We start from the raw sequence: 56,885 nt of genomic DNA on the forward strand, positions 1-56,885 counted from the left end.
GGGGTGCAGAAAATGCGAAATGCACTGCGAAAGGGGATACGTAATGCCAGCGGAAGGGCTTCATCATGTTAGGTCTATTGAACCTATTCGCGTATATGCAAGGAAGCAACGACACGAGCGATCGTCTGTCGAACTTGGTCGGATTTGGAACGAATCCGGGATCGTTGCGGTCTCTGACGCATATACCGGAAAACTTGCCCGATGCTGCACCGCTTGTAGTCGTGCTGCATGGCTGCGAGCAGACGGCGACGGACTATGACCGCGGCTCCGGTTGGTCAGAGCTTGCCGACCGGCATGGGTTTGCGTTGCTGTTCCCCGAGCAGCGGCGCTCGAACAATTGGCTTCTCGCTTTCAATTGGTTCGAGCCGTGCGACAGCCACCGTGACTCCGGCGAACCCCTGTCAATCCGCCAGATGATCGAGCAGGTGGTCAGCGATCATGGGATCGATCGTCAGCGCATCTTTGTCACCGGCTTGTCTGCTGGCGGCGCGATGGCCTCGGTCTTGCTCGCGACGTATCCGGAAGCCTTTGCCGGTGGCGCGATCATCGCCGGGCTGCCGTACGGGTGCGCGAGCACGATTCCGGACGCATTCCGTCGAATGCGGGGACAGCGTGGCGGCCCGACAGCACAACAGCTTGCAGCACGGCTGCGCGACGCTTCGGAGCATGACGGACCTTGGCCGACGATCTCGATCTGGCACGGCAGTCGCGACCGCACCGTTGATCCTTCGAACAGCGAGGAGATCCTCCAACAGTGGCTTACGCTTCATGACCTTGAACGAATGCCAAGCCGCGCTCACATCGTCGACGGTTATCCCAGGCGGGTCTGGAGCGATCCCGAGGGTCATGAACTTCTGGAGGAATACCGCATTACCGGGATGGGCCACGGCATACCGCTCAACACGAGTGGCCGCCACGGCTGCGGCTCGAGTGGCGACTACATGCTGGACGTGAATATCTCGTCAACACGCCACATCGCCGCCTTCTGGGGTTTGAGGGCGGTCGGCGCAGCGGACTGAGGTGGAATGCGGTTTCTTGGATGAGCGACCAAGGAGAATAGGACGCGCGGGGTCATGAGGGATCGCGCTTGCCTGAGGCAGGTCGCGCCAGGCAAGCATGCCATCTTGCTGCTCGACCAGGCCGGCTGGCATCTGTCGGGTTGATCGTTCCATCCAACATCACGATCCTGCCGCTGCCAGCGAAATGCCCGGAACTTAATCCGCAGGAAAACGTCTGGCAGAGTTCATGCGCGACAATTGGTTGTCGAACCGCGTGTTCAAGTCCTACGAAGATATCGTCGATCACTGCTGCTACGCCTGGAACAGGCTAATCGATCAGCCCTGGCGCATTATGTTCATCGGAATGCGTGATTGGGTGTACCGGTTTTGATCAGCGAGTCTTGGTATGATCCAGCTAAACGCAGCCGTCAGGACCAGCAGTACAGCGATGAGATCGATGCCCGCTGAAACACTCTTCCGGGTCGATCCCGAGCGCAACATGAAGCGGTTTTACAAGGACCTGCAACCGTTCTGCAGAACTTTTAGGGTTCTACGCGCGCAATTCGTATTATTTCTTGAGCTATACCCTCAGGCGAAAGAACAAAATCTATACACCCGCTGGCTATTGCGCTCTGGGGCATATCCGGCTGCCCGGCTGTTTCGAGCTTCTGCGCGATCGTAATTCCCCCCACTTCTTTTATGCCGCACAGCGCCGCTGCCCCATCGCCATCATAGCCAGAGACGATGACAGCAATGATTTTTCCGTCCCAGTACTGGGTTAACGAGCGCAGAAAAACAGTAATAACTGTCGGGCCATCCCCGAGGTTTTGATATCGGCTTTAGACGAAACTCTCCATCAAGAACGTGCAGATCACGTTGTTCTGGTATGATGAACACGCGGTTGGGCTGGATGAGCAATCTTTCCGTAATCAGTTCAACCGGCATCTCCGTGTAACGTGGAAGAATCTCGTGGAGCAACGTAGCTACCGTTCTCAGGTGATTAACGATGACGATAGCAACGCCCATATCGGCCTGCAGATGTCGAAGTAACCGGGTATAGGCGTCGAGGCCACCGGCCGAGCCGCCGACGCAAACGACAGGAAAATCTCGAGCAGCACTCGCGGCCTTCATAGGTAATCGCTCTGCTCGGGTTTTTTAATCCCAACGTCGAAAAGCGGTGCCGATCCACTTTCGCCATTTTTCATTCCCTCTTTATCCGGCATCGCCCGCTGAACTTGGCTGGCTGGCATATCGAGCGTCCAGCGGAAGCCTTCCGGGGCGAGATCTATCCCAACTGTGGCATGGAGCGAGCTGGTCACCATCTGGTCAATGACAAATCGACCGAAACCTCTGCGCTTGGCCGGCTTAACGGTCGGACCACCACGCTCTCGCCACTCCAGTCGAAAGCCTTCAGGAATCTTATCTCCCCCGGTAAATTTCCACTGAAGCAAGATTCTGCCGCCGGGCACCGATAATGCGCCGTACTTCGACGCGTTGGTCGCCAACTCATGTAGCGCCAGACCAAGGGTCTGCACGGCCTCGGTTGCCACGAATACGGCAAGCCCATCGATTTCGAGACGAGCCTGATCCGTTCCAATGAAAGGCGCGAGCTGGGTACGCACCAGCCTCTCCAAGGATACACTTTGCCAATTCTGGCCGATAAGCAGGGTATTGGACTCCGAAAGCCCCTGTATCCTCGCTCCGAATTGGACCTCAAAGTCTGCAAAATTCGCGCTATGCTTGGCGGTCTGACGCGCCATCGCCTGAATCACTCTGAACAGATTGTTGGTGCGGTGCTGCAATTCCTTCATCAACACCCTTAGTTGATCGTCCTGTGCTTTTCGCTCAGTAATATCGGTGAAGGTGATTACCACGCCTGTAATGACGTTCTTGACCGTGCGGTATGGGCGTATCCGCATAATAAACGTCGCGCTCTCATCCTTTAGGTCCAGTTCCTGTTCGACGACCGCAAGCGTGCGTTGGACTTTCCTCACATCCTCGCGCAGCTTGTCATAAGCCAGCAACGTAACAATGTCGGTTATGGCGCGGCCACGATCGCAATCATGGAGTGCAAACAGCTCCATCGCGGCCGGTGTGAAATTCTTAATGTGTAGGTTATCGTCGAGGAAGATGGTCGCGATCTGGGTGCTGTCGAGAAGGTTCTGGAGATCATTGTTCACTCCATTCAGCTGATCGTTCTTGCTCTGCATCTCACTGTTGACGGTCTGAAGTTCCTCGTTGACCGACTGCATCTCTTCTTTGGCAGTTTCAAGCTCTTCATTCGACGATTGCAATTCCTCGTTGACGGACTGGTATTCCTCCGTCACTGACTTCATGTTCTCGATGTGGGTTTCCAGTTCGTTGCTGGCGGCCTTGTATCGGGCCTGCCAACTCCGCAATTCCTGCTGATGTGATGCTGCATCGAGATCGCTAACCGCCGGTGCGGTCTTCCCCGCTTCACCGCCGTTCGTAAGGGGGCCGCGTTCGCGAAAGGCAACAATGAAAAATGCCGGTGATCGTGCAATCTCAACGATGGGCTCGACAATCAACTGAACCGAGTACCAGCGTCCATCAATGGTTGCGGCCACAGTCTCATCGACAACGGTCTGGTGGGTCGCGAAGGATGTGTCCACCGCATTTCGAACCTGCGAACGCAGCGCCTTTGCCAGAATGCCGAACAGATTTAAGGTGGCCGTTCCCGGCGATGGCTCAAGATAACGGCCCGTTTCCGCTCCCGAGAAACGCAGAACTTCGCAATGTCTGTCGATCACAAAATATGCAGGCGCATATTTATCCATGGCGCGCCGCGCGCTCTGGTCGATGCCATCCTCTGCGTGAACCTCCGCAGACCACGTTGGTTCAACCGCTCGCAACGATGATGCAGTTTGAACCACGGGAAGCGTGGCCCTGACGCCATCCTGGCGCTGCAAAATGCGATGTTTTTTGTCGATAATGGTGAAGAGCTTGATCTCGCGACTGACACTTTCTGAAGGACCCAGGAACAGGTAGCCGCCCGGATTGAGCCCGTAGTGAAAAGTCTGCATGACGCGATGCTGAAATTCGTTGTCCATGTAAATCAGCACATTGCGGCAGGACACCAGATCGAGTTTGGAAAATGGTGGATCCTTGATGATGCTGTGCTGGGAGAACACGCACATCTCGCGTATCGTCGCGACCGGGCAATAGTGTTCCCTCTCCCTCACGAACCAGCGCCCCAGGCGCTCAGGAGACACACCGTCGGTCTTGCGGTAGCGCGCGGCGCGGGCGAAGGCGACAGCCTTGCCGTCGATATCGGTGCCAAAGATCGTGACCGAAGGCTCGACGTTGAGTTCGGCCATGGCCTCCTTCAACACGATGGCGATGGAATAAACCTCCTCTCCGGTGGCACATCCTGCAACCCAAACACGGATCGTATCGTCCGGTTGTTTGGCAGCAAGCAAGGACGGCAAAATTGCCGTCTTCAAAGCCTCGAAGGCCGACTCATCGCGAAAAAACTGGGTCACGCCGATGAGAAGTTCACGAAACAGCGCGTCGGCTTCGGGAGGCTCCCGCCTTAGACGCTCCACGTAGGCGGGGACGGCTTCGATCTGGAGCACCTGCATTCGGCGTTGAACGCGCCGGATTATGGTATTTTGCTTGTAGCCACTGAAGTCATGCTTGAGACGTTTGCGCAGCAGCGACGTAATCGTTGTCAGACTCTCCCTGACGTCATCACGGACGCCCTCCGAATCTTTCTGCTCTTCGACCTTGGTTAGATGTGCTTGATGTTCGAGCCGCTTTGCAGGCAGGTTCTTGACCGGCGCCACGCAATCGACAAGCCCGGTGGCCACAGCGCTCCGGGGCATCCCGCTCATCGCCGTCTCGTTGAACTCCGCTTGAGCAAACGTGTATCCACCATTTTCCTTGATCGCCTTGACGCCCAAAGTGCCATCGCTACCGACGCCGGACAGAACCACGGCGACAGCACATTCCTGCTGATTTTCAGCGAGCGAAGTGAAAAACGTGTCGATTGGCCGCCGGTACTCGCGCGCCGGCGCGGGTGTCGAAACCCGTAAAAGGTCGCCTTCCATCGTCATCGTTGCGTTGGGCGGAATGACAAAGATGTGGTTTGCCGCGAGCGCGACACCATCCCGCGCTTCTTCGACCCGCATGGACGTGTGCGGCCTGAGCAATTCGACGAGAAGGCTCTTGTGGTTGGGGTCGAGATGCTGAACCAGCACAAAACTCATGCCAGTATCAGCCGGAACGCCTTCAAAGAAGCTCTTAAACGCGTCCAGCCCTCCGGCGGAAGCCCCGATGCCAACGACCAGCGAGGGTGGACGTCGTTTAGTGGCAATCACACCGGATTGATCCGGGGTTGGTTGTTTGCCCTCGACTTTCTCTCCGTGCAGTTCTTGAGGCAGCAATAGCTTACTCCCGGTGTGCAGGACGGATTTTTCTTCCGACCCTGTACCTCCGCCTGCGCGGCTCACACAACACTCACACAATAAGTGTCGATATCAGGTTGTGTTCCCCGTCAGCACCATTGAGAATTGGGGGATTTTGTAACGCGACAATCTTGATCGGAACACAGTGAGAATCCTTATTGCTTTGGTCGATCAACAAACTCCAGATACCAGCGGCAGGCGCGAGATGTTGATGACGCCAAGCCGGAGCAAGCCCTTCCGACGTCTTATGGAGGAAACTATGCAGAAAGTTGAGGTCGTCAAGCGCTCCGATACAGCGAAGAAGTTCGTCGTGTTGCCGAAGCGATGGATCGTAGTCCGCCGTACAATATTGCCAAGTTTGGTTTCGAATGGTCGGTGTGCATCGAGCGTCCACGCCGTAGGCGATCGCTTGTTGAGGTGCGCCGTGGTCGGGATGCGAGTCGATTTGTCGCGGCCGAATCAGAGTCACCACAGGATTTAATGCGCCATCGACGGTCGAGCTGCGAGCCGGCCGATGGAGGCGCACATGGTCCGGCGCATGGATAGCCCTGTGCTGCGCATGCACGTGTCGTTCGAAGCGACAAGAACCGGCCCCCAACTTCTGATCGAGGCCTACGCCCATCTTGTGCCGACGATACGGCGCACGAAGCAACGGCCGGTGCGTCGAGCGAACCCCTCATCGAAGGTGACGAAAGCGATGGCGAGATCGGGAGGTGAGCAATGACCGAGACACGATGCGCGCTCTATGCGAGGGTGTCGAGTGAGGCGCAGACGCGCGACAACACGATTGCCAGCCAGGTCGTTGCATTGCAGGAACGCATTGCGGCCGACGGCTTCCTGCTTGAGCCAGATCACAGCTACGTGGATGATGGCTACAGCGGTTCGCTTCTGCTTCGTCCGGCGTTGGAACGGCTGAGGGATGCGGTTGCCGGTGGCCAAGTCGACCGCCTTTATGTTCATGCCCCCGATCGGCTCGCCCGCCGCTATGCTCATCAGGCGCTGCTGATCGACGAATTCCGTCGTGCCGGTGTGGAGATCGTATTCCTCAACCGCCCCATTGGTGGCACAGCCGAGGATGATCTATTGCTTCAAGTTCAGGGCGTGATCGCCGAATATGAACGGGCCAAGATCCTCGAGCGTAGCCGGCGTGGTCGCCGTCACGCGGCATGCTCCGGCTCTGTCAGCGCGCTGACGGGCGCTCCCTTCGGTTACCGTTATGTGAGCCGCGACCAGGGCGGCGGCTTGGCACGCTTCGAGGTGGTGGAGGCGGAGGCACACATCGTTCGTCTGATCTTCGCATGGGTCGGCCTGGATCGCATGAGCCTGCGGGAGGTATGCCGACGGCTGGAGCAGATCGGCTGCCGGACGCGGACAGGAACGACGCCTTGTTACGCCTCCACGATCCGCGGCATACTTGCCAATCCCGCCTATGTCGGACGGGCCGCTTTCGGGCGAGCCCGCTACCTGCCGCCACGACCGCGGTTGCGGCCGATCCGCGGTCATTTGCAACCCTCGCCGCACGCTACCTCCCGCGTTGCCGTTCCGCCCGAAGAGTGGATCGAGATCCCTGTTTCCTCGCTCGTCGATCCGGCCGTATTCGAGGCGGTCCATGCTCAGTTTGAGGAGAACCGGAAGCGCAAGCGCCAACGCACGCCGAGTTCGGACTGGTTGCTGCAGGGCCTCACGGTCTGCCGTCGTTGCGGCTACGCTTATTATGGCAAGCGCGCGCCTCGCGTCCACAAGTATGACCCGACGGACACGCTGCGCTACTATCGGTGTATCGGCACGGATGGTCATCGCTTCAGCGGCCATCGTGTTTGCGACAACCCGCAGGTGCGCGGCGATCACCTGGAAGAAGCGGTGTGGGATCAGGTCAAAGGTCTCCTGGAGGATCCGCACCGCGTGGCCGGGGAATATCGCCGCCGCCTCCTTGCGGCCCGTGACCAAGTCCGTGAACCGGAGGAGATCGTCCGCCTCGAACGACAAATGGCCACCTTGCGTCGCGGTATCGGCCGGCTGATCGACAGCTATGCCGAAGGCATCATCGACAAGGCGGAATTCGAACCGCGTATCGCTGGTCTGAAACAACGCTTCTCACAGCTCCAGGAGCGGCACCAAGCGGCGGTCGAAGTGGCCGAATGCGAGCTCTGACTCCTCGTCAGCCGTCTGGAAGACTTCTCAGCCAAGGTAAAAGCAGGGCTTGCCCGCCTTGATAGGATCGGCATGCGGCAGATCATTCGCACCGTGGTTCGCCGGGTCGAAATCGACGACGCGCACGTCGAGATCGTCTTCAGGGTTCCCCCACTCGAGGGCCCAACTGGCCCAAAATCACCAAGCCAGGCGACCAGTTCCACGCAACATTGTACAGCGGATCGTCGAGCGCACATTCGCGTGGCTGGGACGATGCCGTAGGCTTGCCAGGGATTGGGAGAATTTCAATCAGAAAGCGCTCGCGTTCCTGCGTCTCGCGTCGATCCGCCTCATGCTGAGAAAGCTATGCAATCCCGCATAATGTTTCCGGATAGACTCTGAGAAATTATGGAGCCCCACTATAGCCGCGTTCCCTTGGCGGCCGATCTGATCGAGAACGCCGTCGATCGGTTTATGTTCCTGCGTAGTTTCCGAGATTGACGAACCTCATATATCAGACACTATCGTGACAAATTGCACATTCAGCGACTGGCCGCGCGGTCCGACGGAACGGCAGCGCCGACCCTTCTAGCTGGCGGCTTACTGAGCACTTGCACGGAAGTCATTCATGGTCCTTGAAATCACCGTCGGACCGCCAAGGTTGGCGATCAACCAAGGTTATGGGGTCCTAATCACCGACCCAGACGGTCAGATCCGCTGGCCAACGGACAAGGGCTTCTATCACTCCGATACCCGGGTCATCTCGTCATGGCAAATATTCGCCGACGGCACGCCATGGGAGCTCTTGAACAGCGGCAACATCGCCTACTACGCCAATCGTATTTTCCTCACCAATCCGACCATCCACACCCAAATCGGCGAAGTCCCGGAACATACCCTCGGTCTGTCGATCAGCCGTTCCATCGGCGTGGGATCCATGAGGATCTCGATCTGGTCAATCATGGCATGAGCAAGGTGCAGTTCAATCTCGAGATCGCGGTACGCAGCGATTTCGCCGACATCTTCGAAGTGAAGTCCGGCAATATCGTCAGGCGCGGCCGCATCACATCGGCATGGTCACAAGGCGCTACACGCCTCACGATCGCCTATGTCAACAAGGACTTCGAGCGTCGGCTCACCGTCACCGCGCACAAGTGGGATTCAAAGCCGGTCTATGCCAACGGCCGGATCAGTTTCGAGCTTGAACTTAAGCCCGGCGAAGCGTGGCACTCGTGCCTGCTCTATGCGGTCGGAGACGGGAAAGCTGACGATCACGCGCCGGCTCACTGCATCGCTCAGACGGGTGACGCTGGCGCGCACCGCAAGCTGAGCCAGTGGAAGGACGCGACGCTGAAGATCGAGACAAGCAATGAGGAGTTCTACCGCTTTTACCACCAGTCGCTGGAGGATATGGCCGCCTTGCGGCTTCCCATTGAGGGCACCGACCATTTGGAGTTCGTGCCGGCTGCCGGGGTTCCATGGTTCCTGGCTCTTTTCGGGCGCGACAGCCTCACCGTCTCGCTGCAGAACGCCATGGTGCACCCTCGTTTCGCCCGCGGCGCGCTGGAGGTGCTGAACCGCCACCAGGCTAAGAAGCGCGACGACTATCGCGACGCGGAGCCCGGCAAGATCATGCACGAACTGCGTCCGTGGAGAGTTGGCGCACTTTAAGCTTATTCCGCACACGCCCTATTACGGGACAGCCGACGCCACCATTCTCTATTTAATCGTGCTGCACAACGCGTGGCGGTGCACCGCCGATCCCGATTTGCTGGCTCGGTACATGCCGGTCGCGGAAAAATGCCTGACCTGGATCGACAAGTACGGCGACCGGGACGGTGATGGCTTTCAGGAATATCAGACCCGATCCAAGGCCGGCGCCTACAACCAGGGTTGGAAGGATTCGCCCTTGCTGATCCTTGTCGAAAGTGATCTTGACGGGAATCCGCTGGACGATGCGGGTGAAGTTTCCGGTCGCGTTGTCGGGCGGCAGGAGTGCAAACTGAGCACCGCTGGCGGGCGACAGGCTATCGATGTGTCCGGTGAACTTCACACCCTGGACGCCATCGACGGATACCCACTTACGCGGTCATAACGCGGTTCGTGATGGAGCGAGGGCTAACACCAGAATGCCGACGACGCCTGCCATGGCCGATCCTATCAATACGCCTAACTTAACCTGATCTTGAAAGGCGATGACCGTTGGGAACGCCAACAGTCCGATAAAAAGACTCATGGTGAACCCGATGCCGCACAGCAGGGCGACGCCGTAAATCTGCAGCCAGCTTGCATGGCCTGGTCGAGCGCCGAGCTTTAGGCGAACGGCCGCCCAAGTCGCCAGGAACACCCCTATCTGCTTGCCGAAAAACAACCAGCGGCGACGCCAAGCGTCACCGGAGCAGTAATGGTCGCCCAGTTCAATCCCGCAAAGGAAACGCCGGCATTTGCGAAGCCGAAGACTGGCATAATCAAATAAGACACGGGCCACTGGATCGCGTGCTCAAGCCTCAGTAACGACGGCAGCTGGCCCGTTGACGGCAGGCGTTTCAGTGGGACCGAAAATGCGAGGGCCACACCGGCGAGCGTTGCATGCACTCCTGATTTCAACATGAAGAACCAAAGAAACGCGCCCAATAGAAGATAGGGTGCCAAATTTGTCACGCCTCGATAGTTCAGCGTCATCAGGAGGCCAAACGTCGCGACGACGGCCGCGAGCCACATAGGCGCTAGATGATCGGTATAAAAGATTGCGATAATGCTGATAGCACCAAGGTCGTCCAAGATGGCAAGCGCAGTCAGAAAAACCTTCAATGAAGCCGGGATGCGTGAGCCCAATAGAGCCAATGCACCCAGCGCAAAGGCAATATCGGTTGCCGTTGGGATCGCCCAGCCGCGCAGCGTTTGAGCGCTGAATAGATTAAACGCCACGTAAGTAAGCGCTGGAGCGACCATGCCGCCGAGCGCTGCCATCGCGGGGAGCATTCGCCGCGGCCAAGTTGCGAGCTGGCCCTCGATGAACTCCCGCTTGATTTCCAGGCCCACCATCAAGAAGAACACTGCCATGAGCGCATCGTTGATCCACTCAAGCACGGTAAGGCCGACCGCATGGGATTGCAGCGTTGCAAAATAGACTGACGCCCAAGGCGAATTGGCTACAATCAGCGCGACGGTCGCTGTCGCCATTAAGGCGATTCCGCCGCCCGCTTCACTGGTCAGCAAGCGGCGGAATGTCGACTTCGGCTTAGATATTAATTGCATGCGTGAGATTGCCCCCACTCACGCGCGGCCTCAATGACTTTCGGCTATCATCCTGTGGCTTGGCTGACCCTGGCATCAGTGCACGGCTTTCTGGCCGACGCTAAGGCGATGATGCCTACCGAACCGTTCCACCATTGTTGCGCTGGCTTTGTTCAGGCCGATGATCTCAACTTGCGCCCCATGACGGCGAAGTTTCAGCACGATGTCATCGAGGGCGCCAATGGCCGTGATGTCCCAGAAATGAGCTTCGCTTACGTCGATGCGAACACGCGCAGGGACGTCAAGATAGTCAAAGGCGTCGATGAGGCTGCCGGCGGAGGCGAAGAACACCTGCCCAGTGACGTAATAATTAATCTGGCTGCCATCTTCCGATGGTTCGGTAACGATCCCGAGCAACCGTGCGACCTTTGCCGCGAAAAATACGCCGCTCAGGATGACGCCTGTCAGAACGCCCATCGAAAGGTCGCCGGTCGCCACAACGACGACGACGGTTGCCAACATCACCACGCTTGAGCTGAGAGGGTGCGAACGCAAGCTTGTGACGGACGACCAGTTGAATGTGCTGATCGACACCATGATCATCACAGCGACCAGAGCTGCCATCGGGATCTGCTTGACCCAGTCTCCGAGAACGACAATTAGGAACAGCAAAAAAGCGCCAGCAAAAAAGGTGGAAAGCCGTGTGCGAGCGCCTGCAGTGACGTTGATGACCGATTGACCGATCATCGCGCAACCGCCCATCGCGCCCAGAAATCCGGTCACGAAGTTGGCGACACCCTGGCCAACGCATTCCCGATTTTTGTTGCTACCCGCGTCGGTCATGTCGTCCACGATCGACGCGGTCAGCAAGGATTCCAGCAGGCCGACGGCCGCCATCGTCAATGAATAGGGCAGGATAATCTTGAGAGTCTCCAGGGTGAAGGGCACCTGGGGAATTGCAAAAAAGGGCAAGCTAGAGGGGAGCTCACCCATATCGCCGACCGTGCGCAGCTTGATGCCGGAGTAAATGGTAAAAGCAGTCAAGGCGACAATGCTGACGAGCGCGGACGGTACACGCTTGGTGACGAACGGGAAAAGGTAGATGATCGACAGGCCGACGGCGACCATAGCGTAGGTTTGCCAGCCGACGTGGGTTAGCTGCGGCAGCTGTGCCAGGAAAATCAGAATCGCCAGCGCGTTGACAAATCCCGTCATGACCGAGCGCGACACAAATTTCATCAGGAGACCGAGCCGCAGGGCGCCGGCCAGAATCTGGATTAATCCCATCAGGACGGTCGCTGCGAACAAATATTGAAGGCCATGGTCACGAACCAATGTGATCATCAGAACGGCGGTAGAAGCGGTCGCCGCGGAGATCATTGCCGGTCGGCCACCCACAATGGCGGTGACGCAGGCAATCGAGAACGAGGCATAAAGACCGACCTTGGGATCAACGCCGGCAACGATCGAGAAACCAATGGCTTCGGGGATTAATGCGAGCGCGACCAGCGTACCGGAGAGAAGTTCAGTCGGAATGTTCGTCAGCCATTCACGGCGAAACGCTTGGAAAAACCTCATGTTGTGAGAACCAAAATAGTCAGCGAGGCGAGGGGGCTGTGCCCGTTCGACCAAAAGCAGACAGAGACGTCATTTCGCTGAGAGTTTCCGGGGGATAGGCGCCCGGCGGAGCCACCCGAAACAACACCTCGGGTCCGACGAGCCCGCATCATGCCTTCGCTGCACTGCAAAATCAACTGTTGAGAGCGCCCCTGCCGGAGCCGCGGCCCGATGTTCCATAAGATAGCTTATGCGAATCCAAATTCGCTAGTTTAATAGACGGCTTAATGGCTACGTATTCCATAACATACCTCAATTACTCAGTTTGATTGTCACCAAAAATCAGTCACTCACGCGGCGCTTCATCGCACGATAATTTTCTCAGCAGATAGGTCGCGTCAGTAGTGCCCCAACGTTAAACGAACAAAGTCAATTGGTTGGCCGAAACGGGCTCGGCCACGACGATCGGCTGCAACGAAAGTAGCTGATCTATCGGCATTCGCTCGAACATGGTGAGGCTCAGGATCTGTAGGATTTCATAGAGGCTGGCGGAGAGTTGGAGCCGCTTCTTGATGATGGCGACCAGCACGTATGCTGACGCTGCTGGCCCCGAACATCGCTGAGGCTATCTTGAACGGACGGCAACCGCCGAACCAGCACGTAGACTGCCTGCTACGGGTGTTTCCAGTGGGGTGGCGGGAGCAACGGGCGACATCTTTCGGCTGAGGCCGATCGTTCGCGCGAGCAGAATCCAACACGCTTGGTTCACGAAGCCTCAAGCACCGTCCGGAGCATTGACCGGCATTCCGCCAAACGCTCGAGCGCTAGCTCGGTACCCCAGTGGGCCTGTATTTCCTGCAGATCACGGATCGCCACGTCGACGGCAGTGCGCAGGTCAATTGCGCGATCTGCGTCAGCTTCGGCTCGCCGGTCGCACAGCCAGATGATTTCAGCACTCAACGCAGCACCCTCCGAATCAGCGGCAGGATGCCAGCGGCGCGCCTAATCAACCGTTAGCAGAAACACTCACCGGTCCATCCTCGGGCACAATCGTCGGCTGGTAACGTCACCATCCAGCGGGTAACTGGCTGCCCCCCAGCCAAGCTTCGGATTTTAGGTTTTGCCAATTTCCCGAATCAGCATGTTGGATTAAAAGCGGGCCATGCTGTGGCGCCGCGGCGTCATCCGCGCGGGCGCGCATCGTCGAACGTGGAGGTCACATGGTTTCCGCCGCCGTCGTCCTTCGGGAAGACAACGCCATTGAGAGGCCGGCGGCCCTGTTGAGCCGCGCCGAGGTGCTTACCCGTTACCGCCATTTACGGGAAATCAGCCGGCAGCATCATTCCGCAGTACTGGATTTTTTATCCAAGGATACGATCATATCCCAGGCTCGGCGCTTAGGTCTGGCTCAGGGCAAGACGCTGCTCCTCGACAGCATGGACGATCTTAATTTCGTTTTCGACCTTGCGATCCACACGGCAAAGGACCGCTCCCGGGCGATTGATCGTTATGCCAGAGCGGCACGTCTGGCGCCAGGGTCTGACGAATCACTCATGCTCGAGGCCATGCGACGCGCGCGCTTCGCGATCATCAGTATTGTGCGCCGGCACCCTGTTGCGGGCCTGATTGTCAAAGACTTGTTTCGCGGCGTGGAGGTTTGGCTGGTCGATGAGGGCCTTGAGAGTTCGCTCCCGGACGGGGCAGCGCTGGCCACTCGGCTCTTTACGCCCGAGGGCTTCGCCATGACGGCCGGCGTCCTGGTGCCGCTCGACATAGAACTGATAGAAGATGCGATTGCCGACACGCCGCAGTTGCTCCGCAATCGGCGCGAGGAGTTGATCGATGACCGCCGTTTCGCGGAGGCGATCTATCGAGTTGCCCTTGTGAGCGGGTTGATGGAGCAGGTCGCTTACCAGGACACAATTGCCGAAGCTGGGTGACGTTGGAGCGTCGTAGCGATCGCCGCCGCGCATTCCGCTGGCGTGAAATGCTGGAGAACGGCACCCACGCAACCATCGCGGAGATCGCCACCGCCGAGAAAATCAACGAGACCTATGGCGGCGGACATCAAGTGCGACGAATGCGGGCCGATCCACCGCACTGCCGCTGGAGCGGAGCGCTTGCGGCAGGCCGTACCGTCGCCTGGTCTGCCTTAACGCAGACCCGTGGGTAGAACTTGCTGTTGCCGGTCAGAGACAGGTGGAGAAATCCTGCTGTGGGACCGATGGACGGGCACCCGGGACAAGCATGGTGGTGAAATTAGTTTGTCGCGGGGCGTGCCGTGAGCTTTCAGATTACGATTTTGAAGGTCTTGGCGGGCCATCCGGATGGGCGCGCCTCGGTTGCTGAACTGACGCGCTATGTCAGCATCCTGATGTCGAGCGGATCGGATTGGACCGACTGTATGCGCCGGTTGGCCGCACGCGCACCAAAGCTCGAAATCTTTGCAGATTCATTTGTGCTGCGGGACGATCGCGGTTGGTGCATCACGGATTCGGGCAGGCAGTTCTTGGCTTCGCTGGAAGCGCCGACTCCCGCCTGGTCGGAAGAGCAGGAGCAACCGACCGGAGCCCGCGTGACGTTCGTTACCGCACCGAGCCAGGTCCAGCCGACGCTTCGACTGGTTGTAGACAACACGGGCACCTCGCAGCCCGGTCTCGGTCCGGATGAAACACGGCGGCCTGCGTGGTCCGCGCTGCGACCAAGTAGCACGATGGGCGGCGAAGGCCGCTCGTGAGCTTGCCGCCCATCCAGAGTAGACTCAGCCGAACGCGCTGGAGCCAACGTCGCCGTTGTCTGGCCCCCCTGCACGCGTTGCGCGTTGGGATCAGCGTCCAGCCTACGTCGACGCGCCCCGTCGGCAACGACAGGGCTCCGAACTTCGTGGTGTTGGTGCAGAGTTTGTTGAGCGTCATCGCGATGGCGATCGCGGCACCCGACGTCATCTGGATGTCTGGTTGCACATGGGATCTGGAATAGATTCACCGACGATTAAAGAAAATGAATTCATGAAACCTACGATCGCGAGCGACACTTATTCTGATCGGACCTTACGATTTTAATTCTTTTCGCTTTCGCGTCGATTGATGCGTCATAGACCCGATGCTCGCTGAGTGATCGGCGGCCCGTCCTCTGCATGCATAATGTCGAGGGTTGTGCTGAATTGCCGGCACAGAGCCTCAAGCATGGAGGACGGGCTTAATAAACGATATCACATACGTCGGATTGGATGTGCACAAGGCGACGGTTTGCGTGGCGATTGCCGAGAGCGGCCGCGGAGGCGAGGTACGAGAGGTTGGCGCATTCGAGAACCGCCCCGACGTCCTACGCAAAATGGTGGCTCGGCTTGGTAAGCAGAGACCTCGCCTCAATTTCTGCTACGAAGCTGGTCTTTGCGGATATGGACTTCACCGTTTGCTGATCGGTTTGGGGCACGACTGCGTCGTGGTGGCACCATCGCTGATTCCGATGAAGGCGGGCGACCGGATGAAGACCGATCACCGGGACACTTTGATGCTGGCGAAGCTGCATCGTGCCGGCGAACTGACGCCGATCTGGATATCCGCTCAGCCGGTTGTTCCGCTCGGCCGGTTTCGAGATGACCCAGCCCCGAACGGAGTATGCAGACGGTCCCTGGCTGATGACTTACATGTATTTGGGAGAGCACACCCGTCATCAAACGTATCCAGAGGCGGTATCATGCACGCCCAGGCAGAAGCAAATGACTGCAAATCTTGTGGTCTGCAGCAAGTGCGGCACAGTCGATCGCCTGCTGCCGTCGCGTCCGGCCATGGACGCCAAATGTGGGGAGATGCAGAGTCAAACTGTTCCCGAGAATGTCAATGCCGAGATTTTCAAGGCCGGACTGTCATCCGGAAACAGAAGAATACACCCGCGAGCGCGAAGCTCGATCCTTCAGGGCCGCGAGTAGTCGCCGCCAGCAGAAATTTCAGCTAAAGCGAGCGAGGCTTGCAATATACTCATCCATGAGCTGGCAACGTAGACACAGGCGCGTGGAACTACGACGGCGGTGGGGTATTGGTGTTCTCATCAAGCATGAGGAAATAACGATGCCAGACATGAACCGCAATTCAAATCTGAACCGTGATAACAACTCGAACCGCACTACGATGGGAATAGGTGCTGGGACGATTTGGGCGATCCTTGGGGCGCTGGTGATCGTCGGCGCTCTGTTCGTTTGGCCGACGTGGAGAGGTTTTACCGGCAATACGGGGAACAATAGCTCGTCCACGGTCGGTCAGACCAGCAATCGTCCGGTTGCGCCGGCTGCGCCTATGACCACGAGAACGTCTCCGACGGTGCCTGCTACAACCCGATAACTCGCGTTCAGTTTTCGGAAAGAGGCGGACCCGATTGTGTTTCGGCGCAGGGAGACAGTGCGCTTTCCCGCACGAGATACAAACATCGAGGTTTCGACCAGCCTATCAGGACGACAGCCGTTCCGCCGCAGCCGAGAGACGAACCGTCAGCCCGTCCGGATTCCAGTCATAGGTCATCTGCCCGTCCAGTTGGCCATTGATGCTCTTGCGGGCGAGTTGGCTGCCGAACCCTTCGCGCTCAGGCGCGCCGTTGACACGTGGGCCGCCCCGCTCGGTCCATGAGAGCTCAAGCCGACCCTTCTTGACCGACCAAGTGACTTCGACGCGCCCGCCAGCCTTCGAGTAGGCTCCGTATTTCGCAGCATTCGTGGCCAGTTCGTGCAGAACCATCGCAAGACTGGTGACGGCATCACCGCCCACCGCGACATCCGGCCCCTCGATCACGGAGCGCGGCTCGTCGCGCGGATCCTCGGTCGCGCTATAAGGGCGAAGAACCGTTTGAATGATATCGGCCAACGTCACTATCGGATTCGCCGATCCGGCCTCAAGTCGCCGCGGCCTGACCAACTGATGGGCGCTTGCCAGCGCGCCAAGGCGCCCCTGGATCGCCGTTGCCATCTCCTTGGGTGTCGTTGCCGAACGCGCACTCAACGACACGACGCCGCTTGTGATGGCGAACAGGTTCTTGATCCGGTGATCCATCTCATTGAGCAGCAGCTCCCGCTGTCCGTCGTGCCGTTTACGATCGCTAACATCTTGGAAGATCACGCCGAGCTTCAGACCCGCTCCGTCATCGAACCGAAAAGCGAACAGTTCCAGCATCCGACCGACCGACACCAGATCGCGTTCGAACCGCACCGCCTCCCCGGTCGCCATAACGCCGTCATAGATGTCGAACCACTCCTGGGGCTCCTTGGGAAACATCTCTCGAATGGTCCTGCCCACCACGTTACCGACGCCGCTTTGCTGCGCGAACCCGGGATTGGCGGAGAGGTAACGAAAGTCGCTCAACTCACCGGGGCGGGTCTCGACCTTTTCAAGCGTACAAAACCCCTCGTCAATGAACTCAAACAGCATCCGGTATCTTGCCTCGCTGGCGCGCACAGCTTCGTTGGCCGCCTGGCGATCGGTAATATCGACAAAGGTCAGGACCACGCCGTCAATGACGTTATCGACTGTACGATAGGGCCGGACGCGAAGGATAAACGTCGTCCTGATGTCGTGAAGCGTCACCTGGCGCTCAACCGTCGATAGCTTGCGAAGCACGGTTTTCACGTCGCGCTGCAGATCCCTATACTCGAGCAGGCTGACGATTTCCGTGATCGGCCGGCCGATATCGGCGTCGCGGAGATGGAAAATCTCGTTGACGCCGCGTGTGAAGCGGCGGACCCGGAGATTTTCGTCGAGAAACAGCGTCGCAATTTCCGTGCTGTCAAGCAGGTTGGAAAGGTCGCTGTTCAGTCGTGTCACCGCTCCCGTCTTTTGCGCAATAAGGGCTCATAGTCAGAGATGCCCTGGCGAAGATCCGTGGAGGCTGAGCGGGATGCTATGCTCAGCCCGTCGGACGAAGGCTCACCAGCGCCCCATGGAATCCTGATCCGAACATCTTGACCCACAAATCCCCACGTGAGCCAAATCCAGGCGCTCGACCGCACCCAGCCCGGTCTGCCGATCAAGCCGGGCCGTGCCGGAACGATGACCCACGACTACAAACGCCACGGTACGACCACGCTGTTCGCTGCTCTCAACGTCCTCGACGGTACCGTCATCGGCCGCAACATGCAGCGCCACCGGCACCAGGAGTTCATCCGCTTCCTCAATGCCATTGAAGCGCAGGTACCAGTCCAAAAGTCGATCCACGCCATCGTCGACAACTATGCTACCCACAAGCATCCGAAGGTGCGCCAATGGCTGACACGGCATCCCCGCTGGACCTTCCACTTCACGCCCACATCGGCATCCTGGCTCAACGCCATCGAGGGTTTCTTCGCCAAGCTGACGAAGCGACGGCTGAAACGCGGCATCTTCCGATCGGTCGTCGACCTGCAGGCTGCAATCAATCGCTTCGTCGTCGAACACAACGCAGAATCAAAACCCTTCACATGGACCGCTGATCCCAACGAAATTATCCGAGCTGTCAGACGCGGGCACCAAGCGTTAGATTCCATCCACTAGCGCGCCTTCACATTCCACCCTTGATCCTATCGTTCATTGCTTAGCCTCCTCGCATGGAGCGCCTGCTTGTTGCAGAGCGGGGAAACCACCGGCCACGTGCGCGATGTTTATAATGCCCATCTCCATTAGAGTGTTGGCTCCCAAAGCAGACCGGCTGCCGGAACCGCAATAGAGCACCAACTTTTTGCCGCCGCCGAGTTCCGGCTTGTGAGTAGGGCTGGTAGGATCGGCTTGAAATTCGAGGAACCCGCGCGGTACATGCAAGGCGCCTTTTAGGGTGCCCGTCTTTTGCAGTTCGTCGGACTCGCGAATGTCCACGAACACCACGTCGGAGTCGCTCACGAGCTTTTCCGCTTCGGCACCTGACAGAGTTTCGACATTGCGGTTAGCCTCCGCAACCAGATCTTTCGCTCTCTTAGTTGCCATGATGGTCTCCTTCGGTTTGATTGGGCGATACTGGGTCTCGAGCATCAAGCGGGTTCGGGCTGCAGCCGGTGAGTATGCCCGAATCGTGAGAGCTGGCATGATCCCGTCTTTCACGCATTCCAAGGCGCGTCTCCGAGTGCATTGAGCGGAAGTTTTAGATAGCGCTTGCCGTCCTTTTCCGTTTCCGGGAGCCGGCCTCCGCGAATATTCACCTGCAGAGAATGCAAAATGAGTTTCGGCATCGGCAGTTCGCGATCGCGTTTCTCGCGAAGAGCCACGAACTCTTGCTCCGTTCGCGCCTTGGTCAGGTGGATGTTCTCGGCGCGTTGCTGAGCGACCGTACTTTCCCAGAGCGGCTTTTTGCGTCCGGCGGGACAATAATCGTGCCCCGTGAACAAACGGGTCTTATCCGGCAACTCCACGACGCGCTGGATGCTGTTCCACAGCTCGCGGGCGCTGCCGCCCGGAAAATCCGCCCTGGCTGTACCCCCATCGGGCATGAAGATGGTGTCGTGAATGAAAGCAGCATCGCCCACCAGATACGCGATCGAAGCAAGCGTATGTCCCGGGGTTAGTAGGACTTCGACATCCATATCGCCGATCTTGAATCGCTCGCCATCTCGGAAAAGCCTGTCCCATTGCGACCCGTCGGTGGGGAACGCGTCTGAGTAATTGTAGATTTCCTTCCATAGCTTTTGGACCTCAACGACTTTCTCGCCAATCGCTGTGGGCACACCGGTCTTGTCTTTCAGATAGCCCGCTGCCGAAAGATGGTCCGCATGGGGATGCGTGTCGAGAACCCACTGCAGTGTGTAATTTTCATGTTTGATGAAATGCAGCAATTCGTCCGCGGCATGGGTCGCGGTGGCACCTGAGTTCGGATCGAAATCGAGCACGGGGTCGATAATCGCGCACTTCTTGGTTTCGGGGTCGGCCACTACGTATTGAACGCTTGATGTGCGTTTTTCGAAGAACCCGGCGACGATGGGGGTGCCTTTGCTGACATGTATGTTTGACATCTGCACTGCTCTCTAAGTTGCCACGAGGGAGGTAAGCCCGCGAACAGTCACGTAAACCCCGACAGCAATGACGAGACTTGCAAAAACGATATTGAGGGTGCGCTTACTTTTGGCCAGGACCTGACCGGCTCGCATGCCGGCAACTCCTCCGGCGAGTCCGCCAAGCACAAAAAGCGCGGCGACCGCCCAGTCAACGAAACCTGACCAAGCGTAGCTGGCGGCTGTTGCGGCTCCGAAGGCCGTGATGGCAACCAGTGAGGTCCCAATAGCAGAAGTCAGCGGCATGCCGGTCGCAAGGATCAGGCCCGGCACGATTAGGAAACCACCACCGATACCGAAAAATCCGGAGAAGACACCGACAGCAAAGCCGATGCCAAGGAGAAGCGGCAGCAGTTCTTTTGCGCTTTCAGCTGTCAAATGAACATCGTCATTTTCGCCGGACTGGCGCTTTCGTAACATCATACTGCCGACAACGATCATGACTACGCCGAAGAGTGCGAGGAGTTTCTGACCATCCAGGGCTTTGGCAGCCTGCGAGCCCGCGAGTGCGCCGATCACGCCAGCCGCGGCGAAAGCGAAGGCGCAGCGCCACTTGACGTTTCCGGCCCGAGAATGGGCAAAGAGGTTGCCGAGAGCGCTCATCGATACGGCGATCGCGCTGGTGCCGATTGCGACGTGAGGCGACTTCACGCCGACCACATACACAAGGAGCGGAACCGCAAGAATTGAGCCTCCACCGCCCACAAGGCCAAGGACCAGGCCAACGATGCCCCCGGATCCCATCGCAAAAAGGCTAATGGAAACACCGGGCATCATGCATCGGCGTCCAAGGCCGGCGAATGCGACGACGATGGCGCAACTGCAGAGGGCAGCAACGTGAAAGCACCCATTCCGATCAGCATCGCTGCGAAAAACAGGACCCCTTGCAGGCCCACCAGCGGCAAAGCCACGATGGCGGGGCCGGGGCAAAGCCCGACAAGACCCCAACCGACGCCAAAGAACGCAGCGCCTATGATAAGGCGGGCATCGAGGTCGCGTCGGTCTGGGATGTCGAATTGCGCGGCCAGAAGAGGTGCGCTGCGCCGCCTCGAAAAGAAATAGCCAAGTCCCGATACAGCGGCCGCTCCGGCCAGAACGAATGCCAAGCTTGGATCCCAATCTCCGGCCACATCGAGAAATGCCAGGACTTTTTCCGGGTTAATCATTTGCGAGATGATCAATCCAAGGCCGAAAATGAGACCAGCCGCGAGAGAAATAAGAACTTGCATTCATTAGCCCCCGATGACGTGGCGGGCAACAAACACGGTCAGGATGGATGTTCCCATAAACACTGCGGTCGCAACCAATGACCGTCGCGATCCACGCGCCATCCCGCAGACGCCGTGGCCGCTCGTGCAACCGGAGCCAAGACGCGTTCCGAACCCAACCAGAAGACCGGCGATGATCAACGCTCCGACGGAATGGTCGATCGAGATGCGAGGAAGCGTGGCCCCGCTTGCTGCATAGACAACCGACGACAGAACCAGACCGGCAATGAACGCGACCCGCCACGTCGCTTCGGGTACGATGGCGCCGATGATGCCACCGAGAATTCCGCTGACGCCGGCTATTCGCCCGTTGAGCAGAAGCAGGAGGGCCGCAGCCAGACCTATGAGCGATCCGCCGGCCAACGCAGAGAAGGGCGTAAAATTATCCACGGGGAACGCGCCTCACGGTCTTTTTGCTTCGGGACGATTCCGACAAAACAGATGGTGCAAGGCGGCAAAGAGCTGCTCGATCCGTTGATCGGCGATGCGATACCAAATCATCTAAGTTTCTGCACCCGTTGGCTGGGCGCGCTTGCTCGCGGAGTTCCATCATCCTTCTGTAACTCCCCGATATCGCCGCCGTTCCGACCTCTTTTGCAGGCTACGAATCAATTACTCATCAGGAACACGAGTGGACAAATCTAATGAGGAATGCGGCTTGAATCCTCATGGATACTTGGCTTGCAACGTGCGTGAGACACTGACACGGGACTGCGAGAGGCCGGGACTACCGGAGGCTTCTGGCGAGCGCGAAGGACGAGACCCAGCGAGACCTCCTCGGGCCCGAATTGAGCGGGAGCGTTGCCTGCTTGCCAAACTTCGCGGCGACCGTTCAGACCGTTCGCTGCATAATCTCCTGCCTCCGGAGTGGGGGCAATCGAATCGCGAGGCGCGGCAATGCCGAACCGGCTGCAATCGCCTCGCTTGTCCGCGATAGCTCTGTCAGCGCGACGAGCTCGGCGAGAATGGTGTCCATCATAGATCTTCCCGCTGGCCTTTTGAAGAACGGATGCCGCAGCTTTCCCTCCGCAGACACTGATACCCGATCGCCACGGCATAGCGCGACTGCCGGCCCTGGTAATCGGGCCGCGACCATCGCGGCTTGCATCGCCTGCTCTTGGCCGCGGAGGATGAGGAATCCACTCAGGTTACGAGACGCTGCCCAATTAGTGCAGAAAACCAAACAGCCAAAGCAGAAGAATGATGGGGAGCGGTATGCCGACCAACCAAAGAAGAGCGCCCTTTCCCATGTCTTGTCCTCCTATTTTCAGAGCCATGGACAACAACGAGGGTCCGTTGCTTGTTCCTCATAATTCTGCTCTCACGCTGTCCATGGAAGCAAGCGAGGCCCGTAGGGCGGTGTAATAGGTGTGCCCGGCCAAAGGTATCGCTGGCAACAACTCGGTGCCGACCACAAGCGCGCATATTGAAGCTCGTGGGCCAGCCATCAAACGACACCAGGCAACCGGCGACAACGCGGTTAAAAATCAAAACCGTAGCACATCGGCCGAGGGATCACTCTCGCGTGGTCGGCAGCCTTATGCTTCCTCCGGAAGCCCGCTCAGCGGCAGGCCGGGCAGAATAATGGAACGACTGGTTGGTTGGCGAATTGATAAGCTCCTCACATGTGCCAAGGAGCGCGCCCATGAGTAATGATCCCGAAACGCGGCCTAGCGTGGGTAAAGATGTGTCCCAGGATCGGCGAGGCAGCAATCCGCCGCCGGCCCCCGACAATATGGGACCGTCTAGTAACTTGGGCAATCCAGACCCTGGATATGCCGACCAAAAGACCATGAACGAACAAAATCCCGGCCAACAGCAGAACCGAGGCGAGAGGCCGCGGGTGCAGCAAGAGCAGGATGAAAGCGTCCGAAAGGCCGAAATTAAGAAGGCCGTAGAGGAAGATGATCCGGACAACAATCCTCGGGGCCAAGAAAAGACTGGATTCAGCGGCGGTACCTGATTGAGACGCGCAGCCGCGCTCCCCTTACACGAAGGCCGCCCAATCGGCGGCCTTTTCTGTGCGCGCTCAGCATGGGCGCATTCTTATAGGTGCAAGTCCCATCGTGAGTTAATCACAACGAGCGAAGTGAAGCGCAACTGCATGAGGGTGCTGACGCCTCCGTCCCGATCGGTCTCACCCGACTGATATTTTTTCGGCGTGAGCCCGAAGTAGGCGCGGCCGACGCCAGGGGTGCTCATCAATCGCCGACAAACCTTGTCGGCCCGCGCGATCTTCAACATCTCACGATGCAACCTGGTGAACTCGTTCCACAACGCCGTCCTCGCAGCGAGCATCGCGCCAATCACCATTTCCAGGGTCACATGCTCCGCTGTCAATTCCCGAATGCGCGCTTCAAACCGTCCACGGCTCACTTCGCCGACCTTCAGCCCGTAGCCACGCAGGATGCCGCGGATGCTCAGTTCGACGTCGAGAAGCTTGCCCTGCAGAAGTTTTCGTCCAACAAGCAGAGCCCGAGTATCCTTGCAGGGCACCGATTTCGCGTGAACCGGACGGTACCAGCCCATCCGCAGCAACTGAGCGATCCCGCGCGCATCCTTCCGGTCGGTCTTGACGGTCATGGCCGAGAGTGCTGCTTTCACATGCCGTGTCTCGAGCAAAACTGCATCGCGCCCGGCGGCCAAAAGCGCAGCATGCAGCCACTGCGACAACGGCCCAGCCTCGAGCCCAATGCGGCTGACAGGTAATTCCAGCTCGTCGAAATAGCCAATAAGCACCTCAGCCTCGCTGGCAACCTTGACCTCGCGGACGACGTTGCCAGTCCTGTCAACAACGCAGATGCTGCTCTCTTTCAAAGACACGTCGATCCCCGCATAATAGTCCATGGCTGTTCCTCACTTGATGCCTGGAGCCGATCACTCGGACTCCGTTTCAACATCATCATTCTGAGGGACAGCCACCTGACCTGGCTAGGCTCGCGAAGGCCGGCCCATTACGGCATCTAGGGAACCTCTGAGCAACGTCACCTTTTCTGACAAGGGTGACAGTCGCAACGAGGTTTGCGCTGGCGGTGAAGGGTTCTTCGTTTGCACGACTGGCCGCGGGCGGCATTCGCCGGCGTTTTTGTCAACAAGCCTTTGAATGCGATTTGCTGTTGTTTATAGACACCACCGAGTTCGTACCGAACGGTTTCGGGTAAAAAGCCGGCCTTGTCGAGTTCAGTCCGCACGTCGCCGGCGACCGAGTCCAGGCTGCGCCCTTGAATGCGCGCGGTGACAGCCACCAGCCGTTGCAGAGTTTCGCGCTTCTCCGGTTACCCGGTGACGATCGTAAAACGTTGCCCGTCGGGATCCAGCAGACAGACGGGCGGGACCTGAGAAACGGGAAGATTCTTTTGTCGCCTCGATTCACGTAGCAAAGCCGACGGCAGGAAAACGGAAGGCGTGGAGGCGTTCTTGTTGTCAAGGATCGGGGGCGTCGCCATCGGTCGCACCTTGGTTGATTGAGAAGGAACGCAGTTCATGGACGAGATCGATCGGCAGGCGCACTGGGAAAACGTGTACCGCACCAAGCGAGAGCACGAAGTCAGCTGGTTTCAGGAGAACCCGGCGCCGTCCCTGGATCTTATCGCACATGCGGGCTTGTCCAACGAAGCGGAGATCATCGACATCGGTGGCGGAGCTTCACGCCTGGTTGATGGTCTCATCGACCGCCGGTTTCGCCGCGTCACCGTGCTCGATCTTTCCGCGGTCGCCCTTGCCGCCGCGAAAACACGTCTTGGTCCTGCCGGCGCGGAGGTAGAGTGGGTTGTCGCGGATGTCACGCGATGGCACCCTGTGCGTAGCTACGATCTCTGGCACGACCGGGCCACGTTCCACTTCCTGACGGATCCCGCCGATCGTGAGGCTTACGTTGCGTGCCTCAAAAAGGCCGTCCGCCCAGGCGGGCATGTCGTCATCGGCACGTTTGCGCCGGACGGTCCGGAGAGGTGCAGCGGACTGCCGATCATACGCTACGATGCCGAAACTCTTGCCTCCGTGTTCGGGGCGGAATTCACATTGGTCGATTGTCGGCGGCACGATCATTTGACCCCGGGCGGCAATACGCAGCAATTTCAATTCAGCGTCTTCCAAAGAAATTGAGTCGGTATCATATGTGTCCAGCATCGTTACGTTGCGTTCCGCCTTGCGGCCGCGCCTTGCGATCAAAGCTTGACCATCCGCAGACGCAGCGCGTTGCCGACCACGCTCACCGAGGACAGCGCCATGGCCGCTGCGGCGATGATCGGCGACAGCAACAGTCCGAACACCGGATACAGCACGCCAGCCGCGATCGGAATTCCCGCGGCATTGTAGATGAAGGCGAAGAACAGATTCTGGCGGATATTGCTCATCGTCGCTTCCGAAAGTCGGCGCGCGCGAACGATGCCGCCGAGATCGCCGTTCAACAGGGTTATTCCGGCACTCTCCATCGCGACGTCGGTACCGGTACCCATCGCGATTCCGACTTCGGCCGCGGCGAGGGCAGGGGCGTCGTTGACGCCGTCGCCGGCCATCGCGACGATCCGGCCAGCCTTCTGCAGCTTGCTTACAACCGCGCTCTTCTGGTCGGGCAGAATTTCCGCCTCGACCTCCGAGATGCCGAGCCGCTTCGCCACCGCGTTTGCCGTCGTTCTGTTGTCTCCGGTCAGCATGATGACCTTGATGCCGTCCGCGGCCAGCGCCTTCAAGGCATCGGGCGTCGATCGTTTGATGGGATCGGCGATGGCGAAGAGTCCGGCGAGCTTTCCGTCGACCGCGATGTTGATGACGGTGGCGCCGTCGCCGCGGAGCGCTTCAGCCTGCGGTTCCATCGATCGGGTTTCGACGCCCAGCGACTGCAGGTAGCCGACGTTGCCGAGCAATATGTTCTTGCCCTCGACCTTACCCGTCACGCCCTTGCCTGTGGGTGAATCGAATTCCTCCACGTTCGCCAGCGTCAGATCGCGCTCCTTGGCGGCGCGAACGATGGCGTCGGCCAGCGGATGCTCGCTCGCGCGCTCGACGCTTGCTGCGAAACGCAGCAGATCGTCTTCCCCGAATGAGGGAGAAGTCACGATGGAGACGACCTTCGGCTTGCCTTCGGTCAGGGTGCCCGTCTTGTCGACCACGAGCGTGTCGATCTTTTCCATACGTTCGAGCGCTTCCGCGTTCTTGATGAGAACGCCGACCTGCGCGCCGCGTCCGACGCCGACCATGATCGACATCGGGGTTGCCAGGCCGAGGGCGCACGGACAGGCGATGATCAGCACGCTGACGGCGGCCACCAGACCGAATGCCAGGCGGGGCTCGGGACCGACCAGGGCCCAGACCACGAAGGCGACAAGCGCGGCCGCGATCACCGTAGGCACGAACCAGCCCGCAACCTGATCGGCGAGGCGCTGGATCGGCGCTCGCGACCGCTGCGCCTGCGCGACCATCTGCACGATCTGCGACAATACCGTATCGCGGCCGACCTTCTCGGCCTGCATCACGAAACTTCCGGATTGATTGAGGGTCCCGGCGATCACCTTGGCACCATTTTCCTTGGTGACGGGCATGGACTCTCCGGTCACCAGGGATTCATCGACCGATGAACGTCCCTCGAGAATGACACCGTCGACCGGGATTTTTTCGCCGGGTCGGACGCGCAATCTGTCGCCGACGTTCAGGCCGTCGAGCGGGACTTCATGATCGGTGCCATCCTCCGCGACGAGGCGCGCTGTCTTCGGCGCGAGATCGAGCAAAGCCTTGATCGCGCCCGACGTCGCCTCGCGGGCACGCAATTCGAGCACCTGGCCCAGCAGCACCAGAACGGTGATCACGGCCGCCGCTTCAAAGTAGACAGCGACGGCGCCGTCATGTCCGCGAAACGCGGGCGGAAAGACCTGCGGGACGACCGTGGCGACGAGGCTGTAGACGTAAGCCACGCCAGTCCCCATCGCGATCAGGGTGAACATGTTGAGGTTGCGGGTCACCAGCGACTGCCAGCCGCGCACGAAGAACGGCCAGCCCGCCCAGATCACGACCGGTGTCGCCGAAACGAGTTGAATCCAGTTCGACAGGGTTTGGTCGACCCAGCCGTGGCCGCCGACCAGATGCCCGCCCATCTCGAGGACGACCGCAGGCAGGGCGAACACAAGGCCGATCCAGAACCGCCGAGTCATGTCCGCCAGTTCGGGATTCGGTGCAGCGTCCAGCGTTGCCACTTCGGGCTCCAGAGCCATGCCGCAGATCGGGCAACTGCCGGGACCGATCTGCCGGATTTCGGGATGCATCGGGCACGTGTAAATGGTGCCTTCCGGAACGGGCTGCGCGGCCTTGGACTTGTCGAGATATGTTGCCGGGGCGGCCGCGAACTTCGTGCGACAGCCTGCCGAACAGAAATGATAGGTGCGGCCGTGGTAATCGAACCGATGCTTGCTGGTCGCCGGGTCGACGGTCATCCCGCAAACCGGGTCGAGGACTGTTCCGTTTTCTGCAGGAGGACGATGTCCGTGGTTTCCATGCGCCTGGTCGCCGTGGTGCTCGGGTGTTGCCATCGAGGAGTGGATCGGCTGGCCCGTGGAACTTGCGTTTCGCGACCTGGTCATTTAGGCTTCCTCATTAACTTGTAACAGGTACCTGGCAGGGTGGTTCATCGCCCTGGCTTATCTGTTTTGCGTGCTGGCGCCGACGGTGTCCTTCGCCTTGCCCGGCAGTCAGGCTACGCCTTATTGCCTGACCGACGACGATCACGTGCCGGGCATGATCCATGTGCATCATGAAGGCATGATGCACATCCACAAGAACGGACATGCCCATCATCATTCCGGCGTCCAGACCCACGCGGATTCATCTGCGGATCATGATGCAAAGTCTGTCGCGCTGAAGAGCGACGTCGATCCGGCAAAAGCGTCGCATTCGGCGGACGGCAAGTGCTGCGGACTGAAGAGCGTCACCGCTCTTCCCACGCCGCTCGTCGCTGTGGCACAGCCGTCGGTGCCGAAGGCCGTTCGGGCGTCCGATCATTATCGGAAACTGACGGACAACCCGCCCCCACAACTCTATCGTCCCCCCATTTCCTGACCTGACAACAGCATGACGCGGTGCCGTGCCCGTTCAGGGCACGTACACCTGTGGTCCACCGTCAGTTCAGGAAACTCTTATGTCAGCGCAGCTTGGGGCGACTGTCGCCGCCGTTGGTTCGGTGGTGCGCGGAATATTCGGAAGAAGACTTGGGACATTCGCAGGGATGGTCGTCGCGGCCATAACGCTCGGCGGCTGTGCGCTGCCTCCGGCGCCGCTGGCCGGTCCGGATCCCGCAGATCCAGGCGCGAGGGTCGCCGGCGTCGGTTACCGGTCGAGCATCGCGCCTTACACCAGCTTCCGTCCGGCGGCGCCTTCGGGTTGGACCGAACAGAACCAGCGCGTCACGCCGTCACCGACGTCCGGCCACGAACATTAGGAGCACGTCATGAAAATCGTCCGTGGCGCGTGGCTGCATCAGAGTCTTCTTCGAAATAGTCGGTCGGTGCTGGTGCTGGCCGGTTCTCTTGTTCTCTCCGGTTGCGCGACTTTCTCGCCGGATCGCGGCATGGGCGTCGTCGCCGACATCGCCGGCAACACGATCAGGAAGGACGTGATCGCGATCCGCTCGGTGGACGACGCGCAGCGGGCGGACGACAGCGTCAAGCGTCTGCTGCACCGGACGCTCAACGTCGAAACCGCGGTTCAGGTCGCGTTGCTCAACAATCGCGGGCTTCAGGCGTCGTACAATGAGTTGGCGTTGGCCGAAGCCGATCGTGTTCAGGAAAGCCTGCCGCCCAATCCGACCTTCTCGGTCTCGCGCATTTCGGGCAACGGCGCCACCGAGATCGAGCGCCAGGTCGTGGGAGACATCCTCGCACTTGCGACGCTGCCGTTCCGTTCGGAGATCGCGAAGCAGCGTTTCCGGCAGGCACAGCTTCGCGCCGCATTGGAAACGCTTCGGCTTGCCGCCGATGTCAGACGCGATTTTTACCGCGCGGTAGCCGCAAACGAACTCGTCGCCCTTCTCAGCGACGCCAAGGCCACCGCCGAATCCACCGCGCAACTGTCGAAGAAACTTGGCGAGACAGGCTCCCTTAACAAGCTCGATCAGGCCCGTGAGCAGGTCTTCTATGCCGAAACCACCGCGGATCTTGCGTCGCTGCGTCAGGAGGCGACGAGTTCGCGCGAAGCCCTGGCGCGGCTGTTGGGCCTGTGGGACGGCGATCTCAATTTCAAACTGCCGAGCCACCTGCCGGCTCTGCCGCAGCGTCCGCGGACCTTGCCGCGCATCGAAGTCGACGCCGTCGAACACCGTATCGATCTGCAGGTCGCCCGCATCGAACTCGACGCGCTCGCAAAATCGCTGAACCTCACCGAAGCCAGCCGGTTTGTCACGATGCTCGATATCGCCGGCATCGACCGCAAGACCCGCGATCCCGAAAGCACGCCCTTCCGCGAACGCGGGTTTGACATCCAGTTCCAGATCCCGATCTTCGACGGCGGCGAGGTGAGAGTCCGGCAGGCCGCCGAGACCTACAACCAGGCATTCAATCGTCTGACCGAAAAGGCCGTCAACGTCCGGTCGGAAGCACGCGACGCCTACCGCAGCTATCGTTCCTCCTATGAAATCGCCAGCCAGTATCAGCGCGAGGTCCTGCCGCTGCGCAAGATCATCACGGAAGAGATGCAGCTGCGCCTCTCGAGCATGCAGGTCGACGTCTTCGCGCTGCTGACGGAAGCGCGTCAACGGATTGCCTCGTTGCGTGCGGCGATCATAGCCAAACGCGCCTTCTGGTTCGCGCAGTCCGACCTGCAAACCGCCGTCAACGGCGGCGGCAGCGGAGAAGGTCAAAGCAAATCCCCCACGACCACCGCCCGGACGGGCGGCAACGGCGGCCATTGAAGGAGACCAACATGCTATCGCGCAGAGGATTTCTCGGCACCGCGGCGCTGGTCAGCGCAACGGCGGTGAGCGGCCGCGCCCAGGCCGCGAATATTCCCGAAGCTCCGATGATGGACAAGGCGACGATGCAGCCGCCGCTGCACCCGTCGAGCGGCCCGGACTATCGCCCGGTTGTGACGTTGAATGGCTGGTCCTTGCCTTGGCGAATGAACGGCGACTGGAAGGAATTCCATCTCGTCGCCGAACCGGTCGTGCGCGAGTTCGCGCCGGGCATGAAGGCCTTCCTGTGGGGCTACAATGGTCAGGCGCCGGGCCCGACCATCGAGGCCGTCGAGGGCGACAAGGTCCGCATCTTCGTCACCAACAAACTGCCGGAACATACCACCGTGCATTGGCACGGCATGATCGTGCCAAACGGCATGGACGGTGTCGGCGGCCTCAATCAGCCGCACATCAAACCCGGCCAGACCTTCGTCTACGAATTCGAGATGCGTAACAGCGGGACCTTCATGTACCACCCGCATTCCGACGAAATGGTGCAGATGGCGATGGGCATGATGGGCATGATCGTCGTGCATCCACGCGACGCGACCTTCCGTCCCGTCGACCGCGACTTCGTCTTCATCATGAGCACTTACGACATCGATCCCGGTACCTATCTGCCCAAAGTCTCCGAGATGACCGATTTCAACATGTGGACATGGAACAGCCGCGTCTTCCCGGGGATCGACGTATTGCCGGTTCGTCTGGGGGATCGTGTGCGTGTGCGCATGGGCAATCTGTCCATGACGAGCCATCCGATCCATTTGCACGGTCATCATTTCGCGGTCACCTGCACGGACGGAGGCTGGGTCCCCGAAAGCGCGCAGTGGCCTGAAACCACCGTCAATGTCCCCGTCGGCGCCGTCCGGGCCTTTGACGTGGTGGCGGATAATCCCGGCGACTGGGCGTTTCATTGTCACAAGTCGCATCACACCATGAACGCGATGGGACACAATGTTGCGAACATGATCGGCGTGTCCCCCAAGGATTTAGCCAAAGCGGTTGGAAAGCTCGCGCCGGATGCAATGGCGATGGGATCGAGGGGAATGGCGATGGGCGAGATGGAAATGCCGATGCCCGACAACACGCTGATGATGATGACCGGAACGGGACCATTCGGTCCGATCGAAATGGGTGGGATGTTTACCGTCATGAAGATCCGCGAGGGGCTCGCGCGCGACGATTACAGTGATCCCGGTCCCTACAAGTATCCCGAAGGCACGGTCGCGCACTTGGTCGATGCGCCCGCCGGCCAGGCTCCGCGTCAAACCGGCTCCGAAAAGACCGGCCAGCCCGATGCGATGAAGGGCATGAAGGGGATGAAAGGCATGGACATGAAGGGAATGAAGGGCATGTAGCCGCCTTCTTTTTTGATCGTCGGCAGCTACCACTCAAAGGAAAGAAAATGAAACCCACAAACCTCGCATCTGCCGTCTTCGTGCCTTCGCTCTTCGCTCCGCTCGCCGCCTCCGCGCAGGCGATGGCAAAGGGCGCTGTCAAGAAGGTCGACGTTGCCGGCGCAAAGATCACCATGACTAGCGGTCCGATCAAGAACCTCGATATGGAAGACGACAACATGACGACGGTTTTTCGCGTCGAGGATCCCGCGATGCGGAAGCAAGTGAAGCCCGGCGACAAAGTTCAGTTTGAGACCGAGAAGGCCAGCGCTGGATTTACGATCGCCAAGCTGCAAAGGGCGAAATAGTCGGCGAAAGACGACCGATCGGCTGAACCGTATCCGCGAGGACGATTCATGGTAGCGCTTCCCTACGACTATTATTTGATCGCATGGTTCGCCCTCGCGGCCGTGTCGACCGCCTACGTCGCGTTCGACCAGTTCAACGGCAACCCAGAACCGACGGTGATGAAATGGGGCTTCATCCTCGTCACGCTCTACATGGGGCCGTTCGGGCTGCTGCTGTATGTGCTCGCCGACAAGGAGCCTCATCCGGGCGAACATGAGCAGTTCACCTCGCCACTGTGGAAGCAGGGCATCGGCAGCACCATCCACTGCGTCGCCGGCGACGCGACGGGCATCATCCTAGCCGCTGTCGTGACGGCGTCGCTCGGGCTGTCGATGTGGATCGACCTGATTGTCGAATACATCGCCGGGTTCTCGTTCGGGCTTTTGATCTTCCAGTCGCCCCCGGGCCAGCGCTATGATGTCATCTGGACCGCCCGCAAGCCGGGCAAGTGGCTCGTGCATTGCCACATCCGCACCACACCTCGAACAACAACGTCGAGCAGCACGGCGGCGGCGGGCTGATGCTGGTTCTGAATGTTCAATGAGCGGTGGATTCGGTTTTGCGGCTTCCCGCCGAAGTGGTCGCATCCGCTTCAGGGGAGTCAGAAACAAGCCGCTCTCCTTTGCAGCCGGTCTCATCAAATGGAATTACCGAATTGAAAAGGAGCTATCTTCGAAATGACCAAATTGGTTGGTGCCGCGATCCTCGCGGTTGTGATCGTGCTGGCGGGAGCCGGAGCCTTCGTGTTCTCGGGCGTCTATGACGTTGGAGCTGATACCCCGCATTGGACGCTCACCAGAAAAATCATAGAGATCGTTCGTGACCGCGCCATTGCCGTTCGGGCCAACGATATCCAGGTCCCGGACCTGACGGGCGAGCAACTGATCCTCAAAGGCGCGGGACAATACGCGGCGATGTGCGCGGACTGTCACCTCGCGCCCGGCAAATCGGAGTCGGAAATCCGGCCGGGCCTTTACCCGAAACCGCCCAAGCTCTCCGAACATCCCATCGATCCCAAAACCGTGTTCTGGGTCACCAAACACGGCTTGAAGATGAGCGGAATGCCGGCGTGGGGACTCGGACACGACGACGAGACACTCTGGAGCATCGTTGCCTTCGTGGGGAAATTACCGGGAATGTCGGCCCAGCAATACAAGGACATCGTCGCAAAAGCGCCTCCCGACGAAGAGATGGAATCCATGGACCGAGGTGACGGTCACACGCATGGCGGACATCAGGAACACAACGCGGACCCATCGAACGAAGCCGGTCCGAAGCCGCGCCATCATCACTAACGGTTGGAGGCCGGAGGATGTGCGCCACTGTAGGCCAAGCGGGTGGGACCGCGTTCCTTGCCCTGATGGCATTCGCCCCCCTTTTCGCCATCTGAGATGCGGCCAACGGCACCTGCCCTCAACATCGTCGCGGCGATGTACTCGACCCGGGTCTTTATAGCTTCGCCCGAATCGCCCTAGCAATGGCATGAGCTTTGCTGAACGGGCTCTGATCAGCCGCCTGTTTGACTTGCAAGGCGTTCAGGCATGTCGAGCAGTTTCATCGCGGCGGCGGCAATGGCTTCGCCGATCGTCGGATAGGTTTTCGCCGAGTTGATCGAGACGCCGCCAGGAAACGTTACCGTGGCCTGATAGCCGTTGCCTTTTGGCGTGGCCGAAAGCTAGTACCTCCTTTTCTTAGAAGGTGAGTCGTGATTCAAGATCGGGATGATCCCCGAAGCAAGAGAAGTTCGCCTTTCGAGGAAAGATCGCAATGTGCTTGAGGCGTGTTGTCGCTCACCGGTGACGTTGCAGCGCGATTTGAAGCGAGCGCGGATAGTTCTGTTGGCGGCGGACGGGCGCAGCACCCGCTCGATCGCCAAAGAAGTCGGGGTCCAGCCGCGGATTGTCAGCCTTTGGCGGCACCGCTATGCCGATCATGGCCTTGAAGGGCTGCAAGACAAGCCGCGACCCGGCAAGCAGCCGATCTATACGAAGGCTCCTTCACAAGCCTCAAGCAGCTTCAGGAGCACATCGATGCCTACGTCAACGCGTACAACGACAAAGCCGAGCCCTTCCTCTGGACCAAGAAAAAGGTCCGTCAACGTCGCTTCCAAGGCCGCCGTATCACTCAGCTATGATTCCGGGTACTAGGCATTTCGCGGGTACTCCCTGTCCGATGACATCTCCCGTTGAAGTCTGGCGGCGCCACCGTGAATTATGTCCATCGGCGCTTGTGGTGGAACAACAGCGGCTGACCTCATCTCCCGCGCGTTGAGCGCGACAGGCGCCGCCTGGATTCGCCACTCGAGGCTGCCGAGAGGAGTTTGTTCCACGTGTCTGGTGGGTTTCCCCGGTCCAACATCTTCCTGAATACTGCGTACGCGTCGTTCGCGCTCTCGTAGGCGCGCAGCGTCGAATCATCATTCACCCATGCGAGAACGATGATCTTGGCGTCTGCTGATTGCTGGTAGCGGAAGAATAGGCGGAACTGCTGGAGGAATTTGGCGCGGGACCAGTGTTTGTAATCCTCGCCAAGCGTGCTTCCCTGCCGGTAGATCTCGCGCGTCGGGTCACCCGGTATGTCTTCGAACGCGACCTTCAAGACGGCCGCGAGGAGCTTCGCGCCGCGTTTTTTCTTGTATTTCGTGGGATCTTTCTTCCGTGTCTTCTCGACGGTCTCGATCATCGCCTCGAGCTGATCGAGAAAGAGGGGATGCGCGTAGATCGTCCAACCGTTGATCTTAACGATGTCGTCGCTCACGCCTCGTCGACCGGGAGAGCTGCGTCGAGGTCGACCTTGACGCCCTTGACCAGCGCCTTGCCGCGCGTGAGCAGCGACTTCGACATCGGCCGAATCCGTGCAGGTTCTTTCGCCATGTCGCGCGCCAGGAAGTCGAGGAACTTGCCGATCACGGGATCGTTCTGGTCCGCGCGCGCCTCCATTTTCGAGATCATGACGGTGCCGTCAGCCAGCCCGCGAAACACCACTTGGTCGCGTTTGCCAAGTGCAAGCATCTTGCGGATGGCGGCGGGCACGGTCGTCTGGCCGCGGTCCGTTATCGTCGCGGGGATTTCAAGGATTTCAGCTGTCTTTGCCATAATCGGCTCCTTGCGTCGTCATGCCAACCCATGTAATGCATTTGCATTGTAAGTCAAGATCGCCTATTCGTTTGGCGAGAAAGTAATGTTTCCAAGCCTGGTTTGGGGATCGGAGTGGGTAACTCCACGGTGTAGCGTTCGCGAACCGCAACTGGGCGCGCCTCAGCATTAAAGGCGCGCCAGCCGCGAAATTCGCCTGCAGCGGAAAGGGCCAAGTCGGAAGCGTGCGGGTGTTTGGATGTCCTCTGCCAACACGCTGCAGCTGTGCTACAGAGGAAAACTCGCTTATCTGGGGGAATTGCTTGAGGCGCCAAGATCCAATTGGACCAGAATTTTATGTACCGCTAGGAGCGGCAGAAAAATTTCGGACGCCGCATTCTACCCTGACGGCGAACAATCGAACGGGTAAAGCGGCGGCTCAAGGCTGGCATCGGTCATGGTCGAGACAATCTTCTCGCTCGCTTAGCAGCAGCTACCGCCAGCGACAGCGCGCTGGGCTTCGCGTGAGAACGGCAAGTCCGTGCCACAACCTTTGAAGATGCCATAGTGCCGGTTTGTGTCGCCGAAGAACTCAAAATGCGGTGCGAGTCGGCTCTCCTGGAGCATGCGATAGGTGTTGCCGCAAACGGGGAAGAGACGCCCGGCATCGATGTCATGATGTTTGTCGAGGACGAAGTTGTGTACAGCCTCGGGGACCGTCCCGCGATAGCGAACGGCCTGCCCGTAATCCTCGCAAGCGGATTCCAGCCCGTCGAGTTTGAAGAGACGGTAGGTTGCAGAATAAAATTCGACGGGACCGACAAGTTCGGCGATTTCGAGATCATTGATCCCAAGGCTGCGATCGCTGACTAGACGCGGGTCGCCTGCGGACTTCGCCAGGTTGAGGAAATCGCCCCAATAGAGCGCACCTGCGAGACATTCGCCGTGCAGGATCGGGTTTGCCCGCAATACCGCAGGGACGCGCCGGTCCGAGTAGATGTCGGAGAAATAGAGCTCGCCGCCTTTCTTGAGGAGACGATAGGCTGCGGCGAAGACCGCTGCTTTATCAGGTATCAGGTTGATCACGCAGTTGGATACGATCAGGTCGAAGCTGTCATTGTCGAAGCTCAATTCGTCGAGGCGCGACACGTCACCCTCGACAAAAGTCACTGTGGACTTCGGATAGCCGAACCGATCCCGGTGCCAGTTCTCGTGCGCTCGCGCGATCGCGAGCTGCTCTGGCGTTGCGTCGATTCCCACGACATGGCCTTGAGGCCCCGCCAACTGCGCCATGCTGGAACAATCAGGCATGGCCGCGTAACTTAAACCAAATGGCCTCCGGCAAACCCGGCGCGGTTCAATGGCCGCGGCCATGGCGCGGGACAAAGACGACTTTAAGACCGTCCAGCGTGCCGAACAGGAACTCGTCGGATGTCTCGCCAAAAGGCGATTCGATCCTCAACCAGGTTGGATCTTCCAGCTCGGCGATGTCGTAAACGCCGCTTCCGCCGAGTATACCTAAAATCGTCATCCGTGCTCCGCTCTGTTTCGTGAGCCAACGGCGAAGCCGTCACTTGAGATTGATGAAATAGTCGATGAACGACCGCGCGAGAGGAGAATCCCACGTCGTGGGACCCACCAGAAACCCCGTGACCAAGCCCCGCTTGTCCAGGATGTAGGTGGTTGGATAGCCATAGACGGGCATGGTTGGTTCCGGCTTCCCCTCACTGGTCAACGCACCGAACTCGTGGTTGGGATCGCGCACGACGGTCAGATGCCGAAGATTGTGTCGCTTGACGAACGACTTCACCTGCCGACCATCGCCGCTGTCGAGTGAGACCGCGACAACGACGAAGCGGTCAGACGGAAGACTCGCTGCAAGCGCCTCGAGAGACGGCATTTCCTCCACACAAGGAGCACACCAACTGGCCCAGAAATTGAGGAGAACGACCTTTCCGTAGAACTTGTCCATACTCAGGGTGCGGCCGTCGAGGCCGCGGAGTCGCATGAGCGGCGCAGGCCTAAGCGGCTCCTCCAGAACGAACTGGCTTATCCCGTTGCGCAGCGTCGGCGGATCGAGCGATTCGGGGTGCGCAGTCGCGCTCGAGAGCGTTGCCGCCACTGAAACGAGGACCGCTGTTGCGATGCGCAAGAACGGATGGACCCACATCATGGGGCACGGCCCAGCGGCTTGGGTGCCACCCAGGACAACATCCGGTGCCCGAAGATCCGACCAAGCGCAACGATCAACCCGGCCGCGCCAAGATTCCACATGAGGATCATGACCGTCGCGTCGATGTCATGAAACAGCGTAAGGGCGCTGGCTGTCAGCGCACCGATAGCGAGGCTGCCCATCCAAATCACAGTGGCGGGACGCAGGCTTGCCGTGTAGCGGAGCATCACCAAGAGCGCCAAGGACAGTGGGAGACTGGTCAGCACCAGGGTGGCGAAACACGATGCCGCTTCGTCCATCTTCATCCCCTCGGGCCCCACAGCGACCCAATCGGTCAAGCAACCGACGCTAATGGTCAGCATCCAGACCAGCAGGCTCGGCACCGGCAAAAGCGCGTAAAGGCGTGACCGATCAGGGAGGCTGAGCATGAAGGCAGCGACGGTCGCGAATACGCCCGTCAGGAGGGAGGCGACGAGCCCAACCACATAGGCGCGATCACCGAGTTGCTTTGCGAAGTCCGGACGCAAGCCGTGGCTGACGCCCAACAGGACAAGAATCAGGAAGGCTAGGGAGAGCCAGCAACACGCCCGGACAAGCGGGGGCCGAAGGCGGCGCACGGGTGTCGCATGAGCGCTGAGAGATGCAATCAGGTCCGAGGTCGCGATCACGAATTATCATCCTTGCCAAGAATCGTCCGCAGGCTCTTCAGAGCCCGATGTGTCGCAACTTTGAGTGCCGCAATGGACATTCCGCTTCGCTCCGCAGCTTCTTTCAACGACATCTCCTGGAGCTTCAGGAGGGTGATGGCCTCCCGCTGGCCTGGCGGCAGCTTGTCGACCGCCTCACGCAGCGAGCGTCCATCGGCTCTTGTCTCTATGTTCGCTTCAACCTCCACAATGGTTTCATGGTCTTCGTTCAAGGGCGTCTCGCGGACGGTCGAGCGCCCCTGCCGCCGCAGCCGATCGATGATCCGCCGGCGGCCTATTGCGACAAGCCAGGGCGTGAACGGTCGTGTCGGATCGTAGATCTGCCGAATTGAGTGAATCGTCAGAAGGATGTCCTGGATCGTATCTTCGACATCCTGGGGAGAGCGATGGTGCCTACCTGCTAAAGTGCGCAGATAAGGCGTGATCTCGGTCAGCAGCCGGCTATAGGCATCCTGGTCGCCGCTCTGCGCCCGCGCCATGTAGATCGACCATTCGACGTCGCGCTTTGTCGAGGCATTCTCAGCACGACGGCTGGTGTCACCTTCACGAACAAGTCTCAACGTCGGATTATCCTTGTGGCGGCCCGGTGCCATCGGCCATATTCCTCATAGTTCTGGCGGCGCGATCCGACGTTTCGTCTTGCCGCGTTGCTCCACCGTAGCTCTGACAGCGCCTTGTGGCAGGAACTTTCTTTTTGTCGGGGGGACGTAACCTTTGGGACCGCGACGCGAATCCGCGCGTGACCATCGCAGCATTGCGCAACACTACGGCTCGCAAGGCTTGCCGATCGGCAGACTCTCGAAATCGGATGCGACCTTGTCGTAGCCGATGCGGCTTGCCGGGGGCGAACCCTCTCGCGATGGCTGAATGGGCCATGACTTTCCTCAACACGCGAAGGTTAGGTGAGCAGCTTACATAGACAGGCGCCTCAGCGCACGACCTGCTTTGCTGCTCAAACCGTCGGGTCGTCACGGTCCTTGTCTGCAGACCGCACAAAACCCGGTTTCGCCATATCTCGGCCATAGTGGGCTGCCCGGGGCCGATCCTCCGCTTTCCGATTGTGCGTAACCATTCTTGCGACGGAGCGAACTTTTAGGTGAGCAGGCCACGTCGGCTTGCCGCCGGCGCACGATGCCTGTCGCTGGTCAACCCTGTTTGGAGGATTCGAAATGAAAGCCACAAATCCGGTGCTTGTCGCCAGCGCGTTCGCCTTTGCCCTGGGCACCTTCGCGGCCTCGACTGCCATGGCGCAGGATAAGCCTATGATGACCAAGGAACAAATGATGAAGAAGCGGGCCATGACCAAAGAGACGGTCAAGGGCGGCAAGATGGAAATGTGCTTTGGCGTCGCGCTGAAGGGCCAGAACGACTGCTACGCAGGTGCCGGCACGACCTGCGCCGGCACGAGCACGGTCGACTATCAGGGCAATGCCTTCAAGCTCGAGCCCAAGGGGACCTGCACCACGATCAAGACGCCCAATGGCGTCGGCAGCCTCAAGCCCAAGTCAGCCTGAAGCATCGACGGGCGGACGGCCCTGTGCGTCCGCCCGTGTTTCCCCCAACGCGCATCGGGAGGCGCTCATGGCACGCGCACAAGCTTTCTCGGATCGGACCGCTATTCCAGCGCGAGCTGGTGTCGGCCTCAAAGCAGAGCACTATCAGCACATCCTAGATCACACACCCAATATCGGCTTCTTCGAGGTCCATGCCGAGAACTATATGGGCGCGGGTGGTCCTCCGCATCGATATCTAACGCAGATCCGTGAGCTCTATCCGCTGTCTTTACATGGCGTGGGTCTGTCGATCGGCGGCACAATGCCTCTCGATAACGAGCACCTGAAGAGGCTTTCAAGCCTTATCGCGCGATATCAGCCGGGATTATTTTCTGAACACCTCGCCTGGTCCACACACGAGAGCAGATTCTTCAACGATTTGCTGCCCACTCCCTATACAAACGAGACACTATCTCGCGTGGTCGAACATATCGATCAAGTGCAGACTGTTCTCGGCCGTCAAATGCTCCTCGAAAACCCCTCGACCTATGTCTGGTTTGAGGAAAGCACATGGAGCGAAACAGATTTCATCACCGAGATTGCCCGCAGGACCGGCTGTGGTTTGCTGCTCGATGTGAACAATGTCTACGTGGCCTGCACCAATCAACAGTGGGGCACGACGGCCTACATCGACAGTTTTCCGCTTCGCTCCGTCCAGGAGATCCATCTCGCTGGCCATACACGCCAGGTCGACGACAAGGGACGGCCCTTGCTGATCGACTCCCATGACAAGGGCGTCGACGAGTTGGTCTGGAATCTCTTTCGCGACGTCATGAAGCGCATAGGGCCAACGCCAACGCCAACGCTGATCGAATGGGACGCGAATATTCCCACGTGGTCCGAGCTCCAGGCGGAGGCGAGAATGGCCGAGATGCTGATGGATCTCTCGCATGCGGAGGAACGGAGCTATGGCGCTGTCGGTTGATAGGCAAAAAGAATTCGCCGCGGCGCTGCTTGATCCGGAGCAGCCGGCGCCGACCGGAGTCGTCGGACCCGATGGCGATCCGTGCCCGAAGCGCTTCGCCGTCTATCGAAACAATGTCGTGGTCGGCCTCATCGAAATCCTGCGGGCCGTGTATCCCGCGGTTCGACGGCTCGTCGGCGACGAATTCTTCGATGCCATGGCCGGCGTCCACGTGCGCATCGAGCCGCCCCGGTCGCCTATTCTCGTGGAGTATGGAGGACGCTTTCCGGCCTTCATCGAGACGTTTCGTCTGGCATCGAGCCTGCCTTACCTGGCCGACGTCGCGCGCATCGAATGGGCCTGGGCCGAGGCTTATCACGCTCGGGACGCGTGCGCGCTGACGGCGAGCTCTTTCAGTGAAGTGCCGATCGACCAGTACCCCAGCCTGCGCTTGCAGCTGCACCCGTCCGTCCGCGTCGTCCGGTCGGCGATGCCGGCTCTCACAATATGGAACATGAACGTTCGCGACAGCGACTCCGGCGAGGTTGTGTTCGATGGCGAGGGTGAGACCGCGCTCGTCGCCCGTCCCGACGCTGTCGTCCAGGTTCGCTCTCTCTCGCCGGGGGCTCCCGATTTCATCGACGCGATCGGTGCACGTCACACGGTCGCGAAAGCCGCCGAACTCGCCGGCGAGTGTGACGGCCGTTTCGATCTCTCGAGCACTATCGCTGGCCTTATCGAGGCGGGAGCGCTCTGCGCCTATCAGACCCATTCGGGCGTCCGCTTCGAGGCAAAAGGAGTGGTACGATGAACGTCGACACGTCACACCCGCGGTTGTCCATCTCGTCGAGCCGCATCGGCAAGATCATTGAGACGTTGGCCTCATGGCTCACCGTGATCGGGCTGGCAGTCGCGCCGCCGATGTTGCGGATTGCGCTTGCGGTGCCGTTCTTCAAATCAGGACTCACCCGCTGGGATGGGTTCTTGTCGCTGTCGCCGAGCACGGAGTTTCTTTTCTCAGATATGTTCAAACTCCACATCTTCGGCAACGAGTACCCGTTCCCGATGCCGGACGTCGTTGCGCATCTGGTCGGAATGGCGGAGATCACACTGCCGATCTTGCTGGTCCTCGGCCTGGGCACCCGCTTCGTTGCGCTCGCGCTGTTGGTGATGACCGGCATCATTCAACTCACTGTGCCCGAGGGGTGGGCGAATTTCCATCTGCCGTGGGCGTCGATGGCGCTCGCGATCATGGCGTTGGGGCCCGGACGGCTGTCCTTGGATGCGGTCATTGCCATCGTCTCAAAACGCGAATTCAGGAAGACGAAATGACCTGCCAGTGCCTTCGTGGATCTATCGGGCGAAAACCATAGGGCCCAACGCTTAGACCGACTCGACATCAGTTATCGTGTCGGAATCTACCGGTGAGGTGATCAATGAGCCGAGGACGAAATTGCGACGCACAGTATACCTGTCGAGACCGGTAACGACAGCGGGCGTTCCTATCCCGCAGTTTGCGACATGGGATGCGTTCAACACCTGGCTGGAGGAGCAATGCTGCAATCGTCAGCGCGACAGGCTGCGGGGCGAGAACGAGACGATCGGAGGACGGCTGCAGCGCGATCTGGCGGTCATGCGAGGTCATGCGTTCCTTACCGCGCTCGCAAACAAGATGGAGCGAACCGTGTGAGCGCTGCTCGCGCATAACGAAGTTTACCGAGCTCCCGCTTTAGCCGCTACGTAAGCGATTAGAGCGTGAGGTTGTCGAAGGAGTAGAGGGCGAAGGCAAATACGGCGCAATGGTCGACGAGACGGGGCCGGCAAAACCAGATAGGGTCACTGTGCTTCGAAGCACGCAGTCCTGATATGGGAGCTGGTCCGCGAACTCCCCTGTGCGCCCGCGGCGCATCATCGCCGCATCTTGAAGCCGGACAGATGGCAGCATCCGACTAACTGCGTCAGAAAGCCAATTAGCCCTTGCTTCTTCCGGGGCGTCCACAGATGAGCCTAGTACCTCCTTTTCTTAGAAGGTGAGTCGTGATTCAAGATCGGGATGATCCCCGAAGCAAGAGAAGTTCGCCTTTCGAGGAAAGATCGCAATGTGCTTGAGGCGTGTTGTCGCTCACCGGTGACGTTGCAGCGCGATTTGAAGCGAGCGCGGATAGTTCTGTTGGCGGCGGACGGGCGCAGCACCCGCTCGATCGCCAAAGAAGTCGGGGTCCAGCCGCGGATTGTCAGCCTTTGGCGGCACCGCTATGCCGATCATGGCCTTGAAGGGCTGCAAGACAAGCCGCGACCCGGCAAGCAGCCGATCTATACGAAGGCTACCGACAAGCGGATTCTGAAGCTGCTGGACAAGCCGCCCCCGCAAGGGTTTGCGCGCTGGACCGGCCCTCTGCTGGCCGGGGCGCTGGGGCGATGTTGACGTCCAATATGTCTGGCGGTTCCTGCGCAGCCACAAGATTGATCTCGCGGCTCGCAAGTCCTGGTGTGAAAGCAACGACCCGAACTTTACGGCCAAAGCCGCCGATGTTGTTGGCCTTTACGTCGCCCCGCCCGCAAAGGCCATCGTGCTATGCGTGGACGAGAAGCCTTCGATCCAGGCATTGGAGCGAGCGCAGGGTTATCTGAAGTTACCCAATGGCCGCGCCTTGACCGGCCAGAGCCACGATTACAAGCGGCATGGCACTACAACATTGTTTGCGGCCCTCGAAGTTGCCACCGGAAAGATCATCGCGGCTCATTCAAAACGCCGTCGCCGCGTCGAGTTTCTTGACTTCATGAACAGCGTCACCGCGGCCTTTCCGGACCGAAAGATTCACGTCATCCTCGACAACCTCAACACCCACAAGAAAAACGAGCACTGGCTCAAGGCCCACCCCAACGTGCAATTTCATTTTACGCCGACAAGCGCGTCCTGGCTCAATCAGGTCGAGGTATGGTTCTCGATATTACAGGGCCAGTCGCTTAGCGGAGCCTCCTTCACAAGCCTCAAGCAGCTTCAGGAGCACATCGATGCCTACGTCAACGCGTACAACGACAAAGCCGAGCCCTTCCTCTGGACCAAGAAAAAGGTCCGTCAACGTCGCTTCCAAGGCCGCCGTATCACTCAGCTATGATTCCGGGTACTAGTCGCGGGCGCTCGCGCGCCGACGACCGGAGCCGCCAGACCGCGTTTCTGCCCACTCGGGTGATGATCGTTGCCGCAAGCTGTTCTGCCTGGCTCGCGCTTCTGCGGAGTCGGCGTGTAGTTGCGCGCCACGATGGAGTGCGGCCAGGCGAGGTCATCCAACGTGACTGCGCGTGTTTGATGCGAAGGCAGCACGAAGAAGTGAAACGGACTGACCACTTCCCACGCGCTCGACAGTGCAGTTGCTACGCCCGAACGATCTTCTATGCAGCTCTCATGGCCGGTGGTTCGTCGACGATGAGACTCCAATTGTTCGCGGCGACGACTGACTGAGCGGAAGCGCCGATATCGCTTCGGCCGACAACGCATTTCCTCCTTCCGACCTGAGCTGCGGCGGCCGGACCACGTATCTGCCGGCGCGATGCTGCGAGTCTCTGACCCGGAAAAGCGCGTGCAGGAGAGTGCGGACCACCGTTGGAGCAGGTCCGACCCCGCTCTCCGTGGATGGCTTTCCTGGTCCTCCGCACGGCCTTCCACGATCAACCCTCATCAGGGGTCGGCTATGCGAGCATGCCGCCGCTGCGGCTCCGCCTACGCGGTGATCGCGGCCGGTTGAGGACACTGACGGACGCCATCGAGCGGGGATCGGCCTCGCTTCACAAGATGGAGCCCTCAAATGTCGTACGATCTTTCTCTCGCCCAGTTAAACGCGTTCGAACTCGCCCGCACCCTCATGGTCCCGGTCACGCTGTTCGAGGTCGATGGAGAATACGGCGTCATGCCGAGCGACGAACTCGACGACGCTGATCTCGTGGTTGTTCACGAATACGATCCGCATCAGTTCGGCCCGGCTCATTGAGCCGGGTTCGCCCAGACGGCCGCGTGCCGCTTGCGAGCGGGCGGCGGCAAGGGAAGCTGCGCCGCGGCTGGCCGATGCGATGGCGCTGCGCGCCCCGCATGATTCACCAGTTGCCAGCCGCGCCCTTGCCCCCTTCGCCCTTCGCGGCGGAGGCGAGTGGGTCCCGCGAGGTGCGGGACAAGGAAAATCAAGCGGGAAAGGTCCGGCGCGCAGACGCGCCGGAGAAAGGCAATGGAAAAGAAGGATATCGAGGAGTTGAAAGACCGTGTGCTCTGCGCGGCGGTACTCGAACAGGCCGGGTTCACGATCGACATCAAGGAGAGTACGCGCAAGGCGATCAAATACCGGCGCGTTGACGACATCATCATCGTGATCCACGGCGGCAAGGGCTGGTTCGATGCACTGTCGGATGCCAAGGGCGACGTGTTTTCCCTGGTCGAACATCTCGACGGCATCGGTTTTGCCGAGGTGCTGAAACGGGTCTCGGACCTCGTCGGTTTCGTGCCGGTCGAGCCGGTATGGATACGGCGTTCGCGCGCGCAAGATCGCGATCTTGGCATTCCCGACCGCTGGCGCGCGCGGCGTATCCCATGGCGAGGGTCCGCGACATGGCGCTATCTGCGCGACGAACGCGATGTTGCGGAGACCGTCATCCGCGCTGCAATCGCGCAGGACCTACTCCGCGAAGGGCCTCGCGGCAGCATGTGGGCGGCGCATGTGGATGATAACGGCATGGTCACCGGCTGGGAGGAGCGCGGGCCGCAATGGCGCGGCTTCTCGACCGGGGGTGCGAAGGTGCTGTTCCGGTTCGGTCGGGCTGACGCGCCGCGTATTTGCGTGACCGAAGCGGCGATCGACGCCATGAGCCTCGCTGCGCTGGAGTGCGTCCGGTCCAACAGCCTCTATCTCAGCACGGGCGGCGGCTGGTCACCGGCGACGGAGGCCGCGATCCGAGCGCTCCTGGTGCGGCCGGGCGCATCGCTTATCGCTGCGACCGACAGCAATGCGCAGGGCGATAAATACGCGGATCGCCTGATGGCGGCAGCGAGCGAGACCGGGTGCGGCTTCGAGCGCCTTCGTCCGACGGAGGTCGACTGGAATGCCGAGCTTAAGGCGAAGGAGCGGAAAGATCGGGAACGAAGGGGAGAAGAGAAATGGGAAACCCGGCTGCCGCATGCCCGGCCGTCGCGTCAAGGGTGAAGCTTCGCCCGCGTGCCGCGGCCCTTGACCCGCCGGACCGGAGAGGCGGCCGCGGGTGGAGGTCAGGAAGGGCTGAAGGTGATGGCGAAATCGGAAGGATGAGCCGCGCTCCGGCCTGACGAGGCTGAAAGGAGCCCGCTCATGACCCTCTCTCCGATCCGCAAAGTCTATCAGGGCATCGCCGACCGCCGGCAGATGTTTCGCATGTTCGACCGCCACGCACAGCGGGCGAAACGTTCGTCGGACGATGCCGCTCTCTATCGCGGAAAATGGTTCGAAATCGACCAGGTCGGCCATGATACCATGTTGGCGATCCTGCCGCCGCTTTGGATCAAGGCTGAGATGTTCGCGCTGCGCGAATTCCTCACTGACTCGATCACCAGCGTCTTCTTTTCACTCACGATCGATGATCGTTTGCGCTTCTTCCACGCCTATTGCGATCTCTTCGACAAAGGCTCGCCCGACCGCATGCGCGCCGCAATCGTCGAACGGGAATCGCGGCCGCTGAAGGCGATGACGCGCGAGGAGAGGCTCGAGCACATCTGGTCGAGCACGCATGACGATTATCGCGGCTATGCAGACGACGGCTGGGCCGAGCACCTGCGTGGCAGGCGCACGGTGTTGGTCTACGGCGGGCAGCGCGGCACGATGCTGAAGCTTCTCGACCAGCTCACCGACGCCGAGATCTCGGCGAAGCTGCCGGTACATCTGCGCTATCTGCCTGACGCGATCGCGGCGTGAGGGAGGATGTCATGGCAGACTACCACTCACCGACCGTCGTGCAGCCGAATATTCCCGCCGCGGACATCACGCCGCTGGAGCGGCTGATCCTCGGTCTCGCCTTCGATGCGGAGGATGAGGAGGACGGTGTCTATTTTCATATTTGGTGCGGACCGAGCGACATCGTCACTTTGTCGGTTGACGATCTACGTGCCGCTTGCGACGCGTCGCGCGACCACGGCGAAAGCAGCATCGGCAAACATGTCAGTGCGTTGCTCGCGCGATCTGACGCAGAAGCGGGCGACGACCCGCCGGACGACATCGACGTCGACCTCACGGAAGGCGACTGCGGTTGAGACCGGATGTTTCAGGACATCGTGCGCCGCTCAGCCACGATCGACGAGATCGTGGTCACGACGTTTTATATCTGCACGAAAATGCGGCCGGACGGTTTTTGGCGGCAGCGTGATGCTCATCACCGCCAACGCCATCCGCTGTCGCTCCACTGTCGACGTGCTTGAAGAGTTCTGGAACGAGGCCGCGAAGGAATCATCCGCTCCCCGAGCTTCTCCCTCCGAAGCGACCTCATAGGTCGCGAGACCACGCGAACTTCGCGATAGCCTGGCCGCACGCCGGGCTTCGCGTTTCCGCTGCCGGCGAAACCGGCCGCTCCAATCCGACCGATGCGAACGCCGTCGCCTGCCAGCCAGCGGGACGACGGCACGCGCCCTCATCACAAGGAGAGTTTCCAATGGCGCATGACGACCCTTTCACCCTCGACCTCTTCGGCAACACCGCGGTGTCATCCGGCCTCGGCCTCGGCGTCACCGCCTTCGCTGGCGACACCTTCGATCCGGACGATGACGACGATCCCGATCCGGCTACTCCGGCCCCCGCGATCCCGGTCGCGGCGGTCGCGCGGTCCGCACCATCCGCGCGGCGCGAGCGCGGCGCAAACTTCCATCTTGCCGGCGACCGCGCCCTGGCGAAGAGCTGGAAGGACCGCGCCCGCGACAACATCGCCGCCGTTCGCCTCGCAGCCGCGATCGAGGCCGAGGAGCGTCCGGCGAGTCTTGAAGAGCAGAAACAGTTGATCCGCTTCACCGGCTTCGGCGCATCCGAGCTTGCCAACTTCGTCTTCCGGCGGCTTGGTGAGGCCGCGTTTCGCAAGGGCTGGGAGGAGATCGGCGAGGACCTAGAGGATGCGGTCGGCGATCTCGACCATGCCTCGCTCGCGCGCTGCACGCAGTATGCACACTTCACGCCGGAGTTCATCATCCGCGCGATCTGGCGCGGGCTTCAACGGCTTGGCTGGCGCGGCGGCCGCGTGCTCGAGCCCGGCATCGGCACCGGTCTGTTTCCGGCGCTGATGCCGGAGGGGTTGCGCAAAACCTCGCACGTCACCGGCATCGAGCTCGATCCGGTCACGGCGCGCATCGCGGGCCTGTTGCAGCCGCGGGCGCGGATCATCCGCGGCGATTTCGCTCGCACAGAGCTGCCTGCGAGTTTCGACCTCGCAATCGGCAATCCGCCGTTTTCCGATCGCACGGTGCGCTCGGATCGCGCCTATCGCTCACGCGGCCTGCGCCTGCATGATTACTTCATCGCCCGGGCGATCGACCTGCTGAAGCCCGGCGCGCTCGCCGCCTTCGTCACCAGCTCCGGCACCATGGACAAAGCGGATTCCTCCGCCCGCGAGCACATCGCCAAATCCGCAGACCTGATCGCGGCGATCCGCCTGCCCGAGGGCAGCTTCCGCGCCAGCGCCGGCACGGACGTCGTCGTCGACCTGCTGTTCTTCCGAAAGCGGAAGATCGCCGAACCCGAAGGCGACCTGTCCTGGCTCGACATCGAGGAGGTTCGTCCCGCGATAGAGGACGAAGCTGCCATTCGCGTGAACCGATGGCTTGTGCAGCATCCTGACTTCGTGCTCGGCACGCACGCGCTCGCCTCTGGACCTTTCGGTGAGATGTACACTTGCCGTCCGCGCCGCGGCGAGAGTCTCGGCGTGGCGCTCGCCGACGCCGTCAACCTTCTTCCGGAAGCGATCTACGGCGTCGAACCCGATGTGATCGACCCTGATCTGCGGGACGGAGACGACCAGACAGGCGCCGATTTGCCGTCTGAGCGGCATGTGCGCGAGGGCAGCTATTTCTTCGACAAGGCCCGCGGCTTGATGCAAGTCCTCGATGGCCAGCCCGTCGCCGTGAAAGTACGCAACGGCCGCAGCGCCGATGGCATCCCGGAGAAGCATGTCCGCATCATCAAAAAGCTGATCCCGATCCGCGATGCCGTGCGCGGGGTGCTGAAGGCCCAGGAACTCGACCGGCCGTGGAAGGAGGCGCAGGTCAGGTTGCGCATTGCCTGGTCGAACTTCGTCCGCGACTTCGGTCCGATCAACTTCACCACGGTCTCCACGACGGAAGACGAGGAAACGGGCGAGGTGCGCGAGACGCATCGGCGTCCGAACATCCAGTCCTTCCTCGACGATCCTGATTGCTGGCTGGTCGCCTCGATCGAGGATTATGACCTCGAGACCAATACGGCGAAGCCGGGTCCGATCTTCACGAAGCGGGTGATCTCTCCGCCCGCGCCGCCGGTCATCACCAGTGCGGCCGACGCCCTTGCCGTCGTTCTGAACGAACGCGCGCGCGTCGATGTCGACCATATTGCGGAACTCTTGCATCGTGATGGGCAGGACGTCATCGCTGAGCTCGGCAGCGCCATCTTCCGCGATCCGGCCGACGGCTCGTGGCAGACGGCCGACGCCTATCTCTCCGGCCATGTCCGCGACAAGCTGAGGGCGGCAGAGGCCGCCGCGGCGCTTGACCCGTCCTATCAGCGCAATGTCACCGCGCTTCAGGGCGTGCAGCCTGCCGATCTGCGGCCCTCCGACATCACCGCGCGCCTCGGCGCGCCGTGGATTCCGGCCGCCGACATCGTCGCCTTCGTGCACGAGACGATGGGCGCCGAGATCAAGATCCACCACATGCAGGAACTGGCGTCGTGGACCGTGGAGGCACGCCAGCTCGGATGGATGGCCGCCGGAACGTCGGAATGGGGCACCGATCGCCGCCATGCCGGCGAACTCCTGGCCGATGCGCTGAACAGCCGGGTCCCGCAGATCTTCGACACGATCAAGGACGTCGACAGTGAGCGGCGTGTGCTCAACGTCGTCGACACCGAGGCGGCGAAAACGAAGCTCTCGAAGATCAAGGATGAATTCCAGCGCTGGATCTGGTCCGATCCGGATCGCACCGACCGTCTGGCGCGGGTCTACAATGACCGCTTCAACAACATCGCGCCACGAGCCTTCGACGGCTCGCATCTGAAGCTCCCGGGCGCCTCTGGCGCCTTTTCTCTTTATGGGCACCAGAAGCGCGGCATCTGGCGGATCGTGGCGGCCGGCTCGACCTATCTGGCCCACGCCGTCGGCGCCGGCAAAACCATGACTTTTGCCGCCGCCATCATGGAGCAGCGCCGGCTCGGCCTGATCGCGAAGGCGATGCTGGTCGTTCCTGGCCATTGCCTGGCGCAGGCGGCGCGCGAGTTCCTGGCGCTCTATCCCTCGGCTCGCATTCTGGTCGCCGACGACACCAACTTCACGAAGGACAAGCGCCAGCGCTTCCTGTCGCGCGCCGCGACGGCGACCTGGGACGCGATCATCATCACGCATAGCGCGTTTCGCTTCATCGGCGTCCCGTCGGCGTTTGAGCAGCAGATGATCCAGGACGAACTGGAGCTGTATGAGACCTTGCTGACCAAGGTCGAGAGCGACGACCGTGTCTCGCGCAAGCGACTCGAACGGCTGAAAGAGGGCTTGAAGGAGCGGTTGGAGTCGCTCGCGACCCGCAAGGACGATCTTCTCACCGTCTCCGAGATCGGCGTCGATCAGGTCATCGTCGACGAGGCACAGGAATTCCGGAAGCTCTCCTTCGCCACCAACATGTCGACGCTGAAGGGTGTCGACCCGAATGGCTCGCAGCGCGCCTGGGACCTCTACGTGAAGTCGCGTTTCATCGAGACAAAGAATCCGGGCCGGGCGCTCGTGCTCGCCTCCGGCACGCCGATCACCAACACACTCGGCGAGATGTTCTCGGTGCAGCGCTATCTCGGCTACGCCGCACTGTCCGAGCGCGGCCTGCACGAATTCGATGCATGGGCGTCGACCTTCGGCGACGTCTCGACAGAGCTCGAGCTCCAACCCTCAGGTAAATACAAGCCGGTCACACGCTTCGCCACCTTCGTCAACGTTCCCGAGCTGATCGCCATGTTCCGCAGCTTCGCGGACGTGGTGACGCCGGAGGATTTGCGGCAATACGTGAAGGTGCCGGCGATCTCGACCGGCAAGCGCCAGATCCTCACCGCGAAGCCGACCGCCGCTTTCAAGCGCTATCAGGTCCTGCTCGACGAGCGCATCAAGGCCATTGAGGAGCGCGACCGGCCGCCGGAGCCGGGCGACGACATCCTGCTCTCCGTCATCACCGATGGTCGCCACGCGGCGATCGACCTGCGACTGGTCGATGCCGACGAAGACAGCGAGCCGCACAACAAGCTCAACAATCTTATCTCCAATGCAATCCGCATTTGGCAGGAGACTGCCGGCAACGCCTATATCCGTTCCGACGGCAAGCCGTTTGAGCTCCCCGGCGCCGCGCAGATGATCTTCTCTGATCTCGGTACGATCAGCGTCGAGAAAAGCCGCGGCTTCTCGGCCTATCGCTGGATCAGGGACGAACTCGTGCGCATGGGCGTGCCGGCGTCCGAGATCGCCTTCATGCAGGACTACAGGAAGTCCGAGGCAAAGCAGCGTCTGTTCGGCGACGTGCGCGCCGGCAAGGTGCGGTTCCTGATCGGCTCGTCCGACACGATGGGCACCGGCGTCAACGCGCAGCTTCGCCTGAAGGCGCTGCACCATCTCGATGTCCCTTGGCTGCCCTCGCAGATCGAGCAGCGCGAAGGCCGCATCGTCCGGCAGGGCAACCAGCACGACGAGGTCGATATCTTTGCTTACGCCACCGAAGGGTCGCTCGACGCGACCATGTGGCAGAACAACGAGCGTAAGGCCCGCTTCATTACAGCGGCGCTCTCCGGTGACACGTCGATCCGGCGGCTCGAGGACCTCGGCGAGGGACAGGCCAACCAGTTCGCCATGGCCAAGGCCATCGCGTCCGGCGATCAGCGCCTGATGCAGAAGGCGGGGTTGGAAGCCGATATCGCGCGGCTCGAACGCCTCCGCGCCGCCCATGTCGACGACCAGCACGCGATCCGCCGCCAGGTCCGCGATGCCGAGCGCGAGATCGAGCATGCGACGCGGCGTATCGTGGAGATCGGCCAGGACATCGAACAGCTCTCGCCGACGTACGGCGAGTCCTTTGCGATGAGCGTGAAGGGACAGCGCTATGTCGAGCGCAAGCAGGCCGGCCGCGCCCTCATGCGCGAGATCCTCACCCTGATCCAGCTTCAGCAGCAAGGCGAAACGACCATCGCTTCCATTGGCGGCTTCGATCTTGAATATTCGGGCGAGCGCTTCGGACGCGATGGCTATCGCTATTCCACCATGCTGTTGCGAACCGGCGCCGAATACGAGATCGAATTACCGGTCACGGTGACGCCGCTCGGCGCGGTCTCCCGCCTCGAGCATGCACTTGCCGATTTCGAGGGAGAGCAAGAGCGCTATCGCCAGCGTCTTGCCGATGCCCGCCGGCGGCTTGTCGCTTACCAGTCGCGCGAAGGCGGCGACTTCGCCTTCGCCGGCGAACTCGCCGGCAAGCGGAGGCAACTCGCCGAGATCGACAAAGCGCTTGCCTCGGACATCGAGGGCGCCGGCGAGGCGAGGTCGATCGCTGCTTAGGCGCTCTCGCGCAAGTCCTCGAGCAGCTCCGGATGCTGGTCGAGGAGCCGCAACAACTGGCTGGTCGGACCGCTTGGCTCGACCAGGCCCCGCTCGTATTTATCGAAGGCGTTCTCGCCCACCTTGAGCAGACCGCCCGCCTCGCGCTGCGACAGCTTGAGCTTCTCGCGCACTCTTCTGATCGTGGCGGGAGAGGGAATGCCTTCGATCTCTTCCTTCAAAATCCGAAGCGCCGCATCGGTGATCGCCATGTCGTCACCGACATGGATGCCGTCGTCGCCATTGTCCGGATAATAACCGGGCAGTTCGACCGTGATGCTCTTACCCTTGTAGGTCACGATTAAGGGACGAACGCCGCGGCGCAGCGTCTCTCCTGTCTCCGGAGAGACCATTGTGTTGGGCACGTCCATCTTCGATGCCGCCATGGTCATTGCTCCTTGAACGACATGACCGTGAACTCGGTCACGACGTCCGCCTGGATCTTCACGTAGATCGTCACGCCGCGCGCCGGGACGTGGTAGACGTCCTGCCAGACGCGATGATCGGCGAAGGTCGTCATCGACTTGTAGAACATCCGCCGCTCGATTCCTGCGATCGTCTGGACCACCCGCGCGCGATCGAAGCCCAAAGCGACGGCGTCGCGCAGCGCGGATGAGGTGATCGCAAGCCTCTCGGCCGACCCGAGCGCCGTCTTGATCGCTTCAAGATCGTACGTCGGACGCCTCTTCTCCATACCATATGCCACCATAATGGGGGCAAATCAAGCAAAGGCGGGGTCGGATCGACCTTTGACGCCCCACGGATGTGCAGGGGGAGGAAAGAAGAGAGGGGGAAAAGGAGGGGCGGAAAGGCCCGCTCGCAGATCGGGCGGCCCGGTGACGCTGACGTTCAACCGCGGCCTGCCGCGATCCCGGCCCGTCGTCCTGCGCAGGGCTTTGGCCCTGCTGGTCCTGCCGGGCAGGGATGCTCGGCCGCAGTTGCACCGGCCCGTCCGCTCTGCGGGTCGGGGGATGTCTTCGGAAAGAAGACGCGAAAGGGCCGGTCGCGCCGGTCCGCAACCTCCAAAAGGAGCATTCCCATGCATCTCATCAAGGTCGATCCGCGCGGGCTGAAGGAAAATCCCGACCGCCTGCGACAGACGAAGTCCGCGCCGCAGGCCGACGCGCTGCTGCTGGCGACGATCAAGGCCGTCGGTATCGTGCAGCCGCCCGTCATCACGTCGGAATCCGGCGGCGGCAACGGCTACATCATCAATTCCGGGCATCGCCGCGTGAAGCAGGCGATCGCGGCGGGCCTCAAGGAAATCGACGTGCTCGTCGACGAGACGGCGGACGACAATGGCGCCATGCGCTCGATGATCGAGAACATTGCCCGTGAGGCGATGAATCCGGTCGACCAGTGGCGTGCGATTGAGCGTCTCGTCGCGCTCGGCTGGACCGAGGAGGCGATCGGCGTCGCGCTTGCGCTGCCCGTGCGCCAGATCAGGAAGCTGCGCCTGCTTGCGAATGTGCTGCCGGTCATGCTCGACCACATGGCCAAGGGCGACATGCCGAACGAACAGCAGCTTCGCACCATCGCCGCCGCCTCGCCTGACGAGCAGAAGGAGGTTTGGAAGAAGCACAAGCCGTCGAAGGCCGATCCACAGGTCTCGTGGTGGAGCGTTGCCCAGGCGTTGCAGAAGACACGCATGTATGCCCGTCACGCCAACTTTGGCGCCGATCTCGCACAGGCCTACGGAATCCAGTGGGTCGAGGATCTGTTCGCGCCGGCCGACGAGGACAGCCGTTACACGACGGACGTCGAAGCGTTTCTCGGCGCGCAGCACGAGTGGATGGCGAACAACCTGCCGAAGAAGGGCATCGTCGCCGAGACCACCAATTATGGCGAGGTGAAGCTGCCGCTGAAGGCCGAGCGGGTCTACGGCAAGCCGACCAAGTCGGATTGCACGGCGATGTATCTCGATCGCGAGGGCCGCGTGCACACGGTGCATTACCGGATGCCCGAAGCGAAGAAGCCGAAGGGCAAGGCCGCGTCCGGCTCGCAGAGCAGCGCAGAGGATGTCGGCGTGATCTCGAAGGCCCGTCCCGATGTGACGCGCAAGGGTGTCGAGATGATCGGCGATTACCGCACCGACGCGCTACGCGAAGCGCTTGGCCGGGCGCCGATCGAGGACGACACCCTGATGGCGCTGCTGATCCTCGCTTTCGCCGGCCAGAACGTGTCCGTCACCACGGGAAGCGGCGGCGTTAGCTATGGCCACAGCCGTCTGGCGAAACACGCGGCCGTGCTGTTCGACGCCGACGGCACGCTCGACTTCGACAGGGACACGCTGCGCGTTGCGGCGCGCGCCGTGTTGATCGACGTGTTCTCGTGCCGGGAGAATGCCACCAACAGCGGCGTCGTCGCTCGCGTCGCTGGAGCCACGATCGGCGCGGACGAGTTCCTGCCGAACATGGGCACCGAGGATTTCCTGTCGTGCCTGTCGCGGCCGGCGCTCGAGGGCTCGTGCAAGAGCACGCCGGTCCTGCCGCGCCAGCGGGTGCAAGATACCCGCGCCGCGCTCGTCGAGCACTTCAAGGACGAATGTTTCATCCATCCGGCTGCACTCTTTGCGCCCGATGCGGCGAAGCTCGCCGAATGGCTGGCGTCCAGCACGACGGACGATGCCGATGACGCAGAGGACGGGCTCGACGGCATCGCCGATGGCTCGTCCGGTGAGGACGCCGAGGCGTTCCGGGAGGCGGCCGAATAACCACGCGCTTTTTTCTTCCGAACGATCTGCCGCCGCCGGTCTCGTCGGCGGCGGTTCTGTTTCCACACCTTGAACCAACACGGAGGACACGATGTCCGCGCACACCATCTTCGATAACGCTCCCATCGGCTCGACCATCGCCTGGTCTGATCGGAGCCCGCAGCCACCGGCTCGCTTCAAGAAGAAGATCGCCGCCTGGCAGACCAACAACAGCAGCGGCCGCCTCATCCGCAAGCAGGGCGACCGAGCCGTCGGCAATGTCTCGCTCTCGGCGTCATTCACGCTGCATGAAGCGGATTACGGCGCCGGCGGCGTCATCGCGATCCGTGTCCATCGGACCTTCTCGCTGGATTCGACGCTGCACTTCACCATCCTCGAACGTCCGGTGATCGGATCCATCCGCGTCTTCAACCAGGCGGGAGACGGCGCGGAGCTCGTCTATCTCGTCTCGAACCATGCCGACGCGCAGGAGTGGCTGACGCGCCACGGCTATCCAAGCGCCGTCCTGGAGGAAGTGACGGCCGATGAAGTCGGGGCCGATATTGTCGAGGGGAGGACCGCGGCATGAATGCGTTATCTCCCACTCGCACAGACAATGAAGCCCCCGGTTTTCCGGGGGCTTCATTTGGCCGCAGTGCAGACGGTCTTCTCGTTGCGCGTGTCGGCGAGACCGCATTCGCCATGGCTCCGGCTCGCGACGGCCGGTATTTCCTCGTCACAGCCTGGCGCATCTCCCGCCCGATGAGCGAATGGACGCGCGCAGACTTCTACGGTTGTTCGGGCGAGCTCGCCGACGAAGACGCTTTCCGCGCAAGGGTCGCGGAAAATGCCGAGCACCAGCGCGAGCGCAAGGCGCTCGGGCGCGTTGAGGTATATTCGCGCGCTCATACGCCCTGGGGGGCTTCGCAGGGCGCGACCGTTAATGCCGAGGGCGTCGTTTCCCATTCCACCGCCGGTCACGGCGGATTCAAGCTGTCGGCCGCGCGAAACCGTCAGGTCCATCCGATGCTGCGATCGAAGGGCGGCTTTTATGAGGAAGATGCTGAATGGGCGATCGTCGCGATCACCTTCCCGCATCTGTTCACCAGCTACGAGCGCCGCTGCGCCGAGCGTACCGTCAAGGACAGCTGGCCGGATGCGTGGGAGACGATCTTCGGCACGATCCTGCAACCTGGCGAATCCTATGAAAAAGATCGTCGGGCATTCGAGGCGACGCACGCCGCGGATTGGATCGTCATCTCGGCGATCACCTCCGACCGCAAGAAGGGATTCGTCGAATGTATCGCCACGCTCGGCTCTCAGCGCGGCCCGGGCGTGGAGGAACGACGCTTTCTCGTTCCCTCGGCTGAATACAAGGTCGGACGGTTCGGCTTCGTCATCGATCCGGATCGCCACGCCATCGATGACGATTTCCAGCGGGGAACATCGTCATGAGCGCCTCGTCCGATACTGTAATTCGCCTCTCCCGCATGGAGGAAGCCCGGCGGCAGATTCAGCGCCAGCTCGACATGATCGACCGGCAGATCACGCGGCGCATGACCGCGGTGATCCCGCAGTTGAAGCCGCAGCACACATGCTATCGGCGCGGCAGGCCACCTAACCCGAGCGCGTTCCTCGAGCGCTATCGCGCGAACCTCGCCGCGATCACCGCCGAACGCCAGCC

At 60.6% G+C, this 56,885-nt stretch carries 50 protein-coding genes, 12 pseudogenes and 1 other annotated feature (1 of these 63 running past the window's edge); of the genes and pseudogenes, 36 read left to right on the forward strand and 26 right to left on the reverse strand.

Going from position 1 to position 56,885, the window contains the following annotated elements:
* Positions 1 to 95: 95 nt before the first annotated feature.
* Positions 96 to 1,019, forward strand: a complete 924-nt coding sequence (locus tag NHAM_RS23440; protein WP_041359770.1) for an extracellular catalytic domain type 1 short-chain-length polyhydroxyalkanoate depolymerase — start codon at positions 96 to 98, stop codon at positions 1,017 to 1,019.
* A gap of 81 nt (positions 1,020 to 1,100) precedes the next feature.
* Positions 1,101 to 1,389: pseudogene (locus NHAM_RS28755) on the forward strand (transposase); the annotation flags it as partial.
* 151 nt (positions 1,390 to 1,540) lie between these two features.
* On the opposite strand, the pseudogene NHAM_RS26005 reads toward NHAM_RS28755, so the two are convergent.
* The 3 genes and pseudogenes from NHAM_RS26005 to NHAM_RS29525 form a co-directional block, all read right to left on the reverse strand.
* A pseudogene (locus NHAM_RS26005) lies at positions 1,541 to 2,129 on the reverse strand (chemotaxis protein CheB).
* On the reverse strand, positions 2,126 to 5,404 hold the full coding sequence (locus tag NHAM_RS23460; RefSeq protein WP_011505251.1) for a chemotaxis protein CheB: 3,279 nt from the start codon (positions 5,402 to 5,404) through the stop codon (positions 2,126 to 2,128). Before NHAM_RS23460 ends, NHAM_RS26005 begins: the two are co-directional and overlap by 4 nt.
* A 73-nt stretch (positions 5,405 to 5,477) precedes the next feature.
* The gene (locus NHAM_RS29525; RefSeq protein WP_157043869.1) at positions 5,478 to 5,990 is read right to left on the reverse strand and encodes a hypothetical protein; all 513 of its coding nucleotides are present in this window, start codon (positions 5,988 to 5,990) and stop codon (positions 5,478 to 5,480) included.
* A 155-nt stretch (positions 5,991 to 6,145) separates the two neighbouring features.
* Between NHAM_RS29525 and NHAM_RS23475 the strand changes: the two genes are divergently transcribed.
* The 3 genes and pseudogenes from NHAM_RS23475 to NHAM_RS26020 all read left to right on the forward strand — a co-directional run bounded on the left by NHAM_RS23475 (position 6,146) and on the right by NHAM_RS26020 (position 9,226).
* Positions 6,146 to 7,576 carry a recombinase family protein gene (locus tag NHAM_RS23475; protein ID WP_011505253.1) on the forward strand — a complete coding sequence of 477 codons (1,431 nt, stop codon included), beginning with the start codon at positions 6,146 to 6,148 and terminating at the stop codon, positions 7,574 to 7,576.
* A gap of 220 nt (positions 7,577 to 7,796) precedes the next feature.
* Positions 7,797 to 7,937 (forward strand): annotated as a pseudogene (locus NHAM_RS29530) (IS5/IS1182 family transposase); the annotation flags it as partial.
* Positions 7,938 to 8,183: 246 nt separating this feature from the next.
* Positions 8,184 to 9,226 (forward strand): annotated as a pseudogene (locus tag NHAM_RS26020) (glycogen debranching N-terminal domain-containing protein).
* A 52-nt stretch (positions 9,227 to 9,278) separates the two neighbouring features.
* On the opposite strand, the pseudogene NHAM_RS28765 reads toward NHAM_RS26020, so the two are convergent.
* From NHAM_RS28765 to NHAM_RS27390, 5 genes and pseudogenes are all read right to left on the reverse strand, one after another.
* Positions 9,279 to 9,632, reverse strand: a pseudogene (locus NHAM_RS28765) (hypothetical protein); the annotation flags it as partial.
* 12 nt (positions 9,633 to 9,644) lie between these two features.
* Positions 9,645 to 10,813: pseudogene (nhaA, locus tag NHAM_RS23485) on the reverse strand (Na+/H+ antiporter NhaA).
* A gap of 75 nt (positions 10,814 to 10,888) precedes the next feature.
* Complete coding sequence (locus tag NHAM_RS23490) at positions 10,889 to 12,370, reverse strand: SulP family inorganic anion transporter (RefSeq protein WP_011505254.1); 1,482 nt, start codon at positions 12,368 to 12,370, stop codon at positions 10,889 to 10,891.
* 81 nt (positions 12,371 to 12,451) lie between these two features.
* Positions 12,452 to 12,509: a sequence feature (sul1 is cis-regulatory element that is thought to sense ions involved in sulfur or methionine metabolism; They are found in Alphaproteobacteria), on the reverse strand.
* 255 nt (positions 12,510 to 12,764) lie between these two features.
* Positions 12,765 to 12,938 (reverse strand): hypothetical protein, encoded by a 174-nt coding sequence (locus NHAM_RS28770; RefSeq protein ID WP_430707717.1) that lies wholly within the window; start codon positions 12,936 to 12,938, stop codon positions 12,765 to 12,767.
* Positions 12,939 to 13,114: 176 nt separating this feature from the next.
* Positions 13,115 to 13,309, reverse strand: coding sequence for a hypothetical protein (locus tag NHAM_RS27390; protein ID WP_157043870.1), 195 nt, complete (start codon positions 13,307 to 13,309; stop codon positions 13,115 to 13,117).
* Between the two features lie 260 nt (positions 13,310 to 13,569).
* Between NHAM_RS27390 and NHAM_RS23495 the strand changes: the two genes are divergently transcribed.
* From NHAM_RS23495 to NHAM_RS29165, 4 genes are all read left to right on the forward strand, one after another.
* The gene (locus tag NHAM_RS23495) at positions 13,570 to 14,289 is read left to right on the forward strand and encodes a hypothetical protein (RefSeq protein ID WP_011505255.1); all 720 of its coding nucleotides are present in this window, start codon (positions 13,570 to 13,572) and stop codon (positions 14,287 to 14,289) included.
* The gene (locus NHAM_RS23500; RefSeq protein WP_011505256.1) at positions 14,286 to 14,522 is read left to right on the forward strand and encodes a hypothetical protein; all 237 of its coding nucleotides are present in this window, start codon (positions 14,286 to 14,288) and stop codon (positions 14,520 to 14,522) included. Before NHAM_RS23495 ends, NHAM_RS23500 begins: the two co-directional genes overlap by 4 nt.
* A 108-nt stretch (positions 14,523 to 14,630) precedes the next feature.
* Positions 14,631 to 15,086: a hypothetical protein gene (locus NHAM_RS23505; protein ID WP_011505257.1), complete on the forward strand. Its 456-nt coding sequence runs from the start codon at positions 14,631 to 14,633 to the stop codon at positions 15,084 to 15,086.
* Positions 15,087 to 15,580: 494 nt separating this feature from the next.
* Positions 15,581 to 16,306, forward strand: coding sequence for a hypothetical protein (locus tag NHAM_RS29165; protein ID WP_347336469.1), 726 nt, complete (start codon positions 15,581 to 15,583; stop codon positions 16,304 to 16,306).
* A gap of 488 nt (positions 16,307 to 16,794) precedes the next feature.
* On the opposite strand, the gene NHAM_RS24365 is transcribed toward NHAM_RS29165, so the two are convergent.
* On the reverse strand, positions 16,795 to 18,159 hold the full coding sequence (locus tag NHAM_RS24365) for a sensor histidine kinase (RefSeq protein ID WP_011505260.1): 1,365 nt from the start codon (positions 18,157 to 18,159) through the stop codon (positions 16,795 to 16,797).
* 159 nt (positions 18,160 to 18,318) lie between these two features.
* Between NHAM_RS24365 and NHAM_RS23525 the strand changes: the two are divergent.
* Positions 18,319 to 18,864 (forward strand): annotated as a pseudogene (locus tag NHAM_RS23525) (IS630 family transposase); the annotation flags it as partial.
* Positions 18,865 to 18,897: 33 nt separating this feature from the next.
* Here NHAM_RS23525 and NHAM_RS23530 read toward each other — a convergent pair.
* From NHAM_RS23530 to NHAM_RS23550, 5 genes are all read right to left on the reverse strand, one after another.
* Positions 18,898 to 19,290, reverse strand: coding sequence for a rhodanese-like domain-containing protein (locus NHAM_RS23530; protein ID WP_011505261.1), 393 nt, complete (start codon positions 19,288 to 19,290; stop codon positions 18,898 to 18,900).
* Between the two features lie 110 nt (positions 19,291 to 19,400).
* Positions 19,401 to 20,309: an MBL fold metallo-hydrolase gene (locus NHAM_RS23535; RefSeq protein WP_011505262.1), complete on the reverse strand. Its 909-nt coding sequence runs from the start codon at positions 20,307 to 20,309 to the stop codon at positions 19,401 to 19,403.
* A gap of 12 nt (positions 20,310 to 20,321) precedes the next feature.
* Complete coding sequence (locus tag NHAM_RS23540; RefSeq protein WP_011505263.1) at positions 20,322 to 21,125, reverse strand: sulfite exporter TauE/SafE family protein; 804 nt, start codon at positions 21,123 to 21,125, stop codon at positions 20,322 to 20,324.
* Positions 21,122 to 21,577, reverse strand: a complete 456-nt coding sequence (locus NHAM_RS23545; protein WP_011505264.1) for a DUF6691 family protein — start codon at positions 21,575 to 21,577, stop codon at positions 21,122 to 21,124. The genes NHAM_RS23540 and NHAM_RS23545 overlap by 4 nt, the downstream gene beginning before the upstream one ends.
* Before the next feature lie 3 nt (positions 21,578 to 21,580).
* A complete protein-coding gene (locus NHAM_RS23550; RefSeq protein ID WP_011505265.1) occupies positions 21,581 to 22,006 on the reverse strand; it encodes a YeeE/YedE family protein in 426 nt (141 codons plus the stop codon).
* Positions 22,007 to 23,261: 1,255 nt separating this feature from the next.
* Here NHAM_RS23550 and NHAM_RS26025 point away from each other — a divergent pair.
* Positions 23,262 to 23,579, forward strand: coding sequence for a hypothetical protein (locus NHAM_RS26025; protein ID WP_011505266.1), 318 nt, complete (start codon positions 23,262 to 23,264; stop codon positions 23,577 to 23,579).
* Between the two features lie 149 nt (positions 23,580 to 23,728).
* Here NHAM_RS26025 and NHAM_RS23560 read toward each other — a convergent pair.
* A pseudogene (locus NHAM_RS23560) lies at positions 23,729 to 24,472 on the reverse strand (IS110 family transposase); the annotation flags it as partial.
* 128 nt (positions 24,473 to 24,600) lie between these two features.
* Positions 24,601 to 24,861, reverse strand: coding sequence for a hypothetical protein (locus NHAM_RS27395; protein ID WP_157043871.1), 261 nt, complete (start codon positions 24,859 to 24,861; stop codon positions 24,601 to 24,603).
* Positions 24,862 to 25,099: 238 nt separating this feature from the next.
* On the opposite strand from NHAM_RS27395, the gene NHAM_RS23565 reads away from it, so the two are divergent.
* Positions 25,100 to 25,720 carry a class I SAM-dependent methyltransferase gene (locus NHAM_RS23565; RefSeq protein ID WP_011505268.1) on the forward strand — a complete coding sequence of 207 codons (621 nt, stop codon included), beginning with the start codon at positions 25,100 to 25,102 and terminating at the stop codon, positions 25,718 to 25,720.
* A gap of 62 nt (positions 25,721 to 25,782) precedes the next feature.
* On the opposite strand, the gene NHAM_RS23570 is transcribed toward NHAM_RS23565, so the two are convergent.
* Positions 25,783 to 28,188 (reverse strand): heavy metal translocating P-type ATPase, encoded by a 2,406-nt coding sequence (locus NHAM_RS23570; protein WP_011505269.1) that lies wholly within the window; start codon positions 28,186 to 28,188, stop codon positions 25,783 to 25,785.
* An 85-nt stretch (positions 28,189 to 28,273) separates the two neighbouring features.
* Here NHAM_RS23570 and NHAM_RS23575 point away from each other — a divergent pair, with 85 nt between their 5' ends.
* The 8 genes and pseudogenes from NHAM_RS23575 to NHAM_RS26035 all read left to right on the forward strand — a co-directional run.
* The gene (locus NHAM_RS23575; RefSeq protein ID WP_245270140.1) at positions 28,274 to 28,663 is read left to right on the forward strand and encodes a hypothetical protein; all 390 of its coding nucleotides are present in this window, start codon (positions 28,274 to 28,276) and stop codon (positions 28,661 to 28,663) included.
* Positions 28,664 to 28,742: 79 nt separating this feature from the next.
* Entirely contained in the window at positions 28,743 to 29,042 is a 300-nt protein-coding gene (locus tag NHAM_RS23580; RefSeq protein WP_041359793.1) for a hypothetical protein, read from the forward strand.
* A gap of 9 nt (positions 29,043 to 29,051) precedes the next feature.
* Complete coding sequence (locus NHAM_RS23585) at positions 29,052 to 30,509, forward strand: TolC family protein (RefSeq protein ID WP_011505272.1); 1,458 nt, start codon at positions 29,052 to 29,054, stop codon at positions 30,507 to 30,509.
* An 11-nt stretch (positions 30,510 to 30,520) separates the two neighbouring features.
* Positions 30,521 to 31,909 carry a multicopper oxidase family protein gene (locus NHAM_RS23590; protein WP_011505273.1) on the forward strand — a complete coding sequence of 463 codons (1,389 nt, stop codon included), beginning with the start codon at positions 30,521 to 30,523 and terminating at the stop codon, positions 31,907 to 31,909.
* Between the two features lie 47 nt (positions 31,910 to 31,956).
* Positions 31,957 to 32,256 (forward strand): copper-binding protein, encoded by a 300-nt coding sequence (locus NHAM_RS23595; protein WP_011505274.1) that lies wholly within the window; start codon positions 31,957 to 31,959, stop codon positions 32,254 to 32,256.
* 48 nt (positions 32,257 to 32,304) lie between these two features.
* Positions 32,305 to 32,694, forward strand: a pseudogene (locus NHAM_RS23600) (DUF4396 domain-containing protein); the annotation flags it as partial.
* Between the two features lie 279 nt (positions 32,695 to 32,973).
* Positions 32,974 to 33,591: a c-type cytochrome gene (locus NHAM_RS23605; RefSeq protein WP_011505276.1), complete on the forward strand. Its 618-nt coding sequence runs from the start codon at positions 32,974 to 32,976 to the stop codon at positions 33,589 to 33,591.
* A 426-nt stretch (positions 33,592 to 34,017) separates the two neighbouring features.
* A pseudogene (locus tag NHAM_RS26035) lies at positions 34,018 to 34,287 on the forward strand (helix-turn-helix domain-containing protein); the annotation flags it as partial.
* Positions 34,288 to 34,549: 262 nt separating this feature from the next.
* Here NHAM_RS26035 and NHAM_RS23610 read toward each other — a convergent pair.
* The 7 genes from NHAM_RS23610 to NHAM_RS23635 all read right to left on the reverse strand — a co-directional run bounded on the left by NHAM_RS23610 (position 34,550) and on the right by NHAM_RS23635 (position 38,843).
* Positions 34,550 to 35,053 (reverse strand): type II toxin-antitoxin system YhaV family toxin, encoded by a 504-nt coding sequence (locus NHAM_RS23610; protein ID WP_011505277.1) that lies wholly within the window; start codon positions 35,051 to 35,053, stop codon positions 34,550 to 34,552.
* Positions 35,050 to 35,391, reverse strand: a complete 342-nt coding sequence (locus NHAM_RS23615) for a type II toxin-antitoxin system PrlF family antitoxin (protein ID WP_011505278.1) — start codon at positions 35,389 to 35,391, stop codon at positions 35,050 to 35,052. Before NHAM_RS23615 ends, NHAM_RS23610 begins: the two co-directional genes overlap by 4 nt.
* A 462-nt stretch (positions 35,392 to 35,853) precedes the next feature.
* A complete protein-coding gene (locus NHAM_RS23620) occupies positions 35,854 to 36,744 on the reverse strand; it encodes a methyltransferase domain-containing protein (protein ID WP_011505279.1) in 891 nt (296 codons plus the stop codon).
* Positions 36,728 to 36,901 carry a hypothetical protein gene (locus NHAM_RS26040; protein ID WP_347336468.1) on the reverse strand — a complete coding sequence of 58 codons (174 nt, stop codon included), beginning with the start codon at positions 36,899 to 36,901 and terminating at the stop codon, positions 36,728 to 36,730. The genes NHAM_RS23620 and NHAM_RS26040 overlap by 17 nt, the downstream gene beginning before the upstream one ends.
* Before the next feature lie 39 nt (positions 36,902 to 36,940).
* Positions 36,941 to 37,543, reverse strand: coding sequence for a TlpA disulfide reductase family protein (locus NHAM_RS23625; RefSeq protein ID WP_041359797.1), 603 nt, complete (start codon positions 37,541 to 37,543; stop codon positions 36,941 to 36,943).
* A complete protein-coding gene (locus tag NHAM_RS23630) occupies positions 37,540 to 38,211 on the reverse strand; it encodes an NrsF family protein (RefSeq protein ID WP_011505281.1) in 672 nt (223 codons plus the stop codon). Before NHAM_RS23630 ends, NHAM_RS23625 begins: the two co-directional genes overlap by 4 nt.
* Positions 38,208 to 38,843: a sigma-70 family RNA polymerase sigma factor gene (locus NHAM_RS23635; RefSeq protein ID WP_011505282.1), complete on the reverse strand. Its 636-nt coding sequence runs from the start codon at positions 38,841 to 38,843 to the stop codon at positions 38,208 to 38,210. Before NHAM_RS23635 ends, NHAM_RS23630 begins: the two co-directional genes overlap by 4 nt.
* Before the next feature lie 576 nt (positions 38,844 to 39,419).
* Between NHAM_RS23635 and NHAM_RS23640 the strand changes: the two genes are divergently transcribed.
* From NHAM_RS23640 to NHAM_RS23690, 12 genes and pseudogenes are all read left to right on the forward strand, one after another.
* Positions 39,420 to 39,764, forward strand: a complete 345-nt coding sequence (locus NHAM_RS23640; protein ID WP_011505283.1) for a BufA1 family periplasmic bufferin-type metallophore — start codon at positions 39,420 to 39,422, stop codon at positions 39,762 to 39,764.
* Between the two features lie 67 nt (positions 39,765 to 39,831).
* Complete coding sequence (bufB, locus tag NHAM_RS23645) at positions 39,832 to 40,728, forward strand: MNIO family bufferin maturase (RefSeq protein WP_011505284.1); 897 nt, start codon at positions 39,832 to 39,834, stop codon at positions 40,726 to 40,728.
* Entirely contained in the window at positions 40,712 to 41,518 is an 807-nt protein-coding gene (locus tag NHAM_RS23650) for an HvfC/BufC N-terminal domain-containing protein (protein WP_011505285.1), read from the forward strand. The genes bufB and NHAM_RS23650 overlap by 17 nt, the downstream gene beginning before the upstream one ends.
* Positions 41,515 to 42,039, forward strand: a complete 525-nt coding sequence (locus tag NHAM_RS23655; RefSeq protein ID WP_011505286.1) for a DoxX family protein — start codon at positions 41,515 to 41,517, stop codon at positions 42,037 to 42,039. Before NHAM_RS23650 ends, NHAM_RS23655 begins: the two co-directional genes overlap by 4 nt.
* A 166-nt stretch (positions 42,040 to 42,205) precedes the next feature.
* Positions 42,206 to 42,397: pseudogene (locus NHAM_RS27840) on the forward strand (hypothetical protein); the annotation flags it as partial.
* Positions 42,398 to 42,760: 363 nt separating this feature from the next.
* Positions 42,761 to 43,826: pseudogene (locus NHAM_RS23665) on the forward strand (IS630 family transposase).
* A 687-nt stretch (positions 43,827 to 44,513) separates the two neighbouring features.
* Entirely contained in the window at positions 44,514 to 44,696 is a 183-nt protein-coding gene (locus tag NHAM_RS23670; protein WP_011505287.1) for a hypothetical protein, read from the forward strand.
* A gap of 231 nt (positions 44,697 to 44,927) precedes the next feature.
* On the forward strand, positions 44,928 to 45,896 hold the full coding sequence (locus NHAM_RS23675) for a DUF3991 and toprim domain-containing protein (RefSeq protein ID WP_011505288.1): 969 nt from the start codon (positions 44,928 to 44,930) through the stop codon (positions 45,894 to 45,896).
* 141 nt (positions 45,897 to 46,037) lie between these two features.
* Complete coding sequence (locus tag NHAM_RS23680) at positions 46,038 to 46,637, forward strand: DUF1419 domain-containing protein (protein WP_011505289.1); 600 nt, start codon at positions 46,038 to 46,040, stop codon at positions 46,635 to 46,637.
* Between the two features lie 11 nt (positions 46,638 to 46,648).
* The gene (locus tag NHAM_RS28785; RefSeq protein ID WP_245270141.1) at positions 46,649 to 46,972 is read left to right on the forward strand and encodes a hypothetical protein; all 324 of its coding nucleotides are present in this window, start codon (positions 46,649 to 46,651) and stop codon (positions 46,970 to 46,972) included.
* A gap of 6 nt (positions 46,973 to 46,978) precedes the next feature.
* Positions 46,979 to 47,137, forward strand: coding sequence for a hypothetical protein (locus tag NHAM_RS28790; RefSeq protein ID WP_245270142.1), 159 nt, complete (start codon positions 46,979 to 46,981; stop codon positions 47,135 to 47,137).
* A 230-nt stretch (positions 47,138 to 47,367) separates the two neighbouring features.
* Positions 47,368 to 52,470 (forward strand): Eco57I restriction-modification methylase domain-containing protein, encoded by a 5,103-nt coding sequence (locus tag NHAM_RS23690; RefSeq protein ID WP_011505290.1) that lies wholly within the window; start codon positions 47,368 to 47,370, stop codon positions 52,468 to 52,470.
* Here the strand turns inward: NHAM_RS23690 and NHAM_RS23695 are convergent.
* Positions 52,467 to 52,895 carry a type II toxin-antitoxin system MqsA family antitoxin gene (locus NHAM_RS23695; RefSeq protein ID WP_011505291.1) on the reverse strand — a complete coding sequence of 143 codons (429 nt, stop codon included), beginning with the start codon at positions 52,893 to 52,895 and terminating at the stop codon, positions 52,467 to 52,469. The two genes, NHAM_RS23690 and NHAM_RS23695, sit on opposite strands and share 4 nt — an antisense overlap.
* 2 nt (positions 52,896 to 52,897) lie before the next feature.
* On the reverse strand, positions 52,898 to 53,203 hold the full coding sequence (locus NHAM_RS23700; protein WP_011505292.1) for a type II toxin-antitoxin system MqsR family toxin: 306 nt from the start codon (positions 53,201 to 53,203) through the stop codon (positions 52,898 to 52,900).
* A gap of 345 nt (positions 53,204 to 53,548) precedes the next feature.
* Here NHAM_RS23700 and NHAM_RS23705 point away from each other — a divergent pair, with 345 nt between their 5' ends.
* From NHAM_RS23705 to NHAM_RS23720, 4 genes are all read left to right on the forward strand, one after another.
* Positions 53,549 to 55,222, forward strand: a complete 1,674-nt coding sequence (locus NHAM_RS23705) for a ParB/RepB/Spo0J family partition protein (protein WP_011505293.1) — start codon at positions 53,549 to 53,551, stop codon at positions 55,220 to 55,222.
* 91 nt (positions 55,223 to 55,313) lie between these two features.
* Positions 55,314 to 55,790, forward strand: coding sequence for a hypothetical protein (locus tag NHAM_RS23710; protein ID WP_011505294.1), 477 nt, complete (start codon positions 55,314 to 55,316; stop codon positions 55,788 to 55,790).
* Positions 55,787 to 56,656 carry a DUF7007 domain-containing protein gene (locus NHAM_RS23715; protein WP_011505295.1) on the forward strand — a complete coding sequence of 290 codons (870 nt, stop codon included), beginning with the start codon at positions 55,787 to 55,789 and terminating at the stop codon, positions 56,654 to 56,656. Before NHAM_RS23710 ends, NHAM_RS23715 begins: the two co-directional genes overlap by 4 nt.
* Positions 56,653 to 56,885 carry the 5' portion of a hypothetical protein gene (locus tag NHAM_RS23720; RefSeq protein ID WP_011505296.1) on the forward strand. 181 nt of this gene lie beyond the right edge of the window, so 233 of the gene's 414 nt are visible here — the first part of the coding sequence; the start codon lies at positions 56,653 to 56,655; the stop codon falls past the right edge of the window. The genes NHAM_RS23715 and NHAM_RS23720 overlap by 4 nt, the downstream gene beginning before the upstream one ends.

The organism is Nitrobacter hamburgensis X14, assembly GCF_000013885.1.
Classification (GTDB): domain Bacteria; phylum Pseudomonadota; class Alphaproteobacteria; order Rhizobiales; family Xanthobacteraceae; genus Nitrobacter; species Nitrobacter hamburgensis.

What these genes read in the sequence shown, in the direction of transcription:
- NHAM_RS23440 (WP_041359770.1), top strand. Translation starts at nt 96, where the DNA reads ATGCAAGGAAGCAACGACACGAGCGATCGTCTGTCGAACTTGGTCGGA.
- NHAM_RS23475 (WP_011505253.1), top strand. Translation starts at nt 6,146, where the DNA reads ATGACCGAGACACGATGCGCGCTCTATGCGAGGGTGTCGAGTGAGGCG.
- NHAM_RS23490 (WP_011505254.1), bottom strand. Translation starts at nt 12,370, where the DNA reads ATGAGGTTTTTCCAAGCGTTTCGCCGTGAATGGCTGACGAACATTCCG.
- NHAM_RS23495 (WP_011505255.1), top strand. Translation starts at nt 13,570, where the DNA reads ATGGTTTCCGCCGCCGTCGTCCTTCGGGAAGACAACGCCATTGAGAGG.
- NHAM_RS23530 (WP_011505261.1), bottom strand. Translation starts at nt 19,290, where the DNA reads ATGGCAACTAAGAGAGCGAAAGATCTGGTTGCGGAGGCTAACCGCAAT.
- NHAM_RS23535 (WP_011505262.1), bottom strand. Translation starts at nt 20,309, where the DNA reads ATGTCAAACATACATGTCAGCAAAGGCACCCCCATCGTCGCCGGGTTC.
- NHAM_RS23540 (WP_011505263.1), bottom strand. Translation starts at nt 21,125, where the DNA reads ATGATGCCCGGTGTTTCCATTAGCCTTTTTGCGATGGGATCCGGGGGC.
- NHAM_RS23545 (WP_011505264.1), bottom strand. Translation starts at nt 21,577, where the DNA reads ATGCAAGTTCTTATTTCTCTCGCGGCTGGTCTCATTTTCGGCCTTGGA.
- NHAM_RS26025 (WP_011505266.1), top strand. Translation starts at nt 23,262, where the DNA reads ATGAGTAATGATCCCGAAACGCGGCCTAGCGTGGGTAAAGATGTGTCC.
- NHAM_RS23565 (WP_011505268.1), top strand. Translation starts at nt 25,100, where the DNA reads ATGGACGAGATCGATCGGCAGGCGCACTGGGAAAACGTGTACCGCACC.
- NHAM_RS23570 (WP_011505269.1), bottom strand. Translation starts at nt 28,188, where the DNA reads ATGACCAGGTCGCGAAACGCAAGTTCCACGGGCCAGCCGATCCACTCC.
- NHAM_RS23580 (WP_041359793.1), top strand. Translation starts at nt 28,743, where the DNA reads ATGTCAGCGCAGCTTGGGGCGACTGTCGCCGCCGTTGGTTCGGTGGTG.
- NHAM_RS23585 (WP_011505272.1), top strand. Translation starts at nt 29,052, where the DNA reads ATGAAAATCGTCCGTGGCGCGTGGCTGCATCAGAGTCTTCTTCGAAAT.
- NHAM_RS23590 (WP_011505273.1), top strand. Translation starts at nt 30,521, where the DNA reads ATGCTATCGCGCAGAGGATTTCTCGGCACCGCGGCGCTGGTCAGCGCA.
- NHAM_RS23595 (WP_011505274.1), top strand. Translation starts at nt 31,957, where the DNA reads ATGAAACCCACAAACCTCGCATCTGCCGTCTTCGTGCCTTCGCTCTTC.
- NHAM_RS23605 (WP_011505276.1), top strand. Translation starts at nt 32,974, where the DNA reads ATGACCAAATTGGTTGGTGCCGCGATCCTCGCGGTTGTGATCGTGCTG.
- NHAM_RS23615 (WP_011505278.1), bottom strand. Translation starts at nt 35,391, where the DNA reads ATGGCAAAGACAGCTGAAATCCTTGAAATCCCCGCGACGATAACGGAC.
- NHAM_RS23620 (WP_011505279.1), bottom strand. Translation starts at nt 36,744, where the DNA reads ATGGCCGCGGCCATTGAACCGCGCCGGGTTTGCCGGAGGCCATTTGGT.
- NHAM_RS26040 (WP_347336468.1), bottom strand. Translation starts at nt 36,901, where the DNA reads ATGACGATTTTAGGTATACTCGGCGGAAGCGGCGTTTACGACATCGCC.
- NHAM_RS23625 (WP_041359797.1), bottom strand. Translation starts at nt 37,543, where the DNA reads ATGATGTGGGTCCATCCGTTCTTGCGCATCGCAACAGCGGTCCTCGTT.
- NHAM_RS23635 (WP_011505282.1), bottom strand. Translation starts at nt 38,843, where the DNA reads ATGGCACCGGGCCGCCACAAGGATAATCCGACGTTGAGACTTGTTCGT.
- NHAM_RS23640 (WP_011505283.1), top strand. Translation starts at nt 39,420, where the DNA reads ATGAAAGCCACAAATCCGGTGCTTGTCGCCAGCGCGTTCGCCTTTGCC.
- bufB (WP_011505284.1), top strand. Translation starts at nt 39,832, where the DNA reads ATGGCACGCGCACAAGCTTTCTCGGATCGGACCGCTATTCCAGCGCGA.
- NHAM_RS23650 (WP_011505285.1), top strand. Translation starts at nt 40,712, where the DNA reads ATGGCGCTGTCGGTTGATAGGCAAAAAGAATTCGCCGCGGCGCTGCTT.
- NHAM_RS23655 (WP_011505286.1), top strand. Translation starts at nt 41,515, where the DNA reads ATGAACGTCGACACGTCACACCCGCGGTTGTCCATCTCGTCGAGCCGC.
- NHAM_RS23670 (WP_011505287.1), top strand. Translation starts at nt 44,514, where the DNA reads ATGTCGTACGATCTTTCTCTCGCCCAGTTAAACGCGTTCGAACTCGCC.
- NHAM_RS23675 (WP_011505288.1), top strand. Translation starts at nt 44,928, where the DNA reads ATGGAAAAGAAGGATATCGAGGAGTTGAAAGACCGTGTGCTCTGCGCG.
- NHAM_RS23680 (WP_011505289.1), top strand. Translation starts at nt 46,038, where the DNA reads ATGACCCTCTCTCCGATCCGCAAAGTCTATCAGGGCATCGCCGACCGC.
- NHAM_RS28785 (WP_245270141.1), top strand. Translation starts at nt 46,649, where the DNA reads ATGGCAGACTACCACTCACCGACCGTCGTGCAGCCGAATATTCCCGCC.
- NHAM_RS28790 (WP_245270142.1), top strand. Translation starts at nt 46,979, where the DNA reads ATGTTTCAGGACATCGTGCGCCGCTCAGCCACGATCGACGAGATCGTG.
- NHAM_RS23690 (WP_011505290.1), top strand. Translation starts at nt 47,368, where the DNA reads ATGGCGCATGACGACCCTTTCACCCTCGACCTCTTCGGCAACACCGCG.
- NHAM_RS23695 (WP_011505291.1), bottom strand. Translation starts at nt 52,895, where the DNA reads ATGGCGGCATCGAAGATGGACGTGCCCAACACAATGGTCTCTCCGGAG.
- NHAM_RS23700 (WP_011505292.1), bottom strand. Translation starts at nt 53,203, where the DNA reads ATGGAGAAGAGGCGTCCGACGTACGATCTTGAAGCGATCAAGACGGCG.
- NHAM_RS23705 (WP_011505293.1), top strand. Translation starts at nt 53,549, where the DNA reads ATGCATCTCATCAAGGTCGATCCGCGCGGGCTGAAGGAAAATCCCGAC.
- NHAM_RS23710 (WP_011505294.1), top strand. Translation starts at nt 55,314, where the DNA reads ATGTCCGCGCACACCATCTTCGATAACGCTCCCATCGGCTCGACCATC.
- NHAM_RS23715 (WP_011505295.1), top strand. Translation starts at nt 55,787, where the DNA reads ATGAATGCGTTATCTCCCACTCGCACAGACAATGAAGCCCCCGGTTTT.